This is a genomic window from Kocuria aegyptia (genome assembly GCF_039530085.1).
Classification (GTDB): domain Bacteria; phylum Actinomycetota; class Actinomycetes; order Actinomycetales; family Micrococcaceae; genus Kocuria; species Kocuria aegyptia.
Window position 1 is genome coordinate 113379 of sequence record NZ_BAAAOA010000019.1, and the last position, 57671, is coordinate 171049.

Below are 57671 nucleotides of genomic sequence, written 5' to 3' on the forward strand. Positions count from 1 at the left end.
AGATCGCCGTGGCCAAGGGCAAGCGCGAGTACGACAAGCGCCAGACCCTGCGGGAGCAGCAGGACAACCGCGAGGCCCAGCGTGCCATGCGCTACAAGAACCTGGCCTGAGGTGCCCGCCCGTCCCTTGCGGACGCTCGTACCGCGCGGTAGACTGGGACATCCCGTTGCGGCGGGATGATTGACAAACGAATACGGGGATGATCGGTTTCGACGATGTGAGTTGAGACAGGGGAAGCGGGTCGAGGACGCAGAGTTATCTCGTAAACGCTCTCTGTAAAACAATAGTTGCCAATTCCAAGCGCAACGTCGCCAAGTCTCAGAGTGCCTTCGCCCTCGCGGCGTAAGCACAACCAGACTACTTAGGTGACTGTCAGCCCGGGTTCGCCTTCGACCCGGGGCCTGGCATCAGCTAGAAGGCCACTGCTCCAGACGGGTGTCGCGGACGTCTGGGGAACATCAATTCGTGACTGAGTCCGTCGGCCACGTGTCTGCACGAGGGCCGGGACTGAGAAGACGCCAAGCAGACTGCACCCGGAGAAGCCCTGACAATGCTGCATCGGACGGGGGTTCAATTCCCCCCATCTCCACCTCTGAAGTAGAAAAAGTGTCTTCTCACTCGAGAGACCTTTTTCCACGACAGGTACCACGCTACTGTCCTCCACATGAGGTTGCTGTTCCGTTCGCGAGCAGGCCTCCTGTGGGGGACAGTTGCGTATCAGCACCATTGACCGGGCCCTGCTGCTCGGCGGGCCGCCCCTGCCGTTACCCCATGGCCAGACCTTTGACCCCATCATCGCCCTGGAGGTCCTCGACCGGTACGGCCTGCCCGACGGCTACCCCTTCGCCCTCGACGACGACGGAACAGCCGACGGATGCCACTACCTGAATAGGTACCTGCTCGAAGGGTGGCAACAACGCGGCCTGGCGCTCGAGACCATGCGCAAGACCCACATTCGCTTCCTGACCAACTTCCTGCGCTTTTTGCGAGCCCGTCACGCCGACGATGAAGCCGCTGCTCAGGGACAGGACCTCGATACCTGGCTTGCTGGTCAGGGCGAACCCAAACTGGACCTCACCGACGCCACTCGCGACGACCTGCTCGCCTACAAGAAACACCGCCTTAACCCGTTGCCTCATCCGCGATCCCAAGATGCTTCTCGTATTACTTGGCCGGCGCACGGCCCTACGGACCCGTGCCGCGGCAATCCTGAATCCGCCGACGATGACCGGCCTGCCGCCGTATCCGCAGGACTTGCGGCGGCAACATGTCCGGGGACTGCTCTCGGGGCCCGGACGCTACGTGCGGAGCCGACACCATGCCCAGCGAATAGTTCAGCCAGGGGGAGTCACATGACGCCGGTCATACCGATTCTGCTCTACCACTCCATTGATGACCGACCCGCGGCGGGTTTCACGCCGTGGACCATCGGCCGGGCACAGTTCGCAGAACATCTGGACCTGCTGGTCGGGCTGGGCTACCACGCTCTGTCGGTGGCTGATCTGATGAACTTCATGGTGGCCGGCAAGCCGGTGCCCGAGAGGACCGTGGTGCTCACGTTCGACGACGGCCTGGCCGATTTCTCGACGAACGCATGGCCCCGTCTGAAGTCCCGCGGCCTCCCAGCAACCCTGTACGTCACAGCCGGCCTGGTGGGCGGCCGGAGCGACTGGCTTGCGCCACTCGGAGCCGGTTCCCTGCCCATGCTGGATGCGGAGGGCATCAGGGAGCTCGCGGACGACGGCGTGGAGATCGGTGCCCACAGCATGACGCATCCGCAACTGGATTGCGTTCGCGCCGCAATCGCTCGTCGGGAGATCATCGACAGCAAGCACGCGCTGGAATCGATTCTGGACCGGCGAGTCGACGCCTTCGCCTACCCGCACGGCTACCATACCCGGGCGATCGAGAAGATGGTGTCCGACGCAGGCTATACTTCTGCAGCCGCGGTCCGAAACGCGCTGAGCCACGACCAGGACGACCGATTTTCGCTAGCCCGTGTGACGGTCACGTCGGACTACACGCTCGACATGATCGAACGCGTGCTGCGCGGGCAGGGCGTTGTTCGGGCCCCTGCCGGGGAACGCTGGCGAACTACGGCCTGGCGGCAGGTCCGCCGCCTCCGTGCAGGGACGGCGAGGTTCGTGTCATGAGCGCATTCACGGTGGTCACGCCAGCGCCAAGGGACACGTGGCAGCGCGTCCTCTCCAACGATCGGGACGCGTTGCCCGACCAGGCGCCGGAATGGGTGGACGCACTGGTGGCGGGCGGTTCCTACCGGGATGCCAGCCGTCTGTACTCCTTTGCAGATGGTCGCGAAGTGGTGCTGCCGCTCGTGAGGCGGCGCGGTCTCATCGGCCTCGGCGGCTGGCTCCAGTCGTATCCGTCCGGCTGGGGCATAGGCGGACTCGTGGGATCGGACGCGAGCGCCGACATAGTGAGTGAAGTGTTGGGCGACCTGCACCGCCTCGGCATGCAGCGGGTTGCCATTCGACCAGACCCGCGCCGTTGGCCGACGTGGGACGGCGCCCGCAACGACGGCATCCTGGCGATCCCGCGCCGTGCCCACGTGATCGATTTGGCTGGCGGGGAGGATGCCGCATGGGCCAAGTTGTCCAAATCCGCCCGACGGGACGTCCGCGCCGCCGAGTGTGCAGGAATCCGTATCGAGACTGGCCACTCGGGTGCCCACTTGGAGGACTACTACGGACTGTTCCTCCTCTCCGTAGACAGGTGGGCGGATCGGCAACACGAACCTCGAGCGCTGGCCCACGCGAGGGCGCGCCGCCGCGATCCGATGAACAAGCTGCAGGCTATAGCCCGGCACCTGGGAACACGCTTCGTGGTGACGATGGCCTATCGGGGGGACGTGCCCTTGGCGGGAGCGATCACCCTCTTCGGCCAAACCGCCCATAACACCCGGTCTGCAATGGACCGCGTTCGGATAGGCTCCACCCGTGGTGCGGTAGAGCTGGTTCAATGGACCAACATTAAGATGGCCTGCGACTTAGCATGCACCGCTTATCACATGGGCGAGAGTGGCCGGTCGACGACGCTGTCTCACTTCAAGGAAAAGTTCGGCGCCCGCCCCCACGACTACGCGGAATTACGGCTCGACCGGTTGCCGTGGAGCCGGTCAGATGCCGCCGTACGAGCAATTGTCAAACGCATCGTGGGATTTCGTGATGTCTGACCGGTTTCCGCCTGCCCCGCGGCGGTTCTTCGGCATGAGTGTCCTTCTTGCCGACGGACCAGAGCTGGCTCCGACGGCCGATTTCGCTATCGGCCACGACAGGGTCGAAAGTCATGACTAGCGCCACATTCAGTCTCGCCGGTTCACTGAGAGCCCGTCTGCAGGATCCCCTCCGTCGCGGCGCAGACGCCTTGATCATCGGCACCGCGATCACTTCGGTCCTCGGTTTGATCTTCTGGGCCATGGCCGCGCGGTGGCTGCCAACTACGGCCGTGGGCATCGGCGCCGCTCTGATGTCAACCGTGACCCTGCTGGCCAACTTCTCGACGTTGGGGATGCGGAACGGCTTGCTGCGCTTTCTTCCTGCTGCGGGGGCAGCCACGGGGCGGCTCATCCTGACCTGCTATACATTCTGCGCCGGGGTGGCGATGCTTGCCGCCGGGATATTCCTGATGGGACAACCGTTCTGGGCCGAAAAACTGGGCTTCCTGCGCGAGAGTCCGCTGAGCATGATTGTCTTTGCCGTCGGCACCGCAGCCTGGGTGGTCTTCGTTCTGCAGGACCAGGTTCTGATCGGGTTGCGTCATCCCGGCTGGGTTCCTCTGGCAAATGGGGCAAGCTCCCTGCTCAAGATCCTCGTCCTACCGTTACTGGCTAGTGCCGCGGTATGGGCGATCTTCGCTGCAACCATCATCCCGGCTGTACTCGCCGTCATCGTCGTCGGCGCGTTGGTATTGCATTTTGCCCGGGATATCGCCGCCGCCGACCCGCGCTCAGCCACGGAAGCGAAAGTCTCGGTGTCGACCCTGGTGCGTTTCGCCGGACCAGACCATGTGGCGACCCTGATGTGGCTGGCAACGACTGACGTCCTGACCCTTATCGTGCTGCAGGTCGCCGGCGCCGAGGCCAGTGCCCATTGGTACATGGCGAACACCATCGGATACGCGCTCTACCTGGTCACCAGCAACGTTGGCAGCGCCTTGATCGCCGAATCAGCACACGATCCGGAACGTTCCGTGGTCCATGCTCGGTGTGCCCTGCTGCACTGCACCCAGTTGGTGGTGCCTGCGGCAGTCATCGGAGTCATGATGGCGCCCCTTGTGCTGCGCCTGATCGGTACCGATTACGCGGAGAACGCCACGGCGACGCTGCAGTTGATTCTGATATCGGCCATCCCCCAACTGATCGTGGGAATCAGCGTGAGCACGGCGCGCGTACGTGGGGACATGAAGACGGTCCTGGGAGTGTATGCATTCACGGCGCTCGCCACCTGGGGCGGAAGCTGGATGGGGCTTCACCTGTGGGGCCTCACAGGTGTGGGCATCGCGATCCTGTGCAACCAGACCCTGGTGGCCGCGTACCTACTCCTTTCAGGGCGCACCGGATTATGGGAAAGACCACACGGGTGGCACGGCATGCTCGATTCAGCGAAGGGAATTCCCCTAGCGCAACGAACGCGGCGTAACCAGAAACAGGCGCAACTTTTGGTGGAGCCGGCCCTCGTGGCGTGTGGGTTGCCTGCTGACCGGACGTCCGCGTTATTGACATCGGACTCCGACACGCTGGTCGTCGCTGTCAAGGGTGAATACCAGCCCCTGATCCTGAAAATCGCCACGTCGACATTCGCCTCCCAGGGCTTGAAACACCATGTTGATACCGTTCGGCGACTTCTCGTGGGACATGAGTCCGACGCAGGGGCCCTGCTTCCTCGGATCATCCGCCGGGCGCAGCTGCACGGGCATGAGGTCGTCCTCGAGTCGGCCCTGCCAGGTGTGACGAACACTGCCACGCCCTGTTCTGATGCTGTGAGTGCGGCCGCGCTTGCGGCCATCGCCCGGATCCACGAGGCGACGGGCGTGCCCCGCGTCGTGGATGAGGGTCTCTTGGACCTGTGGATCGAGAAGCCGGTGGACGTCATACGGCGCGCGTACCGGCGCCCTGGAGCCGCACGCAACCTCGGTCGGTTGAGGCGGGAACTCCGACGGGGACTAGGCGGGCGCCAGATGCGAGCTGCTTTGGTGCATGGCGACTATTGGGGGGGAAACGTGCTCACAACGACTACGTCTGAGGGTCCGAGGACCAGCGGCATCATTGACTGGGAAAACGCGATGCCCTCGGGGATTCCGGATACCGACCTCGTGCACTGGTGGCTGACGAACCAACCCGGAGAACTCGGTGCCACCGTTCTGGAGGCCCTGGCCAATCCCGAGGCTGTCCGTTCGGGATTGTCCGGCCTCGGCGCGACTCTGGCCAACGCAGACGTGGAAACCGAGTACATCATCCTGCTGACCTGGTTATGGCACGTTTCGGCAGGATTGACCCGGGCATCGACAAATAGGGTGAGTCTCATATGGGTCGCACGCAATATTTCCCCCGTGGTCGATCTTTTCGACGGGAAGAAGTTCCAGTCACCGAAGGGGGCGCCGCAGTGGAGGCGCTAGCCGAACACAGGACAGCCGTGCAGTCGCCCGCCGTGAATTCCCCGTCGTATCCGGCCACGCCGGGACGTATTTCCGCATCCATGCCGCGGCCGAGCGGTCGAGCTCGTTTCGTCACGGTGCGGCACAATCTGGTGTTCCTCGTAGTCCCCTTCGCGGCCGTCCTTCTGTGGATCTTGGGATTCTGGGGAGCCGACCCTCGGAATATGTGGGCACTGGGCTTACTCTCCTTGTTCAACGCGGCCATCGTCAGTGGCCTCGTGCTACTCATCGGCGGTTTCCTCTACAGTCTTTACCGTGCCCGTCCGGGATGGGTGCTGGGCACCTACCTCGTCACCTACATTGCCCTGATACATGGCACGCCGCCGTTGCTCTACGGGACCCTCCGCTATTCCTGGGCATACAAGCACGTTGGCATCGTTGATTACATTCTTCGCACCGGCTCCGTGGATCCCAGCATCGACGTAGGGCAGATCTATCACAATTGGCCTGGCTTCTTCGCAGGCAGTGCCCTGCTGACTTCATTGGCCGGACAACCCGACGCTCTCGAGATCGCTAGCTGGGCGCCCTTGGCCTTCAACCTGATGAACCTGCTGGTCCTGCGCTACGTTTTTCGCGGTATGACCCGTAACCGGTCCCTGGTCTGGCTCGGGCTGTTGTTCTTCTTCCTGATCAACTGGGTCGGACAGGAGTACTTCTCCCCGCAAGCGCTGGCCTTCACGCTGTATCTCGGACTGATCGGGTTACTCATCCGGCAGCCAACCCATCGCCCTCACATCGCGCCCTTTGCCCTGATCGTGGCTACGCTCGCTGTCAGCCACCAGATCACGCCGTTGATGATGCTCTTCGCCGTCAGCGCCTTGGTCGCAACTCGCCGCGCCCGGGGTTGGTACCTCCCGCTTGTCGCGTTGGTCCTCGTCGCGACCTGGGCCCTGACAGGTGCACGCGACTACACGCTGGTGAACCTGCAGGAGCTGGTTGTGGAATTGGGTGACCCAGTGGGCAACGCCGGTCAAACCCTCGACAAGTCGGCGGCATTGAGCGGCACAGAGTTGTTGGTGGTATGGGGCGGGCGTTTCACCGTGATCGTGGCTTCCGCCGTCGCTATCCTGGGACTTGTACGTCGTACGCGCGCGCGAGATCTGCGGGTGACGGCAACGGTGCTCATGGTCCTGCCGGCCCTGCTGGTCCTGACGACCGGCTTTGGCGGTGAGGTCCTCTTCCGCGCCTTCCTATTCGCGGCGCCGTTCATCGCCTTCCTCGGGGCTGACGCCTGCCTACCCCGAGGCTCTCGTGGCTTCCCCCCGCTCAGTCTGCTCGCTGCCACCGTCACTGCTGTCCTGGTCGTACCGGGATTCCTCCTGGGTTACTACGGCAAGGAACGACAGAACTACTTCACTCCCGCAGAGGTACAAGCGGCAGCCTGGGTGGATGCCCATGCACAACCGGGGTCATTGCTCGTAGAGGGCAGCACCAATTACCCGATGCGCTTTCTCGAGTACGACAAGTTCACCTATGTCCCCATTGATCTAGAACCAGAGGATACAACCACGGAACTGCTGGCCGACCCTGCCGGAAAACTGGAGAAGTGGCTCAACGACCCGCAATATACCGATGCCTACGTACTCCTCACCCGGGGGCAAGGCATCGCGGTGGACACCGAAGCGTCGATGCCGGAGGGAAGCGTTGAGCAGATCGAGTTCGCGCTGCGCCACAGCGAGAGTTTCCGCATCGCCTTTGAAACTTCCGACGCGGTTGTGTTCACTCTGTCGAAACCAGGATCAAAATGATGCGTGGACGAAACGCGTGGACCTTGGCAGCAGCGGTCGCTGTTTTTGCATTGCTTTGCATTCTTGCTGTTGCCGTGACAGAGGTACGGCTGATTCTCATGGCCGCCTTCTGCCTACTGGTGCCAGGCTACGGCTGGGCCCATCGAATGCAGCTCAAGGATCGCGGTGACACACTGGCGATGACCGTCGTTCTCAGTTTGTGCGCTTCAGTATTGGTGGGAACCGCGCTGGCTGTTAGCGGCTTGTGGTCGCCTCTCGCAGGACTTATTATTCTCGTTCTCATCACATTAGGAGGATTCGCGCCCATACCCGGCGTTGCGCCCTTTCGAAAGGAATTTAAATCCCGTCTCGTTCAGCGTCCCGGCCAACGGAAGTACCTCGGACAGCGGAAATACCCCCGCGGATGAATTCCATCGTTTGTAGTCGGATCTCCCCGCACCGGCAGAATAGCTTCATCGCCAGCGAGGAGGCTCGCTCTCTTACAGGTCCAGCTGTGTCTCGTATGCCGGGAAGACATGGAGCGTGGCACACTTTCACGTTCATTAGCCCTGTGGTTTCATCGGGTGGCCGTTGAAGGGCGTGTTAAGAGACGAAAAGGTGCTCCGACAAGGGAAAATAGTGGTGTCTAAGCCAATTTATCCCGGTCGTGAAGGAGCACCTTTTCGATGCACCACTCTACCCTCGTTTTCCCGGCGGTTCCCGTTAGTTTCAGTGGCCAGTCGCTGATCTCCCACGCCGGAGTCAGTGTCGTTACCGGCTTCATGGACGCACTGGGTTTCGGCAGGCTGTGCCAGGACAGACTCGGCCAGTTCGTTCCCTCCGGCGCACGACACCGACCCGGCCGGCTGGTTGGTTCGCTGGCCGCGATGCTCGCCGCCGGAGGCGAACATGCCTGCGACCTGGACATCCTGCGTTCCTCTCCCGGGGTTATTGGTCAGCTGCCGTCGAACGCGACCGTCTCCCGATTCTTCGAACGCACCGTAGTCAACCCCGAGCTGTTCAGCTACGGATTTGAAACCCTCACCAGAGAACTGCGCACCCGGGCCTGGAATGCCGCCGGGAACGCGAACCCGGCCTTGATCGCGACCGCCGCGGACCCACTCATCATCGACATCGACGCCACCTTGGTGACCTCGCACTCGGACAAGGAAAACGCCGCCGGCACCTACAAAGGCGGTTACGGGTTCGCCCCCTTCATCGCCAGCGTCGATTACGGAACCGGCAAGGGTTCCGGGGAAATCCTGGCCGCGGTGCTGCGGCCCGGCAATGCCGGAGCGAACAGCGCCGAGGACCACATCCGGGTCTTCCACACCGCGGTAGCCCAACTGCCCGACGGGTTCTACGGTGCAACCGGGACCCTGGCCGGACAGAAGGTGCTGGTCCGCACCGACAGTGCCGGCGCCTCACGGAAGTTCCTCTGGCACCTGCACAGCCTCGGCGTGCAGTTCTCCACCAGCTACACCCTGCCGTTCGGCAAGGCGCACATGATCGACTGGATCAGCAACAAACAACACTGGCAGCCGGCCCTGGACTAGAGCGGACATGAGCGCACCGATGCGTGGGTCATCAACGCCACCGACGTCATCGCGCTCACCGACTACCCGCCGGGCACCAAGCTGTTCCTGCGCGCCGAGCCGCTGCACCCAGGAGCGCAGCCCACCCTCCTCGATACAGACGGGCACCGGATCACCGCGTTCCTGACCAACTCACCCCGCTGGCACGGACCCTTCCTTGACGCCAGACACCGTGCCCGCGGCCGGTGCGAGAACCGGATCAAGACCCTGAAAAACACGGGCCTGGGCAAGCTGCCGTTCTACGACTTCGCCGCGAACCAAGCCTGGGCAAACATCGCCACACTGGCATTCAACCTGATCTCCTGGATCCAGCTCACCGCTCTTCCGGGCAATCACCACGCCAAAGCCTGGGACATCAAACGCTGGCGCTACCGGCTCTTCACGACCGCCGGGAAAATCATCACCCGCGCCCGCCGCAACCGACTCCTCCTCCCGGAATCAGCACCGGAAAAGGACCTCCTGAAGCTGCTCCTCGTGAACATCCGGCACCTGAAACAGATCCCGCCAGCCGCTCCAGGCTGAGCGTGCTCCCGTCCCGTCCCGACGACAAACCCACCACCGGACGTGGAACCGGCGCCACACCAGGCGATACAACAGGCCACACCACGCCGCCCGAAAACCAAAAACAACCACCGACCCATCCGCCGGCACGAACCAACCGCCCTCACCCACCACCATGAAACATCGGGGTAAGCCTCGATCCACCGACCCGTTGTGAGGGTCCACGTGCCGGCGACCTCGTCGAAGATGGCGTCGGTGTATTCGGTGCTCTTCCGCGCGTCGGCGGGGATGGAGGCGATGGCCCGATTCACGGCCGGATCCATGCGCAAGGTCACCGAGACATTGGCCCCGCCGGCCAAGGCGGCCGAGACGGGGGCGTATCCGTAGAAGGCCGAATCGAAGCGGCAGAGCACCGGCGTACCGTCGAGGACGCGGCCCAGGGCGGCTGGGGCGCCGGTGACCAGGTGCCCGGCTCCGCGGACTGAATTCGCCGCGCCCTTGCGCAAGCGTTGGGCCAGGATGACCGGGGCGGTGTCGGCGGTGGATGCGATGGCCAGGACGCCCGGAGTTTTGCTCAAATCGGACCAACGCTAGAAGCACTGAACTGGTGTTGCCATCGTGCCCATGCCACGGTGGAGGAAGTCCGTTGCTCGGGGCACGCCCAAAGCCATTTGGTGTTGGCAGGACATGGCGGGATGCGTTCGCCGGAGCTAGCATCGGATGATGAGAACGACGAGGGAATTTCGTTGGGGAATCGTGGCCGGACTCATCATCGTTGGCTCGTTGTTGGCAGGATGCTCCTCCCCTGACATCGGCACAACGCCAGGAGACGTCCGGGTACGGCCAGCAGATGACCCAAGAGTTGGAAGCCATCCTGATGCGAATTCGAAGCAAGGGATCCTGCTGGACGATGGTTTCGATGGGAATACGCTCGGAGCCTCTACTTGGAATACGTGTCATTGGTGGCAGGATCGCGGTTGCACGATCGTCACAAACAATGAGCTCGAATGGTACCTTCCTCAGCAGGTGCAGGTTTCCGATGGGGCTCTACACATGACTGCCGAGCGCAGCGAGATTTCGGCCTCCAACGGCAGGGATTATGCCTTCGCCTCCGGCATGGTGACAACTGGACCACCAGCCCATGACATGCCGTCCAAACTTCAATTCACTTACGGGAAAGTCGAGGTCAGGTTTCAGGTGCCTTCGGGGCGTGGCCTATGGCCGGCAATCTGGCTCCTTCCTGCAAGCGAGGACTCGCGGCCAGAAATAGACATGTTAGAAGTAACCGGTGAGGATACGGGCCGCCTGATTATGCACTTGCATCCAAAAGACAGGTCAGCGCCATCCATTAGGAAGGATTATTTCCTCCCGGAAGGGCGATCTCTGGCTGACGGTTGGCACACCATCTCCCTGGACTGGTCCCCCAACAAATTGACCTATCTACTCGACGGAAAGCAAGTATGGCAAGTATTAGGCAAGCAGGTGCCGGATGAGCCGATGTACTTGGTGATGAACTTGGCCGTCGGGGGAGATTATCCGGGAAATCCGGATAAGAACACCACGTTCCCGGCGGTCTTTAAGATTGACCGTGTCAGAATTCTAGGCAATAGCTGACTATGGAATGAGGTTGACTGCCCGTTACATTTATTCAGTCTCCGAACGCTGGGGATATGGCAGTTGGAACCGGTATGGCTTTCTTGCCCTGTCATTGATGATCCGGGGGAGTTGTCGCCGGTTTCGGAGGCGCTTGTTGACCGCTGATAGGTACAAGGCCGGGCAGGGATGGTTTAGGGGCTCTTCGTACCTGCGGTGGGGGGCGGTGAGCGACACGCCGTGAGTACCTGACTCCGAAATGAGGTCGAGACCTTCCAAGATCGGCAGTGACTAAGCTTGCCGTTTAACCCTTGATGCTGGTGAGCGTGCCGGATTCAGGCCGGGGTCTGGCATGAGGGCGGCCACCGCGTGATCCTTGGAAGTTGCGAGGCTTCAAAGGAACGGCGGTGGCCGCAATGAGCAGTATGGTCCTCAGTCCTGGCGTTGGCCAGGGCCCGGCGGCGGTGGAGACTGGTCTACTTCGCCAGTTCCGCGGCGTGTTGTATCGGTGCCTGACCCGACGCGCTGATGAGCTGTTCGAGCTCACCGAGGCCGTGCTGTGCGCCGAAGGCCCGGTGAAGACCTTGGTGGACCTCAGCCTCGCTCCCGAGTTTCGCCGGGGCCACGGCGCGCTCTACGACGGGCTCAACTGCGGGCACGTCGATGCCGACCGGCTGCGCGAGCAACTGGTGCGGCTGCCGGTGCCGCACCTGTTCGGGACACGGATCGTGCTGGCCGTCGATGTTTCACCATGGCTGCGCCCAAACGCTGCGACCTGCGCGGACCGGATGTTCTGCCATGTCTACGGGCGGGGTCGCGGGCGCTCGGCCGATCAACGGATCCCGGGCTGGCCCTACCAAGTGGTGGCTGCCCTGGAGAGCGGGCCGACCAGCTGGACCGCGATCCTGGATGCGGTACGGCTGGACCCGGGCACCGACGCGACCGCGGTCACGGCCGCCCAGTTGCGCGCGGTCGTGGGTCGGTTGCGCGAGGCCGGGCACTGGCGTGCCGGGGACCCGGCGATCATGGTGGTGATGGACTCCGGCTACGACGTGGCCCGGCTGGCCTTCGTGCTGGCGGATCTGCCCGTGCATCTGGTGGGACGGCTACGCGCCGATCGGGTCCTGTTCGGACCCACTCCGCCGCGCAGCACCGATCCCCACGGCGGACGACCTCGCCGACACGGGACGGTGATGGCCCTCGGCGAGCCTCACGGCTGGCCTGCCCCTACGACCCGGACGACTACTGCCACAGCGCGCTACGGGCAGGCCGAGGCGATCTCGTTCGACCGGATGCATCCACGGCTGACGCATCGCGGCTCCTGGGCCGACCACCACGGGTCGTTGCCCATCGTGGAGGGCACGGTGATCCGGCTGGCCGTCGAGCACCTGCCAGGCCAGCGCGAGGCCAAACCGCTGTGGCTGTGGTCCTCCGTGGCCGGCGCCGACGCTGAGCAGGTTACCCGATGCTGGCAGGCCTACCTACGCCGCTTCGATCTGGAGCACACCTTCCGCTTCTGGAAACAGACTCTGGGTTGGACCACTCCGAAGATCCGCTCCGCTCAGGCCGGTGACCGCTGGACCTGGTTGGTCATCGCCGCCCACACCCAGCTGCGTCTGGCCCGCCACCTGGCCGTTGATCTGCGCCGACCCTGGGAGAAGCCCTTGCCGCCGGAGCGGCTGACTCCGGCTCGGGTGCGGCGTGGGTTTCGGCACCTGCGGGCGAAGACCAGTCAGCCGGCCAGCGCGCCGAAACCCTCCCACCCAGGACCGGGACGTCCACCCGGGATGAAGAACCGGTGCCGGGCGACCCGCCACGACGTCGGAAAAACCATCACGCGGGACACCGCCGGCACGGAACACCAGCAAATCAAGGGTTAAACGGCAAGCTAAGAAGTGGTTTCAATAGTCCTTCCGGGGCAGTCGCCGGGCGCAGATGATGGTGATCGCCAAAGTGGCCACCGCGGTGATCGTGGTGGCGCTGCGGTCGTAACGCACGGCCAGGCGTCGGAAGGCCAGCAGTCAGGAAATGGTGCGTTCCACGACCCAGCGGTGCCGGCCGAGGCGTTCGCTGGAGTCCACGCCGATGCGGGCGATGCGGGCGGTGATCCCGCGCCGGCGAAGGTAGCGGCGCACCCGTTTGTTGTCGTAGGCCTTGTCCGCGTGCAGCTTGACCGGCCGGCGCCGTGGACGGCCGCGGCCTCGACCCTTGACCGGGCTCAAACTGTCCAGGATCGGCTCGACCAGCATGGAGTCGTGGCGGTTGGCTCCGGTGATGGCCACCGCCAGCGGCAGTCCGTCAGCTGTCACCAGCAGGTGGTACTTCGTGCCGAGTTTGCCGCGATCCGTGGGGTTGGGCCCCGTCAGCTCGCCCCCCTTTTCAACCGGACGCTCACCGAGTCCAGGCAAGCTCTCGACCAGTCCAGCGCCCCATCGTGCCCGAGCTGCTCGAGCACGGCGTGGTGCAGCTTCTCCCACACCCCGGCTTCCTGCCAGGCCCGTAGCCGGCGCCAGCAGGTGATCCCGGAGCCGAAGCCCAGCTCCACGGGCAGCTTCTTCCACGCGATGCCGTTCTCGGCCACGAACAGGATGCCGTTGAGGGCCGCTCGGTCATCCACGCGCGGTCGCCCGGTGCGCCCGTTCTTCGCCGGCGGGGGCGGTGGGACCAAGGGTTCCAGCAACTCCCACAACTGGTCGCTGACCAGCCGCCCGGAGGCCTTCTGACTCGTCATGGCAGCCATGATCACCAGTCAGGCAGGCACCGCTCAATGCCTCACCCATAACTATTGAAACCATTTCTTACGCCGCGACCGCTGCGGCGTCGTACCCTCCGCCGGGGTCTCGCGGCGTCCATGGGCCTGTCCCTGGCCGTCACGAGCTTCGGCGTCGCCGGAGCCGCCACGGAGGTCACCCTGAAGAACCCCGGCCAACTGACTGCGGTGGGGCCCATCAACACGGACCACGGCTTCCCCTCGTGGTACCAGGACAGCACCGGCACGCGCACCGAACTGTGCCTCGACTCCGCCAACCGCCTGTGCGGCCTGCTGCCGGAGGACGTCCCGGACCTGTCGCAGCCGATCTCCTTCCCGGACAACTTCCCCGGGGAGGCGTTCTACCAGCTGGCGGGCGCAGAGCTGGAGCTGCCCGGCGGAGGACGTGCCGTGCTGGTCCTGGCCCTGGAGGCCGCGTTCGCCAACGAGGTGGCCCAGCCGGGCGACCAGGTGGTCTTCGGCCGGCAACGGGTCACCGTGCGGGACGCCCCGCCCAACACGACGCTGACCTTCACCCACCCCTACGGCCAGATGACCGTCGACACCGACGCCGACGGCCGTGGCAAGCTGGTCGAGGACATCTCCCCGGCCATCGGCAATTTCCAGACCCCGCTGGGGAGCAACATCGGCCCGTTCCTGAAGTGGGACCCGGCCGTGGCACCGGCGGCCCCGGCGGGCTACCTCGGCGACCCGGACGTGGAGCACGCAGTGGTCGGCAGCCCCTTCGGCACCAACTTCTTCGCGGTGTCCGGCGGGGGGCTCAACCTGTCGACCGACCAGTTCTCGGTCATGGGCAAGATCTCCACCAACCACGGGGTGAATGCCGACAAGGCGGTGCTCAACGGGGAACACCTCGACGTCTTCGCCACCAGTGAGGGCACCCAGATACAGGTCGACGGGCAGGCCGGCACGTTCGAGACCACGCCCATGGTCACGGACCGGGGCTCGAACCGGTTCTACGCCCGCATCCCGTACACCGGCGCGGCACCGACGTCGGTGCGTGTGACGAATGTGGGCGACGACCCCACGACCAGCAGCACCGTTCAGGTCACCAAGCCCGTGGGCATCACCGTCCTCGAGGCCAACTACGACGGCGCCGATCTGTACGTCGCCGCCCGCTCCGCCACGGGCCAGCCCCTCACCCTCGCAGGCTACGGCGCGCTGACGGCGAAGGAGGGAGCCGTGAACATCTTCGAGGGCACGTTCCCGTCGGCCGCTCCGCCGGCGAGCGTCACCGTCACCACGGCCGACGGCGAGATCAGCGTGCCGGTCATCGTCACCGGCGGCCCCGCCACTCCGAAGGAACTGCCGCCGGCGGACCCGGCTCCGGCGGACCCGGCTCCGGTGGATCCCGCTCCGGTGGACCCGGCCCCGGTGGGCCCGGCCCCGGTGGACCCGGCTCCGGTGGACCCGGCCCCGGTGGACCCGGCTCCGGCCGCCGCGTTCGTCGATGTCCCGGCCGGACACGTGTTCCAGACGGAGATCGCCTGGATGGCCCAGAACGGCATCTCCTACGGCTGGGGGACCGGAACCGGGCAGAAGGAGTACCGTCCCGGAGCGGCCACGACCCGCGAGGCCATGGCCGCGTTCCTCTACCGGATGGCCGGTTCGCCGGCCTTCACGCCCCCGACGGTCTCGCCCTTCGTGGACGTGCCGACCACCCACGGCTTCTACAAAGAGATCGCGTGAATGGCCGACAACGGCATCTCCTACGGCTGGGGGACCGGGACCGGGCAGAAGCAGTACCGGCCGGGAACCGCCGTCACCCGAGACGTCATGGCCGCGTTCCTCTACCGGACGGCCGGTTCGCCGGCCTTCACGCCCCCGACGGCTTCGCCCTTCGTGGACGTGCCGACCACCCACGGCTTCTACAAGGAGATCGCGTGGATGGCCGACAACGGCATCTCCTACGGCTGGGGGACCGGGACCGGGCAGAAGCAGTACCGGCCGGGAACCGCCGTCACCCGAGACGTCATGGCCGCGTTCCTCTACCGGCTGAACGCAGGGCTCTGAGACGACCCGCGGCACCTCGCCGACGCACGCGACCGCCCCTCCCGGACCAACGGGAGGGGCGGTCGCCTGCGAGACTCGAGCAGGAGGTGTGCCAGCAGCCGCGGCCGACGGCCGGCGCGGGGCGCGGCCCCTGCCTCACGAGGCCGAGGCGCTGACCGGTTGCGACAACGCACGCCGACGGACCGGTGCGCCGATGCGCGTCCACGTCGCCCGGAGAACGCGTCCTGCGGTGCATATGGGCACCACGCAGCGTGGTCCTTCCTCGCCGACTCCACCCGTCGTGGGTCCCCGCACGAGGTCCCGACCGGTGACGCAGGAGGCCGGGAGGTCTCCGGGGCGATCACGATCGCCGGCGTCGTCGCAGGACCGTGGCTCCACGGTCGGCGCGAGGGCATGCTGATCGGCAGCGCATCGCACGAAGCCCCGGAACACGCCGGAGACGTGCGGAAGGCCCGTGCGACCTGGACGCGTCCTGGAGCCCTCGACCCCGCTCCGCGGACGGCGCCACTCCGGGGTCCTGGCCCGTCCGCTCCGCACTCACCGTTGGAGGGCCGGAAGAGGTGGTCCGCGGTGGGTGGTGTGACAAGCTGGAGGCGTACCGACGACGACTGAAAGGGCATCGCCATGAGCCACAACGACAACACGCCAGACCAGAGCGGCACCGGTGCCGGCGGGTCGTCGAGCTCCGGCCGCGGGGACGTGCCCGAGTACGGCCAGCGAGTTGAGGGGGCACCCTCCGGCCCCTCCTACGAGCCGCGCTACGGTCAGGGAGCCGGTGACCAGTACTCCACGCCGCAGTACGGCCAGGGGCAGCAGGGCTACCAGGGCCAGTACAACCAGGACCAGTACAACCAGGGGCAGCAGGGCTATCAGGGCCAGTACAACCCGGGGCAGTACAACCCGGGGCAGTACGGTCAGGACTCCTACGGCCAGGGGCAGTACAACCAAGGGCAGTACGACCAGGGCCAGTACGGCGGCCAGGGCTACCAGGGGCAGTACGACATGAACCAGTACGGCGCGAGCCCGAGGCCCGCCGGCACCGGGCTGGGCATCGCCTCGCTGGTGCTGGGCATCGTCGCGCTGCTGACGTGCTGGTTCGTGCTCGGCCTCGTCCCGGGCCTCGTGGGCCTGGTGCTGGGCATCGTGGCGCTGCGCAAGCTGGGCAGGACGCCGGGCGCGTCCAAGGCCCTGCCGATCGTGGGCATCGTGCTCAGCGTCCTGGCGATCCTGGCCAGCGTCCTGTTCCTCGTGCTCTTCGGGGCACTGTTCGGGGAGTTCGGGCCGGCCATGGAGGCCTGCTCGCAGTACTCCACGGACCAGGCGGCGCTCCAGGAGTGCATCGAGCGGGAGATGGGACTCACCGGCCAGGACCTCTGACCCCTGCCGGGCACGGACGACGACCGACGACGACGGGGCCCGCACCGACCGGTGCGGGCCCCGTCGTCGTCCGGGCGGCTCAGGAGCCGGTGGCGAGCATCCCGAGCACCTCGTCGTGGAGCAGCCCGTTGGTGGCCAGCGCGTTGCCGCCGAAGGGGCCGGGCTCGCCCTCGAGGGACGTGAACCGGCCGCCGGCCTCCTCGACCACCGGCACGAGCGCGGCCATGTCGTGCAGGTTGAGCTCGGGCTCGCAGGCGATGTCCACGGCCCCCTCGGCGAGGAGGCAGTAGGACCAGAAGTCGCCGTAGGCCCGGGTCCGCCACACCTCGTCGGTGAGCTCCAGGAAGCGGTCGCGCACGCCGCGCTCCCGCCACCCGGTCAGCGAGGAGTAGGACAACGAGGCGTCGGACAGCCGCCCGACCTGGGAGACGTGGATGCGCTGGGCGTTGGCCAGGGACTTGCCGGTGAACGCGCCCGTGCCGGAGGCCGCCCACCAGCGGCGGCCGAGCGCCGGAGCGGAGACCACGCCGACCACCGGCCGGCCCTCGTCGACGAGGGCGATCAGGGTGGCCCACACCGGCACGCCGCGGACGAAGTTCTTGGTGCCGTCGATGGGATCCACGACCCACTGCCGGGCGCCGCTGCCGGTGGCGCCGTACTCCTCGCCGATCACGGCGTCCCGGTTGCGCGTGCGCCCCAGCTGGGCGCGGATGAGCTGCTCGGCCTCGCGGTCGGCGTCCGTCACGGGGGTGAGATCGGGCTTGGTCTCCACCGCGAGGTCCTGGGCCTTGAACCGGCGCATGGTCAGGCGGTCCACGGCGTCGGCCAGGATGTGGGCGAGGCGGAGGTCGTCGGTGTAGTTGCTGGGGCTGCGCATTGGACCAACCTACCCCGAAGCGCCGTCCCGAGCCTGGTCGGACGGGGGTGGGTGCCTTGCCGCCCGGCGGGTCACTGGACGCCGAGCTCCTTGTCCTCGCGGGACTCCCCGGGGCGCTCCCCGGCCCCGAGCAGACGGCGCAGGGAGACCAGCCGGGACTCGCCCGCGTCCCCGGCGCGGCCCTGCGCCACCCAGGCGTCCAGGGCGCAGCCGGGGGAGGTGCCCGTGTGCCGGCAGCCCTTGGGGCACTCCGCGATCGCCTCGGCGAGCTCGTCGAAGGACTCCACGATCCGGTCGTGGTCCACGTGCGCCAGGCCGAACGAGCGGATGCCGGGGGTGTCGATGATCCAGGACCCCGGCGAGGCGTCCTCGAGCTTGAGGGCGAGGGCCGACGACGACGTGTGCCGGCCCCGCCCGGTCACCGCGTTCACCCCGCCGGTGGCCCGGTCGGCGCCCGTGAGGGCGTTGACGAGGGTGGACTTGCCCACCCCGGAGTGCCCCAGCAGCACCGAGACGTGGCCGTCGAGGCGTTCGCGCAGCGCCTCGACGAGCCCGCGGTCGAGGGGCAGCGTGGTCCCGTCGTCGTCGGCCGGGACGTCCCGGGCGGGCCCCGAGACGAGCACGGGCAGCTCGAGCGCCGTGTAGTGGGAGATCAGCTCCGCGGGGTCCCGCAGGTCGGTCTTGGTGATGCACAGCAGCGGCTCGATGCCGGCGTCGTAGGCGGCCACGAGGGAGCGGTCGATGAACCCGGTGCGGGGCTCGGGGTTGGCGGCGGCCACGACGACCACGAGCTGGTCGGCGTTGGCCACCACGACCCGCTCGACGGGGTCGGTGTCGTCCGCGCTGCGGCGCAGGACGGTGGCGCGCTCCTCGATCCGCACGAGGCGGGCCAGGGTGTCCGGGGCGCCGCTGACGTCACCGACGAGGCCCACGAGGTCGCCGGCGACCACGGGCCGGCGGCGCAGCTCCCGGGCGCGCACGGCCACGACCAGCCGCTCCCTCGGGGTGTCCTCCTCGAGGATCGCGGTGTAGCGGCCGCGGTCCACGGTGACGATCCGGCCGGTGACCGCGTCCTCGTGCGCCGGCCGCTCCTTGGTCCGCGGGCGGGAGCCGGCCTTGCTGGGGCGGACGCGCACGTCGGACTCGTCCCAGTCGCGCCGGACGGAGTCCCTACGCGTCACGGCTCGTGCCCGTGAGCTCGGCCCACAGCTGCGGGAACTCGGGCAGGGTCTTGGCGGTGGTCGCGATGTTCTCGACCCGGACGTCCGGGACCACGAGGCCGATCACGGCACCGGCGGTGGCCATGCGGTGGTCCTCGTAGCTGTGGAACGTCCCCCCGTGCAGGGGCGCCGGCCGGATCACCAGCCCGTCCGCGGTCTCCTCGGCGTCGCCGCCGAGCCGGTTGATCTCGGCGACGAGCGCGGCCAGCCGGTCGGTCTCGTGACCGCGCAGATGGGCGATGCCGCGCAGCCGCGAGGGCGTGCCGGCGACCGCGCACACGGCCGCGACGGTGGGTGCGAGCTCCCCGGCCTCGCCGAGGTCGAGGTCGACCCCGGTCACGGTGTCCGGGCCCGTGACGGTGAAGGTTCCGTCCGCCAGGTCCACCGCCGCGCCGAAGGCGGGCAGGATGTGCTTCCAGTGGTCGCCGCCCTGGGTGGTCCGGGCGGGCCAGCGGGGCACCGCGACCCGTCCTCCGGTCACCACGGCGGCGGCCAGGAAGGGCCCGGCGTTGGAGAGGTCCTGCTCGACGGTCACGTCGAAGGCCCGCACCGGACCGGGGGCCACCCGCCACACGTCGGGCTGCGAGTCGTCCACGGAGACCCCGAGTCCGCGCAGCACCTCGACGGTCATCCCGACGTGCGGCATGGAGGGCACGCCGCGGCCCGAGCCGTCGGCGCTGCGGTGGCGCAGCACGAGCCCGTCGTCGAAGCGGGCGCCCGCGAGCAGCAGCGCGGAGACGAACTGGCTCGAGCCGGTGGCGTCGATCTCCAGCTCCCCGCCGCGCACGCCGCCGGTGCCGTGCACGGTGAAGGGCAGCCTGCCCCCGCCCTCGTCCTCGACGCGCAGGCCGAGCCCGCGCAGGGCGTCGATCACCGGCCCCATGGGGCGCACCCGGGCGCCCGGGTCGCCGTCGAAGGTGACGGGGCGCCGTGCGAGGGCGGCGACGGGCGGCACGAAGCGCATCACGGTCCCCGCCAGCCCGCACTCGACGGTGACCGGCTCCGTGGCGTCCCAGGAGGCGGGCTCGACGACCAGGTCGGGGCCGAAGCCGCCGTCACCCGGCACCTCCTCGACACGGGCCCCCAGGGCGCGCAGGGCCCCGATCATGAGCCGGGAGTCCCTGGAGTGCAGGGGCGAGCGCAGCCGGCACGGACCGTCCGCCAGGGCGGCGAGCAGCAGATACCGGTTGGTGAGGGACTTCGAGCCCGGCACCGTCAGCTCGGCGACGACGGGGCGGGGACCGACGAACGGGGCCGGCCACAGCTCGTGCTGCGGGGCCGGTCCCGCAGCGGCGGGACGGGCTGCGGGGGCGGAGGGCTCCGACGGCATCACGACGGGGGGACCGTGGCCTAGCCCTGCTTGACGGCGTGCTGCAGGGCCTTCTCGGCCTTGGCGACCTGCTTCTGGGTGTCCTTGCCGAGCTTGGAGGCGTTCTTGCGGACGTCCCCGGCGAGGTGCTCGGCGCGCCACAGCAGGGACGGGTTGCCCTCGGTGTCCACGGCGGCGAGCATGACGGCGCCCACCAGCGAGGCGTTCTTGAACACCGTGGAGCGGCGGGCGGCCTTCTGCTCTGCCGTGCTCGCCTCCGCGGCGCGGTAGTCGGCGTAGGCGTTGAGGGCCGTGGTGGCCACGAGGACGCCGGCCGAGAGGCGGGGCAGCCGGCCGAGGCCGAACAGCACGGCCGCGCCCACCTGTGCGGCGGCGAGCCCCTGGGCCACCACCGCGGGGTTCTGGAGTGCCGGGCCGGCCTGCGGGAAGGCCTTCGTGACCGCGGACGCCGCGGGGGCGAGGTGCTGGGCGGCACTGGACGAGGAGCGGAAGCTCTCCATCCCGTTGGCGACGTAACCGGTGGCCAGCAGCGGTCGGGCGATGCGACGGACGATGCTCATGGGTTCCTCCTCGGCGGCGGACGGTACCGCGGGGCTGTGTCGGGCGGGTCTGGTTCGGCGGACGGCGCCGCTCGTCCCATCCTAGCCACGGGGACCGCGCCTGGGGTGAGCGCGCTTCCCGGGGCGGGGAATAGGGGTGACGGTGTCTCCCGTTGTGCAGGACAGCGACCGGCCCGTCAGGGACGGGCACCACAGTCCAGTGAGCGCACCCGCACGGCCGGGGGAGAGGAGCAGCCATCACCGCCCCCACGAGCCTTCTCGTGCCGGCCCGGGCCCGCACGCGCGTCCCCGTAGACTGGTCCGTGATGAACGAGCAGAACCAGCCGGGGGCCGCGCCCCAGCGCACCGACCCGCCCGTCGACGTCGAGACCGAGACCGCCGAGGACCGGAAGGCGCGATTCGAGCAGGACGCCATGGAGTACGTGGACCAGCTCTATGCCGCGGCCCTGCGCATGGCTCGCAACCCGGCCGACGCCGAGGACCTCGTGCAGGAGGCCTACACGAAGGCCTTCTCCGCGTTCCACCAGTACAAGCCGGGCACGAACCTCAAGGCGTGGCTGTACCGGATCCTCACGAACACGTACATCAACCTCTACCGCAAGCGCCAGCGCGAGCCGCTGCAGGCGAACACCGACACCGTCGAGGACTGGCAGCTGCACCGCGCCGAGTCCCACACGTCCTCGGGGCTGCGCTCCGCGGAGGTCGAGGCGCTGGACCACCTGCCGGACAGCGACGTCAAGCGCGCCCTGCAGGAGCTGCCCGAGGAGTTCCGGCTGGCGGTGTACTTCTCCGACGTGGAGGGCTTCGCCTACAAGGAGATCTCCGAGATCATGGACACGCCGATCGGGACGGTGATGTCCCGGCTGCACCGCGGGCGGAAGCTGCTGCGCGAGAAGCTCGCCGACTACGCCGCCGAGCGCGGCTTCGACACGTCCAGGGTGACCGGCGACAAGAAGAAGGAAAAGGACAAGTAGACATGGCCGACTGCGAGAGCCCCGGATGCTGCACGGACGAGAGGATCCGGCTGATCTACGAGTACCTCGACGGAGTGCTCCCGGCGGAGGACCTCGACGAGATCCACGGCCATCTCCTCGAATGCCGGGAGTGCGCCCGCGAGTACGACCTGGAATGCGTGATCCGCTCCGTGGTCCGGCGGTCCTGCGCGGAGACCGCGCCCGCCGACCTGAGGGTCTCCATCCTCGCCCGGTTGCACGGGGAGCGGCAGGACCCACCGGCCGCCTGAGCGCGGCGCCGCGGATTGCGCCCGCCCGGCCGGGACCCCGGGCACACGGACTGCCCCGCGCACACGGAAGGGCCCCGGACCGCGTCAGCGGTCCGGGGCCCTTCCGTCACGGCGTCGCCGGGGTCCGGGAGAGGACCTCAGGCGTTGGGGCGCTTGCCGTGGTTGGCGCCGCCCTTGCGGCGGTCCTTGCGCTTGCGTCCGCGCTTGCTCATACGAGCCTCCATTCTGTCCGCGGTCGCCCGCGGCGGATCGTGGGTGTCGGCGTCCGTTCCCGCGTGGTCTGGTGATGTCAGCGGCGGCCGGACAGGGCACTGCCCGCCATTGTCTCACATGCGGGAGGGCCGGGGCTCACTGGGGCTCGGGCAGGTCGAGCCAGTCGTACCAGCCGCGGTGCAGCACGAGCCACGCCATCAGCCCGTAGCCGGCCTGGCCGGGGTGGCCGTGGTTGGCCGCGAGGTCCTTGCGCCACTGCTCGTGGTGCTGCAGCGGGTTGAACGTGTCCACGTAGACGTGGTTGCGCCGGGTCGTCACGTCCGCGTAGGCGGCCGAGAGGTCCGCGATCCGGCGGTTGCGCTCGGCGTCCATCGTGGGCGGGGGCCCGACGACGAGGACCCGCACGTTGTGCTGGGAGGCGGTGTCGATGATGTTGGCCATGTTCAGCCGGGACCGCGCACTCGTGATGGACAGGTCGATGTCCAGGGTGGAGGGGGCGATGACCAGTCGGTTGTCGTGGCCCGGGGAGAAGCGGCGGGCCGCCTCCTCGAACCAGCGCTCGTTGAGCGACTCGCTGCCCTCGCCCGGCGCCGCCAGGTTGTAGGCGGACACCGGGACCACGTGGTGCGGGGTCCGGGCCATGACCCGCCCGAACCAGCCGAGGCCCCGGGGGTCGCCCTCGCCGGCCAGCAGTTCGTCACCGACTGCGACAATTCTGATCCTTCGTTGCTCCACGTCGTTCTTTCTGGTCGGGGGTGCGGGAAGTCTGGGGAACGAGCGGCGCCGGCCCGTGGGCACGGGCCGGCGCCGGACTCGCTGGGGACGTGCGGGAGGGCGGGGGCACGGGCCCCCGCCCTCCCGGGACGGGCTCAGTCGCGCTCGAAGGCCGTCTGCACCAGGGTCTCGAGCTCGGCCGCGTGGCGCTTGGCCGACCCGTTGGCCGGGGACGCGGACGCGGGCCGGGACGCGAGCCGGACCGGGCGGTCGAGCTGCGGCACGAGGTTGACCGCCATGAACGGCCAGGCGCCCTGGTTGGCGGGCTCGTCCTGCGCCCACGTGAGCCGGGCCCCGGGGTACTTGCCGAGCTCCTCCCGGATCTCGGCGAGGGGCAGCGGGTACAGCTGCTCCACCCGCACGATCGCCGTCCTCCGGTCCTTGCGTTCCTCGCGGGCCGCGGCGAGATCGTAGTAGAGCCGGCCGGAGACCAGCACCACGTCCGTCACCTCGGAGGCCTCGAGCCCCGCCTGGTCGCCGATCACCGGGCGGAACCCGCCCGACGTGAACTCCTCGATCGGGGAGGCGGCCGCCTTCAGGCGCAGCAGCTGCTTCGGCGTGGCCACCACCAGCGGCTTGCGCGGGCGGCTGTAGGCCTGCCGGCGCAGCAGGTGGAAGTGGTTCGAGGGCGTCGAGGGGTTGGCCACGACCATGTTCCTCTCGGCGCACAGCGTCAGGAAGCGTTCGATGCGGGCCGAGGAGTGGTCCGGGCCCTGCCCCTCGAAGCCGTGCGGCAGGAGCATGACCAGCGACGAGCGCTGGCCCCACTTCTGCTCGGCGGAGGCCACGAACTCGTCGAGGATGATCTGGGCGCCGTTGACGAAGTCGCCGAACTGGGCCTCCCACACGGTCAGGGCGTCGGGCCGCTCCACGGAGTAGCCGTACTCGAAGCCCAGCACCCCGTACTCGGACAGCAGCGAGTTGTAGATCGCCAGCTGCGCCTGGTTCCCGGAGAGGTGGTTGAGCGGGGTCCACTCCGCGCCGGTGCCGGAGTCGTAGAACACGGCGTGGCGCTGGGTGAAGGTGCCGCGCCGGACGTCCTGGCCGGACATCCGGACCGGGATGCCCTCCATCATGAGGGACCCGAACGCCATGAGCTCGCCCATGCCCCAGTCCACGCCGCCCTCGCGGGTCATCGCCTCGCGGCGCTCGAGCAGCTTGCGCAGCTTCTTGTGCACGGCGAAGCCCTCGGGGACCTCCACGTGCACCGTGCCGATCCGCTGGGCGGCCTCGGTGGAGATCGCCGTGGTGCGGGGGATGGAGATCCCGGAGTCGGCCTGCTGGGCGGAGGGCCGCTCGATGTTCGAGATCGCGGCGGAGTCCCCGGTGACCAGCGGGATGGAGGAGGTCTGCGCCTCGTGGGTCTCGGCGAACACCCGCTCCAGCCGCTCCTGGTAGTCCTTCAGGGCCCGGTCCGCCTCCTCCTGGGTGATGTCGCCGCGGCCCACGAGGTTCTCGGTGTAGATCTTGCGGGTCGAGCGCTTCTCCTCGATGAGGTTGTACATCAGCGGCTGGGTCATCGAGGGGTCGTCGCCCTCGTTGTGACCACGGCGCCGGTAGCACACGAGGTCGACGATGACGTCCTTGTGGAAGGTCTGCCGGTACGCGAACGCCATCTGGCCCACGTGGGTGACGGCCTCGGGGTCGTCGGCGTTGACGTGGAAGATCGGCGCCTGGAGACCCTTGGCGATGTCCGTCGCGTAGGTGGTGGACCGGGCCGCCGCGGGTGCGGTGGTGAAGCCCACCTGGTTGTTCACCACCACGTGCACGGTGCCGCCCACGGTGTAGCCGGGCAGCAGCGCCATCTGCAGCACCTCGGCCACGACGCCCTGGCCCGCGAAGGCGGCGTCGCCGTGCACCTGGATCGGCAGCACCGGGAAGGTGCCGTCGCCCTCGGGCCCGGCGCCCAGGACGTCGGTCTTGGCCCGGGCGATGCCCTCGATGACCGGGTCGGCGGCCTCGAGGTGGGACGGGTTCGCGGCGAGGTAGACCTGGGTCTCGTTGCCGTTGTCGGAGGTGAAGGAGCCCTCCGTGCCGAGGTGGTACTTCACGTCTCCCGAGCCCTCGGTGGTGCGCGGGTCCTGGCTGCCCTCGAACTCGCGGAAGACCTGGGCGTAGGACTTGCCCGCGATGTTGGTGAGCACGTTGAGCCGGCCGCGGTGAGCCATGGCGATGCCCACGCCCGCGAGCCCGGCGTCGGCGGCGTCGGAGATGATCTCGTCCAGCAGCGGGATCAGGGACTCGCCGCCCTCGAGGGAGAACCGCTTCTGGCCGACGTACTTGGTCTGCAGGAACGTCTCGAACGCCTCTGCGGCGTTGAGCCGGCCGAGGATGCGGAACTGCTCCTCACGGCTGGGCTTCTGGTACCCGTGCTCGAGCTGGTCCTGGAACCACTCGCGCTCCTCCGGCTCCTGCAGGTGCATGTACTCCACGCCGAGGGTGCGGCAGTAGGCGTCCCGCAGCCGGCCCAGGATGGTGCGCAGGCTCAGGACGTCCGCGCCGCCGAAGCCCCCGGTGGGCCACTCGCGCTCCAGGTCCCACAGGGACAGCCCGTAGGTGCGGATGTCGAGGTCCGGGTGCTTGCGCATCACGTACTCGAGCGGGTTGGTGTCCGCCATGAGGTGCCCGCGGACCCGGTAGGCGTGGATGAGCTGCTGGATCCGGGCGACCTTGTTGACCTGGATCTCGGGGTTGACCTGGTTGTCCACGGCCCAGCGCACGGGCTCGTAGGGGATCCGCAGGGCCTCGAAGATCTCGTCGTAGAAGTCGTCCCCGCCCAGCAGGTAGGACTCGATCAGGCGCAGGAACTCCCCGGAGCCCGCGCCCTGGATGACGCGGTGGTCGTAGGTCGAGGTCAGCGTGATGATCTTCGAGACCGCGTGGCGCGCGATGGTCTTGGGGGAGGAGCCCCGGTACTCGGCGGGGTGGTCGAGGGCACCCACGCCCACGATGCACGCCTGCCCCTTGGACAGCCGCGGCACGGAGTGGACCGTGCCGATGCCGCCGGGGTTGGTCAGGGACACCGTGGTGCCCTGGTAGTCCTCCATGCTCAGCTGGTTCGCGCGCGCGCGGCGGACGACGTCCTCGTACGCGGTCCAGAACTGCATGAAGGACATCGCCTCGGCGCCCTTGATGTTCGGCACCACGAGGTTGCGGGAGCCGTCCTTGTTCGGGATGTCGATGGCGATGCCGAAGTTGACGTGGGCGGGGTGCACCGCCACGGGCTTGCCGTCCTGCTCGTCGTAGACGACGTTCTGGGACGGGTAGTTGGCCAGCGCCTTGATCACGGCGTAGCCGATCAGGTGCGTGAAGGACACCTTGCCGCCGCGGTTGCGGGCGAGGTGGCTGTTGATCACGATGCGGTTGTCGATCAGCAGCTTCGCCGGGACGGCGCGGACCGTGGTGGCGGTGGGCACCGTGAGGGACGCGTCCATGTTCGCGGCCACGGCCTTCGCGGGGCCGCGGAGCTTGACGACCTTGTCCTCGGCCGGCGCGTCGTGGTTGGGGGCCGTGGCGCGGGCGCGGGCGGGCTGGGCCGGAATGGGCTTCTTCGCCTCCGCGGCCTCGGACTCACCGTGGTCGGTCTCGGGCCGGCCCTCCGCCTTGGCGCCGGACTTGGTGGGCGCGGGCGCGGCCGCGGGCTTCGCCGTGGGGGCGGAAGAGGTCCGGGCAGCGGTTCCGGGGGCGGCCTTCCGGTCCGCGGGGGGCTGGGGGGCGGCGGCCCGGGGCGGCGCGGGGGGCGCCTGCTTCGCGGCGGGGGCCGGGGCGGCCTTCGGCGCCGGGGCCTTCGCGGCGCCCGGCTGATCCGTGGTGGTGCCGTCGTCCGCGCTCATCGACTCGAAGATGGGCCACCACTTCTCGTCCACCGAGTTCTTGTCCGTCCGGTACTTCTCGAACAGTTCGTCGACGAGCCACTCGTTACCTGCGAATTCTTCAGGGATGGGGTGCTGTGGCTGATGTGGCACGGGGAATACGCCTCTTCCATGGTTGATCGCGTGGAGGCCGTCTGCCCGGTCTCCACAGTGTCGGTCCCGGCAGCGTCCGGACCCGCCACCGGTGTTCGTCGCCGGCCGTCTCCCGTGACAGCCGGCGGCGTCCGCCTCCGGTCGCTGCCGGACGGTCGTCGACCGGGCGCGGCCGTACCTCCGGCGAGTCTAGTGATCCGCGCGGCGGCATGGCTAGTCCGCCGCCCCGCCCCCGGGGCGCGTGTCGCGGGCCCCCGGCTAGACTGGTTCGCGTGCGATTCCTCAACACCCCCACGTCCGACCTGACCTACAGCGACGTCTTCCTCGTCCCCTCGAGCTCCCGGGTCACCTCCCGGTTCGACGTCGACCTCACCCCGCGCGACGGCACCGGCGCCACCGTGCCGCTGGTGGCCGCGAACATGACGGCCGTCACCGGGCGCCGGATGGTGGAGACGCTGGCCCGCCGCGGCGGACTGGGCATCCTGCCGCAGGACATCCCGCTCGACGTCATCGCGGAGGTGACGTCCTGGGTCAAGGAGCGCTCGCCGCGCTTCGAGACGCCGGTGGTCCTCGGCGCCGAGGACACCGTCCACGACGCCCTGGGCATCATGCACAAGCGCCCCCATGGCGCCGTGGTCGTGTGCGGCCCGCAGCGGTCCTACCGCGGGGTGGTGCTCGCGGCCGACTGCGCCGAGGTGGACCGCTTCACCCAGCTGGGCTCGATCATGCGCACCGACGCCCCGGTGTTCTCCCTGGCGGATGTCCGCGCCGGGTCCGGCGACGACGTCCTCGCCGCCGCCTACGACCGGCTAGCCCAGACCCGGGCCCACGTGGCGCCGGTGCTCGACGGGGACACGGTCGTGGGCGTGCTGACCCGCAAGGGCACGGTCCGCTCCACGATCTACACCCCCGCGCTCGACGGCGCGGGCCGGCTCCGGGTGGGCGCCGCCGTGGGCATCAACGGGGACGTCCGGGGCAAGGCGCGGGCGCTGCTCGACGCCGGCGTGGACGTGCTCGTCGTGGACACCGCCCACGGCCACCAGCGCAAGATGGTGGAGGCCCTCGAGCAGGTCCGCGCGGCGGCCCCCGACGTGCCCGTCGTGGCGGGCAACGTGGTCACCGCCGACGGCGTCCAGGACCTCGTCGACGCCGGCGCGGACATCGTGAAGGTCGGCGTGGGCCCGGGCGCGATGTGCACCACCCGGATGATGACCGCCGTGGGCCGGCCCCAGTTCTCCGCCGTGCTCGAGTGCGCCGAGGCCGCCGCCGGGCTCGGCCGGCACGTCTGGGCCGACGGCGGGGTGAAGCATCCCCGGGACGTCGCCCTCGCACTCGCGGCCGGGGCCAGCCAGGTGATGGTGGGCTCCTGGTTCGCCGGCACCCACGAGGGCCCGGGGGAGCTGAACGTGGACGCCGACGGCCGTATGTACAAGGAGAGCTTCGGGATGGCCTCGACCCGCGCGGTGCGCGAGCGCACCCGGGGCGAGGGCGCCTTCGCCCGGGCCCGGAAGGGCCTGTTCGAGGAGGGCATCTCCAGCTCCAAGATGTACCTGGATCCCGAGCGTCCCGGCGTGGAGGACCTCGTGGACCAGATCACCGCGGGCGTGCGCAGCTCCATGACCTACGCGGGGGCCACGACCCTCGAGCAGTTCGCGGCCCGGGCCGTGGTCGGCATCCAGTCCGCCTCCGGCTACGAGGAGGGCAGGGCGCGGCCCGTCAGCTGGTCCTGAGCACGCGCCGGGCGGCTCCCGCTCCGGTACCCTGGAGCTCTCATGGACACGTTCAGTAGTTGCCGGCCCGGCCGCGGCGTCCCACGCCGCGGCCCCCGAGCCGGCTCACCCACCGTCCCCCGCTCCGCCCCCGGCCGCCCGGCCCCCGACCGCCCCGCCCTCGCACGGCGGACCACCGCGGGAGGCCGCTCCTGATGGAATGGCTGCTCCTGGCGGCGGGCCTGCTCCTCATCCTCGGCACGGGCTTCTTCGTTGCCGTGGAGTTCTCCCTCGTGGCCCTCGACCAGACCACGGTGCGCCGGGCGATCGCCGAGGGCGACCGCGCCGCGGAACCGCTGCTCAAGTGCCTCAAGTCCCTGTCCACGCAGCTGTCCAGCTGCCAGCTGGGGATCACCCTGACCACCCTGCTCACGGGCTACACCCTGGACCTGGCGCTCCAGTCCTTCCTGCGGGAGCCGATCGCCGAGCTCACCGGCCTGTCCGTGGTGGCCGCCGGGGGAGCGACCCTGGCGCTGTCGATGCTCATCTCCACGCTGCTGTCCATGCTGCTGGGCGAGCTCGTGCCCAAGAACTGGGCCATCGCGGAGGCGTTCCGGGTGGGACGGCTGGTCGCCCGCCCCCAGCTCGTGTTCACCGCGGTGTTCAAGCCGTTCGTGGTCACCCTCAACGGCGTGGCCAACCGCGTCCTGCACCTGGTCGGGATGGAGGCCAAGGAGGAGCTCTCGGGCGCGCGCTCGCCGGAGGAGCTGTCCTCGATGGTCCGCCGCTCCGCGAAGATGGGCACCCTGGACGCCGGCACCGCCGCGTTCGTCGCCAAGACCCTCACCTTCGCCGAGCGCACGGCCGCGGACGTCATGACCCCCCGGATCCGCGTGCAGATGCTCGACTCCCACGAGTCCGTCGCGGACGTCGTGGCCGTCGCCTCCCGCACCGGCCACTCCCGCTTCCCCGTGATGGACGACTCCCCCGACGACGTCCGCGGCGTGGTCCACATCAAGAAGGCCGTGGCCGTGCCGTCGGAGCGCCGCGCCGCCCTGGAGTGCGGGGCGATCATGGAGGACGTCCTGCGCGTGCCCGAGACCGTGCACCTGGACTCCCTGCTCGTGCAGCTGCGCTCCGGCGGGCTGCAGATGGCCGTCGTCGTCGACGAGTGGGGCGGCACCGCCGGCGTCGTCACCCTCGAGGACCTCGTGGAGGAGGTCGTCGGGGAGGTCTCCGACGAGCACGACCGGCTGAGCCTCGGCGCCCTGCAGTCCGCGGCGGGGGAGTGGTACTTCCCCGGCCTGATGCGCCCCGACGAGGTCTCCGAGCAGATCACCGAGCTCGACATCGAGGACGGTCCCGCCTACGAGACCATGGGCGGGTTCATGATGGACCGGCTCGGGCGGATTCCGAGGCCCGGGGACGTGGTCCCCGTCCAGGGCGGGGAGCTCGAGGTCGCCCGGATGGAGGGGCGCCGGGTGGACCGCATCCGCTTCGTCCCGGCACCGGCCGAGCCCGAGGACGCCCCGGCAAGGTCCCGCGAGAGCGGCGCACGCGAGGAGGACGCACGATGAGCGACTGGGCAGGCCTGGCATGGCTCGTGGTGCTCCTGGCGGGCAACGCCTTCTTCGTGGGCGGCGAGTTCGCCGTCATGTCCGCACGGCGCAGCCAGATCGAGCCGCTGGCCGAGGACGGCAACAAGCGGGCCCGGACGGCGCTGTACGCGATGGAGCACGTGTCCCTCATGCTGGCCTGCTGCCAGCTGGGCATCACCGTGTGCTCGCTGCTGATCCTCAACATCTCCGAGCCGGCGCTGCACCACATCGTCTCCGGCCCGCTGGGGCACCTGGGCGTGCCGGCCGAGATCGCCGACGTCAGCGGGTTCCTCACGGCCCTGCTCGTGGTCACCTTCCTGCACGTGGTGTTCGGGGAGATGGTGCCGAAGAACATGTCGGTCTCGGCCGCGGACCGCGCGGTGCTGCTGCTGGCGCCGCCGCTGGTGCTCGTCTCCCGCATGGTCAAGCCGGTCATCGCCACGCTGAACTGGGCGGCGAACCACGTCCTGAAGCTCATGGGCATCGAGCCGAAGGACGAGGTCTCCTCGACCTTCACCCTCGACGAGCTCCAGTCCATCGTGGCGGAGTCCACGAAGGAGGGCACCGTGGCGGACCAGACGGGTCTGCTGTCCGGCGCCCTCGAGTTCTCCTCCAAGCGCACCGCCGACATCATGGTGCCCCTGCACCAGCTCGTGACGCTGCCCGAGGACGCCTCGGCAGCGGAGGTCGAGAAGGCGGTGGCCCGCACGGGCTTCTCGCGCTTCGCCCTCACGGAGGACGACGGCGAGCTCAACGGATACCTGCACATCAAGGACGTGCTCTCGATCCCGGAGAGCCGCTACAACGAGCCGGTGCCGGTGACCCGGGTGCGCTCCCTGGCGAACCTGCGCCCCGGCATCGAGATCGATGACGCGCTGGCGGCCATGCAGCGCACGGGCTCGCACCTGGCGCGCGTGGTCGACACCGGCGGTCAGACCCTGGGCGTGCTGTTCCTCGAGGACGTGATCGAGGAGCTGGTGGGCGAGATCCGGGACACCACCCAGGACCGGCGTCAGCGCCGCGGGGACCGGGTGGACACCTCGGAGCCGCCGCGCTGAACGACCGGTGAGCGCACCGGGCACGCACGTGCTGGGCTGCGCCGCCGACCGGGTGGCGCCGCGGGCCGGGTGGCGCCGCGGGCCACCCGGTCCGGCTCAGGCGAGGACGCGGACCGCCGAGGGCAGCACGTCCACCCGCACGGGCAGGGGGCCGAGCCGTTCCCCGTCCGCGTAGGCGGTGACGTCCGGGGCGTCCACAGCCACCGAGCGGACCCGCTCGATCCGCACGCTCGCCAGCGCCACGTGCCGGCCGGAGAACAGCCGGGGGAACAGGAACAGGAACCGGGCCCGGCCCAGGGGGGCCACGGTGAAGAGCTCCAGCAGCCCGTCGTCCTCCCTGGCGCCGGGCACGATCCGCAGGCCGCCCCCGACCGACGACGTGTTGGCGATGTTCAGCAGGACCCCGTCCCGGCGCTCCGTGCGGCGCCGTCCGCCGGCGTCCTCGATCTCGAGCCGGTAGCGGACGGTGCGCAGCCGTACGATCTCCGCCAGGACGGCCAGCAGGTACTTGGTGGACCCGGTCAGGTGCAGCCACCGGTTCGCGCGCTCGTTGACCACAGCGTCGAAGCCGGCGCACAGGGCGGTCGCGAAGCAGGACGTGCGCCCGTCCGCGAAGCGCGCCCGGCCGACGTCGAGGCGCCGGGCACCCGGGTCGTCGAGCCGGCGCAGGATGCGGCCCGCCGCGGCCACCGGGTCCCGGAGCGGGACGCCCAGGTGACGGGCCAGGTCGTTGCCGGTCCCGCACGGCACGACGCCCAGCGGGATGTCGATGCCCTGCCCTGCGAGCTCCACGAGCACCCCGAGGCCGGCCTGGACCATCCCGTCCCCGCCCACGACCACGAGGGCCCGGGTGGTGAGGGCCTGGGCCCGCAGGCGGTCGCGCACCAGCGCCACCAGGGCGCCGAGGTCCCCGGCGGAGAGCACCACGGCCTCGTCGCCGCCGGTGCGCAGCAGCTCCGCGGCCCGGTGGGCGTCCTCGACGGCCCGTCCGCGGCCGGCGCGGGGATTGACCGCCACGACGAAGGCGCCGCGGGGCGGCCCCGGCTCAGCCATCGTCCCGCCGCGCCCCGCAGGCGGCGCACAGGCCCGTGATCTCCACCGTGTGCTCCACCTCGGTGAAGCCGTGGACGGCGGCGGTGCGCCCGGCCCACTCCTCGACCGTGGGCGCCTCGAGCTCCACGGCGGCGCCGCAGCGGCGGCACACCAGGTGGTGGTGGTGGTGCTCGGCCGCGCAGCGGCGGTAGATCGCCTCGCCGTCGTCGCTGCGCAGGACGTCCAGCTCCCCGAGCTCGGACATCGACTGCAGGATCCGGTAGGTCGTCGCCAGGGACACGGAGTCCCCGCGCGCCCGCAGGAGGGCGTGCAGGTCCTGCGTGGAGATGAAGTCCTCCAGGGACGCGAGCACCCGCGCGACGGCCCGGCGCTGCCGGGTGTTGCGAACCTCCCCGGCGCTCCCTCCGCTGGTTCTCACGCTCACGCCTCGTCCTCTCGTCGCTGGTGCCCGGGCAGGCCCCCAGCTTAACAAGGACCGCCCGACACGTGCCCCGCCGCCCTGTGAGGCCCGGGAGGGCCCGGGGATAGGGTGGGCCCATGGAGCTGATCAAGTACACCCACTCGTGTGTGCGGCTCGAGAACGAGGGCCGGGTCCTCGTGATCGACCCGGGCAAGTTCTCCGGGCGGGAGGAGCTGGCGGAGGCCCTCGACGGGGCCGACGTCCTGCTCGTCACCCACGTGCACCCGGACCACCTGGACCCCGAGCCCGTGCACGCGCACCTGCGGGCGCACCCGGAGCTCCAGGTGTACGCCCCGGCCCCGGTGGCCGCGGGACTCCGCGACGCCGTCGGGGAGGGGCACGCGATCCACGACGCCGCGCCCGAGACCGTGCTGGAGCTCGACGGCTTCACCGTGCGGACGTTCGGCGGCCAGCACGCGCTGATCCACCCGCTCATCCGCACCGTGGACAACATCGGCTACCTGGTCGACGACACGGTCTACCACCCCGGGGACTCGCTGGTGGTGCCCCACGAGCTCGCCGCCCCCGTGCTGCTGGCCCCGATCCACGCGCCGTGGAACAAGCTGGCGGAGGTCATCGACTTCGTGGTGGCCGTGCGTCCCGAGCGGGTCTTCCCGATCCACGACGGCCTGCTCTCCGCCGCCGGCCTCGGCGTGATCGAGGGCCAGCTGACCACGTTCGCCGCCAAGTACGGGGCCGAGTACCGCCACCTGGCCACCGGCGAGCGCGTCACCCTGTAGCCGCGGGCCCGCCCGGAACCGACCCACCACCGAAAGGGAGCACCAGTGAGCACCGTCTTCACGAAGATCATCGAGGGGCAGATCCCCGGCCGCTTCGTCTGGCAGGACGAGCGCTGCGTCGCGTTCCTGTCCATCGAGCCGCTGGGGCCGGGGCACACGCTGGTGGTCCCGCGCGAGGAGTACGACCACTGGATCGACCTGCCCGAGGACCTCGCCGCGCACCTGATGGTGGTCTCCTGGCGGATCGGCCGCGCCGTCGACGCCGTGTGGCGGCCCCGGCGGGTGGGCCAGATGATCCAGGGCTTCGAGGTCCCGCACACCCACGTGCACGTGTGGCCGGCGAACTCGGCCGAGCAGTTCCAGTTCGCCAACGCGGACCGGCACCCGGACCCGGCGGCGATGGACGAGGCCGCGGAGCGGATCCGGGCCGCCCTCGTCGAGGCCGGGCACGGCTCCGCCGTGCCGCAGGACTGAGCCACCGGCCCGTCCCGCGGACCGGCCCTGCGGGACGGGCCCGCGGGAGGGGCCGGGCAGGGGCGGCCCGCAGATCAGGCCCGGGCGGCCCCGAGGGCGTCCTTGAGGGCCTTCCGGATCCGCTTCTCCGAGACGGTGTGGGCGGTGCCCAGCTCCTGGGCGAACAGCGAGACCCGCAGCTCCTCGATCATCCAGGCCACCCGGCGCAGCTCGTCCGGGACCGGGGCGTGCGGCGGCAGGGAGTCCAGCGCGGCGTCGTAGTCGTCCTCCAGCTTCTGCACGGCGAGCATGCCGACCGTGTCCCGCTGCAGGTGGCCGGCGAGCTTCTCGAGCCGCACCTCCATCGCCCGCACATAGCGGGGCAGGTGCTGGAGCTGGTCGTAGCCGGTGGCGGCGACGAAGCCCGGGTGCACGAGGTGCTCGAGCTGGGCCTTGACGTCGTTGAGCGAGTTCACCGCGGCGAGCGAGGACGACTGCTTGAGCTGCTTGCGGATCCGCGCGGCCCCGGAGAGCACCTGCTCCACGAGCGCGGTGACCTGGAAGACCGTGTCGATCAGCTCGGCCCGCACGTGCTCGTGCAGGGCGTCGAACGCCGCGCGGGTGTACGGGGGCTCGGCCGGTGTGAGCTTGTCGATCGCGGCGACCGCGCAGTCGGTGATGAGCTCGGTCACCGACCCGTGCGGGTTCTGCGTGAAGACCAGCTTCTCCCGGTTGTTGAGGTGCTCCAGCACGTACCGCTCGGGGGAGGGGATGCGCAGCTGCAGCAGGGTGATCACCCCGCGTCGCTGCGCGGCCCGCTGCTCGGCGGCCGAGGGCAGGATGCGCACGGCCACCGTGGCCGCCCGGCCGGCCGGCTGCTTCGTCGTGCCCCGGGGCCGCTCGGGGACGAGCGCCGGCCACCCGGTGATCCGCTGGCCCGCCACCGTCGTCTCGACGCTGCGCGGCAGGTCCTCCTCCGGCCACGCCGTCAGCCCCGAGCGCTCCAGCGCCGGCGGGGCCGGCGCCGCCTCCGGTGGCCGGGGCGCGGGGGAGCGCGGCCCCGTCCGGCCGGGTCCGCCGGACGGGGTCCCGGCGGGTGCCCCGGGCACCGCGCCGAGGGACTCGGCCAGGGCGGCACGGATCTCGTCGTGCAGCTCCGCCCGGAGGGCCTCGAGGTCCTCGCCCTCGCCCAGCACCCGGTTCCGGCGGTCCCGCACCTCGAAGCGCATCCGCAGGTGGGCCGGGACGGCCTCCCAGTTCCAGGACCCCGGCGGGACCACGTGGCCCCTGAGCCGGCGCAGGACCAGTTCCAGGGACGGCTCGAGGGCGTCGACGGCGGGGTCGAAGTCGGCGTCGAGCATCGCCACCGCCTGGCGGGCGACGTCGGGGGCCGGGACGAAGTTGCGGCGCACCGCCTTCGGCAGGGACTTGATGAGCGCCGTGACGAGCTCGGCGCGGAACCCGGGGATCTGCCACCGGAACTGCTCGGGGTCCAGCTGGTTGAGGAACAGCACGGGCACGCGCACGGTCACGCCGTCCGCCTGGTCGGAGCCGGGGGCGAACTCGTAGGCGAGGTCGAGCACCAGCTCCCCGTCCCGGGTGCGCCGGACCCACTGGCGCGGGTAGAGCGACTCGTCGTAGCCGCCGGCCTCCTCGGCGATCAGGTCCTCGGGGTCCAGGTCCAGGAGGTGCTCGTCCTGCTGCCGGGCCTTCTTCCACCACGCGTCGAAGTGCCGTGCCGAGACCACGGAGTCGGGGATCCGGGCGTCGTAGAACGCGAACAGGGCCTCGTCGTCGACCCGCAGGTCCTTGCGGCGCAGCCGGTTCTCGAGCTCCTCGACCTCGGCCAGCCGCTTGCGGTTGCGCGCCCAGAACCGGTGCCGGGTCTGCCAGTCGCCCTCCACGAGGGCGTGGCGGAGGAACAGCTCCCGCGCCAGGGCGGGGTCCACCCGCCAGAAGTTGATCCGGCGCTGCGCCACGACGGGCACGCCGTAGAGGGTGACCTTCTCGTAGGCCATCACGGAGCCCTGCGCGCGGGACCAGTGCGGCTCCGACACGCTGCGCTTGACCAGGTGCGGGGCCAGCTCCTCGGCCCACAGCGGATCGATCGCGGCGTTCACGCGGGCCCACAGCCGGGAGGTCTCCACGAGCTCGGCGGACATGATCCAGTCGGGGGACTTCTTGAACAGGTTGGAGCCCGGGAAGACCGCGAACCGCGAGCCGCGCGCGCCCTGATACTCCCGCTTGCGCTCGTCCTTGAGCCCGATGTGGCTGAGCAGCCCCGCCAGCAGCGAGACGTGGATCTCCCGCTCCTTCCCGGCGGGGTCCACCTCCCGGCCCTTGCCGACCCGGATGCCGACCTGCTGGCCCATCTGGCGCAGCTGGGCGTAGAGGTCCTGCCACTCGCGGATCCGCAGGAAGTTCAGGTGCTCGCGCCGGCACAGCTTCCGGAACTGCGTGGAGGAGAGCGCCTCCTGCTGCTCCTGGACGTAGCGCCACAGCAGCAGCCAGCTCGTGAAGTCGGAGTTCTCGTCGAAGAAGCGCTTGTGCAGCTCGTCCGCCTGCTGCCGCTGCTCCAGGGGGCGCTCGCGGGGGTCCTGGACGGTCAGCGCCGCCGCGAGGACCATGACCTCCCGGGCGCAGCCCCGCCGGTCCGCCTCCACGATCATCCGGCCCAGCCGCGGGTCCACCGGCAGCTGCGCGAGCTGCCGGCCCACCGGGGTCAGGGGACCGCCGCCGGCGTCGCCGTCGTCGCGCCGGCCGCGCGGGGACGCCCCCCGGGACTCCTTGAGGGCGCCGAGCTCACGGAGCAGGGCCACGCCGTCCTTGACGGCCCGGGACTCGGGCGGCTCCACGAACGGGAAGCGCTCGATGTCCCCGGGCTCCTTGACGACGCCCACCGAGGTCATCTGCAGAATCACCGCCGCCAGGGACGTGCGCAGGATCTCGGGGTCGGTGAACTCCGGGCGGGAGAGGTAGTCCTCCTCCGAGTAGAGCCGGATGCAGATGCCGTCCGAGACGCGCCCGCAGCGCCCCGCGCGCTGATTCGCCGAGGCCTGGGAGATGCGCTCGATCGGGAGGCGCTGCACCTTCGTCCGCGTCGAGTAGCGCGAGATGCGCGCCGTGCCCGGGTCGATCACGTACTTGATGCCCGGGACGGTCAGCGACGTCTCGGCCACATTGGTGGCCAGCACGATCCGGCGACGGCCCGAGGGGGCGAACACCCGGTGCTGCTCCGCCATGGACAGCCGGCCGAACAGGGGCAGGATCTCGGTGTCGGCCAGGCCGCGGACCCGCTTCAGGGTGCCCTGCAGCGCCTCCTGGGCGTCGCGGATCTCCCGCTCGCCGGCGAAGAAGATCAGGATGTCCCCCGGCGGCTCGGCGGAGAGCTCCTCGACGGCGTCGCACACGGCGTCGATCGGGTCCCGGTCCTCGTCCTCCAGCCCGTCGCCGGCGTCCTCGGCGTCCTGCCCGCCGTCCCCCGAGCGCTGCTGGGCCAGCGGACGCCAGCGGACCTCCACCGGGTACGTGCGGCCGGAGACCTCGATGACGGGGGCCTTCTCCGGCTCGGCGCCCCCGGCCGTCTCCGGCGCGAAGTGCCGGGCGAAGCGCTCGGGGTCGATCGTGGCCGACGTGATGATCACCTTGAGATCCGGGCGCCGGGGCAGGATCCGCCGGAGGTAGCCCAGCAGGAAGTCGATGTTGAGGGAACGCTCGTGGGCCTCGTCGATGATGATCGCCGAGTACTTCTGCAGCAGCCGGTCGTGCTGGATCTCGGCGAGCAGGATGCCGTCCGTCATCAGCTTGATCCGCGAGTCGGTGCCCACCTCGGAGGTGAAGCGCACCTGGTAGCCGACCGTGCCGCCGATCTTCTCGCCCAGCTCCGAGGAGATCCGCTCCGCGACCGAGCGCGCGGCGATCCGCCGCGGCTGGGTGTGCCCGATCAGGCCGCGCTCGCCCAGGCCGAGCTCGAGGCACATCTTGGGGATCTGGGTGGTCTTTCCGGAGCCGGTCTCGCCGGCGATCACGACCACCTGGTGCGCGGCGATCGCGCCCATGATGTCCTCGCGGCGCGCGGAGACCGGGAGGCTCTCGGGGTAGACGATGGTCCGGGGGCTGCTCAGGGATGCTGACATGACCCCCCGATCCTACCGGGGACACGGCCAGCGGAGGGCCCCGTCCCGGTGGACGATCGGACACCTCCGACACGCCGTCGGCGCCGTTCTGTCACCACTTGTGAGCTGCCTCTCATTTTGTGAACGAACGGAAGGTAATATCGCTGACACCACTCGTTCCCGAAAGGACCCACCATGAAGCGACTGTTCCCGATGACGGCGGCCCTCGCCTCCACCGCCCTGCTGCTCACGGCCTGCGGCGGCTCCGACACCGAGTCCGCCGCCGGCGGCGGCGGCGGCGAGGCCGTCGAGGAGGCCACCGTCGGGATCAGCCAGTTCGTCGAGCACCCCTCGCTCGACGCCGCCCGGGAGGGCTTCCTCGCCGCGCTCGAGGAGGGCGGCTACACGGAGGGCGAGAACCTCACCGTCGACTTCCAGAACGCCTCCGGCGACCAGGGCACCTCCACCAGCATCGCCTCCAACATGGCGTCCTCGAACGCCGACCTCGTGCTGGCCATCGCGACGCCGTCGGCCCAGGGCGTGGCCCAGTCGGTCACCGACCGCCCGGTGCTGTTCACGGCCGTCACGGATCCGGTCGAGGCCGGGCTGGTCGACTCCCTCGAGAGCCCCGGCGGCAACGTCACCGGGACCACCGACATGAACCCGGTCGCCGAGCAGATCGCGCTGATCAAGCAGCTGAACCCGGATGCAGAGTCCGTGGGTATCATCTACAGCTCGGGCGAGACGAACTCGCAGGTCCAGGTCGACCTCGCCAAGGAGGCCGCCGCGGAGGAGGGGCTGGAGGTCGTGGAGAAGTCGGTGACCAACACCTCCGAGGTGGCCCAGGCCGCCGAGTCCTTCGACACGGACGCCATCTACGTGCCCACGGACAACAAGGTGGTCTCCGGCCTCGAGGCCGTGATCGCCGCCGCCGAGACCAAGCAGATCCCCCTGATCGCGGGCGAGGGCGACTCCGTGGAGCGCGGCGCCCTCATCACCCAGGGCCTGGACTACGAGCAGCTCGGCCGCCAGACCGGAAAGATGGCCGTGCGCATCCTCGCCGAGGGCGAGGACCCCGCGTCCATGCCCGTGGAGTTCCAGGAGGACACGCAGCTGATCATCAACCTGCAGGCCGCCGAGCGGATGGGCGTGGAGGTCCCCCAGGAGCTGCGGGAATCCGCCGACCAGGTCATCGAGTAGTCCGGGTGGCCGGGCCGGCGCCGGCGCCCGGTGACCCCGGACGCCGGCCCCCTGACCACCGCGGCATCCCCTCCCGGCGGAGGCGCGCCCGCCCGATCGGCGGACGGCCCCCGTCTCCCACCAACCAGAACGGATCCAGCAGAAGTGATAGCCGGTATCGAACTCGGACTGCTCTACGCGGTCATGGCGCTGGGCGTCTACCTCACGTTCCGGGTGCTCGACTTCCCCGACCTGACGGTCGACCAGTCCTTCACCACGGGCGCCGCCACCACGGCGATGATCATCCTGGGCGGCGGCAGTCCCTGGCTCGCCACCGCCGCCGGCTTCGTGGCCGGCGCGCTCGCCGGGCTCATCACGGGCCTGCTCCACACCAAGGCCCACATCAACGGCCTGCTCGCGGGCATCCTCACCATGACCGCGCTCTACTCCATCAACCTGCGCGTCATGGACGGGCGCGCGAACCTGTCGCTGCTGCGCGAGGACACCGTCTTCACCCCGCTCGCCGAGGCGGGCGTGCAGGGGACGTGGATCGGCATCGCCCTGTTCCTCCTCGGGGTGGCCGTGGTCAAGGTCCTCCTCGACTGGTTCCTCTACACCGACGCCGGTCTCGCCATGCAGGCCACCGGCGACAACCCGGAGATGATCCGCTCCTTCGGCGTGAACACGGACCACCAGAAGATGCTGGGCCTGTGCCTGTCCAACGGGCTCGTGGGGCTCGCCGGGTCCCTCGTGGCCCAGTACCAGGGCTTCGCCGACATCGGCATGGGCATCGGCCTCATCGTCGTCGGGCTCGCCTCCGTGATCCTCGGCCAGGGGCTCTTCGGCTCGCGCACGGTCGTGATGGCGACCCTGGCCGTCGTCCTCGGCTCGATCGTCTACCGCCTGGTCATCACCGTGGCGCTGCAGGCGGGGCTCAACCCGTCCGACATGAAGCTGATCTCCGCGGTCCTCGTGGTGGCCGCGCTCGTGGTGCCGCAGCTGCAGTTCTTCAGGCGCCGCCGCGAACGGCACCTGGCGAGCGAGGCGGCGCGTCTCGTCGACGACCTCACCGACACCCCCGCGACCACGAAGGCAGGTGCCTGAGAAGTGCTCACCATCGACAACGTCCACAAGACGTTCTTCGCCGGGACCGTCAACGAGCGGCGGGCCCTCGCCGGCGTCTCGCTGACCCTGCAGGAGGGCGACTTCCTCACCGTCATCGGCTCCAACGGCGCCGGCAAGTCGACGATCCTCAACGCCATCTCCGGGACCCTGATCCCGGACACGGGCACGGTGCGGGTCGACGACACCGACGTCACCCGGCTGCCCGAGCACAAGCGCGCCCGCTACCTGTCCCGCGTGTTCCAGGACCCCATGAAGGGGTCGTCGCCCACCATGACGGTCGAGCAGAACATGGCGATCGCGTTCCAGCGGGGGAAGTCCCGGGGGCTCGTCCCGGGCCTCACGAACGCCCGCCGCCAGCTGTTCCGCGACAAGCTGGCCAGCCTCGAGCTGGGCCTGGAGAACCGGCTGGGCGCCAAGGTGGGCCTGCTCTCCGGCGGCCAGCGACAGGCCCTGTCCCTGCTCATGGCGACGTTCTCCGAGCCGCGCATCCTGCTGCTCGACGAGCACACGGCGGCCCTCGACCCGCAGCGCGCGGACCTCGTCTCCCGGCTCACCGCGGACATCGTGGCCGAGCAGAACCTCACCACGGTGATGGTCACGCACAACATGGACCAGGCGCTGCGCCTGGGCAACCGGCTCATCATGATGCACGAGGGCCGGATCCTCTTCGAGCTCGACGCCGCCCAGAAGCAGTCGATGACCGTGCCCGGCCTGCTCGAGCAGTTCCGCCGGCTGCAGCCCGGGGCGGGGCAGGACGCGTTCGACGACGCTACGCTGTTCGAGAGCGTCAAGACCGAGGACGGTTCCTGACCGGCCGGCACCGGCCGACGGTCCACGACCGGCACGGACGACGACGGGGCGGGCCGGACACGGCCCGCCCCGTCGCACGTCGCCGGGCGGACCGCCCGGTCCCCGTCCACCAGAGCCCGTCCCGCAGCCGGCCCAGCAGCGCGCCCAGCAGCCAGGAGAACAGCCACCGTGAGCCAGACCCCCGACCCGCAGTACGCCCGCCGACGCACCGGGGGGTGGCTGATGGCCGTGGGCGTGGTGGCGCTGTTCGTCTCCACGTTCACCGTGCCCGAGGCCATCCACCACCTGGCGCGCGTCTCGGTGGACGAGGGGACGGGCCTGAGCGGGCGCGCGGTGGTGACCATCGTGGTGGGCGCCGTGACCCTGCTCGGCGGAGGCGCCCTGGCGATCGCCGGGTTCAGCTGGCGCCGCTCGGCGGGGGAGGGCCCCAGCCAGGAGGACCGGCTGCTCGACGAGCAGTTCGGCGACGGACCCGTGCGCCCCTACGACCCCGACGAGTTCCGCGGTCCAAGGCGCCGGGACCCCGGCGCCGGGGACTGACGAGCCTGCCGCTGCGGCGCCCGGCCGCCCGCGGCGCCCAGCGTCCGCGGGCGGGCACGACGAAGGCCCCGGCCCGTTCGGTCCGGGGCCTTCGTCCCGAGTGGTGCCCGCGGTAGGATTCGAACCTACGGCCTTCTGCTCCGGAGGCAGACGCTCTATCCCCTGAGCTACGCGGGCCTTTCACCGCCTCAGCGATGAACCTCGACGATACTAGCAGGTTTCCCGGGGTGCTCGTCGACCGCCCCGCACGGGCGCTCCACGGCGCCCGGTTACACTGGTCCGGTGACTCCAGAACAACTTTCTCTCGCCGTATCCGCATGCCTGCAGGAGGCCGTGGCCCGGGGCGACCTCGCCCTCGCCGACGGCGCCCGGCTGCCGGAGGTGCGGATCGAGCGACCGAAGAACCGGGAGCACGGGGACTGGGCGACCAACGTCGCCATGCAGCTCGCCAAGAAGGTCGGGCGCGCCCCGCGTGACGTCGCCGCCGTGGTCAGGGACCGCCTGCAGGACACCGCGGGCGTGGCCGCCGTCGACGTGGCCGGCCCGGGCTTCCTCAACATCACCCTGGACGCCGCCGCCGCCGGGGAGATCGCCCGCACCGTCGTGGAGCAGGGCGAGGCCTTCGGGCGGACGCGGTCGCTGGCCGGGACGTCCGTGAACCTGGAGTTCGTCTCCGCGAACCCCACCGGACCGGTCCACCTGGGCGGCACCCGCTGGGCCGCGGTCGGCGACTCCCTCGCCCGCGTGCTCGAGGCGCAGGGCGCGGACGTGGTGCGCGAGTACTACTTCAACGACGCCGGCGCGCAGATCGACCGCTTCGCCCGTTCCCTGCTGGCCCGCGCCCAGGGCGAGCCCGCCCCCGAGGACGGCTACGGCGGGGAGTACATCACCGACATCGCCGCCCGGATCGTCGCCGAGAACCCCGGCGTCCTCGACTCCGGGGACCCCCAGGAGGCGTTCCGCGCGGCGGGCGTCGAGCTGATGTTCGCCGAGATCAAGTCCTCGCTGCACGACTTCGGCGTGGACTTCGACGTGTACTTCCACGAGCAGTCCCTGTTCGACAACGGCGCCGTGGAGCAGCTCCTCGAGCAGCTGAAGACCTCCGGCGCCCTCTACTTCGCGGACGGCGCCTGGTGGCTGCGCTCGAGCGCCTACGGCGACGACAAGGACCGGGTGGTCATCAAGTCCGACGGCCAGGCCGCCTACATCGCCGGGGACATCGCCTACTTCAAGGACAAGCGGGACCGCGGGGCGGACCTGTGCATCTACATGCTCGGCGCCGACCACCACGGCTACGTGGCCCGGCTCAAGGCCGCAGCCGCGGCCCTGGGCGACGACCCCGCCCGGGTCGAGGTGCTCATCGGCCAGATGGTCAACCTCGTCAAGGACGGTGCGCCCGTGCGGATGTCCAAGCGCGCCGGCAACGTGGTGACCATGGAGGACCTCGTCGAGGCCGTCGGCGTCGACGCCGCCCGGTACTCGCTGACCCGCTTCTCCGTGGACTCCAACATCGACATCGACCTGGGCCTGCTGACCCGGCGCTCCAACGAGAACCCGGTCTTCTACGTCCAGTACGCCCACGCCCGCACGTGCGCGGTGGGGCGCAACGCCGAGGCGGCGGGCGTCGCCCGCACCGACGAGCAGGGGGAGGCCGTGTTCGACGCGTCCCTGCTCGACCACCCCATGGAGGGGGAGCTGCTGGCCGCCCTCGGCCAGTACCCCTCGGTGCTCGCCCAGGCCGCCGAGTTCCGCGAGCCGCACCGGGTGGCCCGCCACCTCGAGGTGATCGCCGGGACCTACCACCGCTGGTACGACGTCTGCCGCGTGGCACCGCAGGGCGAGGACGACGTCACCGACCTGCACCGCACCCGCCTGTGGCTCAACGACGCCGCACGCCAGGTCCTGGCCAACGGCCTGGGCGTGCTGGGCGTGTCGGCCCCCGAGAGGATGTGACCGGATGACCGCCGACCCGACGACCCGCACCGGGGGCTCGCCCCTGGCGCCGCAGTGGCTCAGCGTGCCCGCGGACCTCGACGCGCTCGATCCGGCCATCTGGCCGGAGGCGTTCCGTCGTGACGCCGAGGGCGTGCTGACCGTGGGGGGGATCCCCGCCACGGAGCTCGCCGAGCGCTACGGCACTCCTTCCTACGTCTACTCCGAGGACACCTTCCGGGCGCGCGCCCGGGAGTTCCGTGCCGCCTTCACCGAGGCGTTCGCCCGGATCGGGGCGGAGGTCTCCGTCTACTACGCCGGGAAGTCCTTCCTGACCACCGAGGTGGTGCGCTGGATCCGCGAGGAGGGTCTCAACGTCGACACCTCCTCGGGCGGGGAGCTGGCCGTCGCCCTGCGCGGCGGCATGGAGCCCGCCCGGATCGCGCTGCACGGCAACAACAAGTCGGCCGCCGAGATCACCCGGGCCCTCGACAACGGGCTCGGGCGGATCGTGGTGGACTCGCTGGCCGAGATCGAGCTCGTCGCGCACCTGGCGCGCACCCTGGGCGTCGTGGCGCCGGTGATGCTCCGGGTGACCCCCGGGGTGCACGCCTCCACGCACGAGTTCATCGCCACGGCGCACGAGGACCAGAAGTTCGGGCTGTCCCTCGCCGTGCCCGAGGGCGGCGGGGACAGCCCCGCGATGCAGGCCGTCGCCGCGTGCGTGGTGGACCCCGACCTCGACCTGCGCGGGCTGCACTGCCACATCGGCTCCCAGATCTTCGACGCCGACGGCTTCGGGAAGGCGGCCGAGCGGGTCCTCGCCTTCATGGCGCAGGCCGACGAGCGCTTCGGGCTGACCTTGCCGGAACTGGACCTCGGCGGCGGCTACGGCATCGCCTACACGGAGGCGGACACCCCGCGCCCGGCGCGCGAGATCGCCGAGTCCCTCGCGGACCAGGTGGCCGCCACGGCGCGGTCCCTGCACATGGCGGTCCCGCACCTGTCCATCGAGCCCGGACGCGCCATCTCCGGGCCGGCCGCGTGCACCCTCTACACCGTGGGCACCCTGAAGACGGTCACGGTGGAGTCCGGCGCGCAGCGCCGGTACGTCTCCGTGGACGGCGGGATGAGCGACAACGCCCGCCCCGTGCTCTACGGCGCGGACTACACCGCCGTGCTCGCCAACCGCCGGGCCGAGGGCGCGCCCGTGCTCTCCCGGGTGGTCGGCAAGCACTGCGAGTCCGGGGACGTCGTGGTCCGCGACGTCTACCTGCCCGAGGACCTGGCCCCCGGGGACGTCCTGGCCGTGCCCGCCACCGGCGCCTACTGCTGGGCCCTGTCCAGCAACTACAACTGGATCGCCCGCCCGCCGGTCGTCGCCGTGCGCGCCGCCGGGGACCGGCCGGAAGCCCGGCTCATCGTGCGGGGCGAGACCGAAGATGACCTGTTCGCCCGCGACCTGGGAGCCTGATTGACCGCGACCCCTGAGACCACCCGCCCGCCCTCGACCGTGAAGGTCGCCCTGCTCGGTGCCGGCAACGTCGGCGCCGAGGTGGCCCGGACCCTGCTCGAGCACGGCCCCGAGTTCGCCGCCCGCGTCGGCGCCCCGGTGGAGCTCGTCGGCATCGCCGTGCGGGACCTCGCCGCCCGGCGGACCGTCGAGCTGCCCGAGGCGCTGCTCACGACCGACGCGGAGGCCCTCGTGGACGCCGCGGACGTGGTCATCGAGCTGACCGGTGGCATCGAGCCGGCCCGCAGCCGCATCCTGCGGGCCCTGCACGGGGGCAAGCCGGTGATCTCGGGCAACAAGGCCCTCATCGCCCGGCACGGCCGCCAGCTCCAGGACGCGGCCGACACCGCCGGTGTGCCCCTGTCCTACGAGGCCGCGGTGGCCGGGGCGATCCCCATCGTGCGCCCCATGCAGGACTCCCTCGCGGGGGACCGGGTGGACCGTGTGCTGGGCATCATGAACGGCACCACGAACTACATCCTCGACCAGATGGACACCACGGGCGCGCAGTTCGAGGACGCCCTCGCCGAGGCGCAGCAGCTCGGCTACGCCGAGGCGGACCCCACCGCCGACGTGGAGGGCCACGACGCCGCGGCGAAGGCCGCCATCCTCGCGTCCCTGGCCTTCCACTCGACCTTCACCATCGACGACGTGTACTGCCGCGGCATCACCGGCGTCACCGCCGCGGACGTCGCCGCCGCCCGCGAGGCCGGCTACGTCATCAAGCTCCTGGCGGTGTGCGAGCGCTGCTCGGGCGGCGTGAACCTTCGGGTGACCCCGACCATGATCCCGCGGGAGCACCCGCTGGCCGGCGTGCACGGGGCCTACAACGCCGTGTTCGTCGAGGCCGCGAACGCCGGCTCACTCATGTTCTACGGCGCGGGCGCCGGCGGTGCCGCCACCGCCTCGGCCGTGCTGGGCGACTTCGTCTCGGCCGCGCGCCGGCTCGTGCTCGGCGGCCCGGCCCAGGGCGCGGACCCCCACGCCCAGCTGGTTGCCGCGTCGATGGACGACGTCCGCACGAGCTTCTCGATCACCCTGACGGTCCAGGACCGGCTCGGCGTCCTGGCACGGATCGCCCAGGTCTTCGCCGACCACGGCGTGTCGATCTTCACGATGCAGCAGACGGACCACCCGCACGGCGACCCGCAGCTGTCGGAGATCCGGCTCGTGACCCACCGGGGCGCGAACAAGGACCTCGTGGCCACGGTGGAAGCCCTGCGCGAACTGTCCTTCGTCGAGGACGTCGCCGGCGTGATCCGCGTGGAGCACGCCGACTGAGGCCCCCGGCGGTGCCGCCCGCGGACCGGGCGGCACCGCCTCCGAGCGGGCACCGCCGCACGCACCCGCACCGCACGAGCACCCCCCGAACCATCGAGTCCACAGGAAGAGATCCAGCACATGGCACACGTCTGGCAGGGCGTCATCAACGAGTACCGGGACCGCCTTCCGGTCTCCGGCTCCACCGAGGTCATCACGATGGGGGAGGGCGGCACGCCGCTGATCCGGGCGCGCGCCCTGTCGGAGCTCACCGGCAACACCGTCTGGCTGAAGTTCGAGGGCATGAACCCGACGGGCTCGTTCAAGGACCGGGGCATGACCATGGCCATCACCAAGGCCAAGGAGGAGGGGGCCGAGGCCGTCGTGTGCGCCTCGACCGGCAACACCTCCGCCTCCGCCGCGGCCTACGCCAAGCAGGCCGGGCTCACCTGCGCGGTGCTGGTGCCCGAGGGGCGGATCGCCATGGGCAAGCTCTCGCAGGCCGTGGCGCACGGCGCGGACATCATCCAGGTGGACGGCAACTTCGACAACTGCCTCGAGGTGGCCCGCAAGCTCTCCGAGTCCTACCCCGTGTTCCTCGTCAACTCCGTGAACCCGTACCGGATCGAGGGCCAGAAGACCGGGGCGTTCGAGGTGGTCGACACCCTCGGCGACGCCCCGGACCTGCACATCCTGCCGGTGGGCAACGCCGGCAACATCACCGCGTACTGGAAGGGCTACCAGGAGTACGCCCGGTCCTACGACTCCCCGACGGCGGGGGAGCTTCCTGCCGTCTCGACGAAGCTGCCCGAGATGTGGGGCTTCCAGGCCGAGGGCGCCGCCCCGCTGGTCCTGGGCCACCCCGTCACGGAGCCCGAGACGATCGCGACCGCCATCCGGATCGGCAACCCCGCGTCCTGGGACTCGGCGATCGCCGCCCGTGACGAGTCCGGCGGGCTCATCGGCTCCGTCTCGGACGACGAGATCCTCGCCGCCCACCGGTGGCTCTCGGCCCAGGAGGGCGTGTTCGTCGAGCCGGGCTCCGCCGCGGGCGTGGCCGGCCTGCTCCAGAAGCACGCCGCAGGGGAGGCCCCCACGGGACGGACGGTGGTCATCACCGTGACCGGCCACGGACTCAAGGACCCGCAGTGGGCGATCAAGGCCGCCGAGCGGGAGGACCCCGCGCTGGTCGAGCCGCAGCGCGTGCCCTTCGACGTGGTGGCCGTCGCCGCCGCGCTGGGCCTGGAGTAGGCCCGGATGTTCGAGATCGGCCAGCGGGTGGCGGTGAGCGTGCCCGGCTCCACCGGCAACGTGGGTCCGGGCTACGACAGCCTGGGCCTGGCACTCGCTCACTACGACGACCTCACCGTGACCGTGACCGGCGGCGGGCTGGCCTTCGAGCTGCACGGGGAGGGCTCCGCGTCCGTGCCCCGGTCCGCGGAGCACCTGGTGGTCCGCGCCATGCGGGCCGCCTTCCGGGCCGCGGGCGTCGAGGAGCTGCCGGGACTGCGGCTCGAGGCGACCAACCGGATCCCGCACGGCCGCGGCATGGGCTCGAGTGCCTCGGCCGTGGTGGCCGGCGTGCTCGCGGCGAACGCGCTGCTGCCGGCGGAGCGCGTCCTCGACGACCAGCGCCTGCTCCAGGTCGCCGCCGCGATGGAGGGCCACCCGGACAACGTGGCCCCGTCCCTCTACGGGGGCCTGGTGATCTCCTGGACCGGCGCGGACGGCTACCGCAGCGTCCCCGTGACCGTCCACGAGGACGTCGTGCCGGTGGTCGCGATCCCCGACTTCGAGGTGCCCACCCGCCTCGCCCGGTCCCTGCTGCCCGCCACCGTCCCGCACCACGACGCCGCGGTCAACGCCGGACGGACCGCCCTGCTCGTCGAGGCGCTCACGCGGCGCCCCGAGCTGCTGCTGCCGGCCACCGAGGACCGGCTGCACCAGCCGTACCGGTCCTCCGCCATGCCTCCGAGCGCCCGGCTGATGACCGCGCTGCGGGAACGCGGGCTGCCGGCCATGATCTCCGGGGCCGGCCCGACCGTCCTGGTCCTCGCCGGTGACCGGCACCAGGCGGAGGAGACGGAGTGGGCCCTCGCGCAGCTCGTCGCGCACGGGACGGATTCCGTCTCCTGGCGTGTCCTCCGTCTGCGGGTCGACGGTCAGGGTGCTAAGCTGGAGAGGCACCCGCAGCAGATCCAGGGGTAGGAGGCCGCGCCCGGCGCGGCGAGGACAGCGGGCATCATGAGGGGCAGCGCCCCGGTCGGATGCCCTGGGGTCCTCGGCTCCACCGCCTCAGATCCTCCGGTGATCCCCCGCCGGCACCGGCTTCTTCGATGCCGGCGGCGCACCGGCCCGCACAGACACGGACCGGAGCACACCATGATCTCCGGGTGACACCCTGTTCGCCCAGGCTGCCGCGCCCTGAAGTGCGCCCCGCCGCAGGCGGCCCGCGCTCGCGGCCCGCCGGGAACCATCCACGGTCCTGGACTCTGAGATCCATGGGCCCCCCACCGAGGGAGAAGGACACTTCGTGACCGAGACCACCGACCTTTCCACGGGTACGGAAGAGACCACCACCAGCGACCCCCGGAACGCGGGCCTGTCCGCGCTCAAGCTGGCCCAGCTCCAGGCGCTCGCCTCCCAGCTGGGGATCACCGGCGCCCGCCGGATGCGCAAGAGCCTGCTGGTCGACGCGATCGCCGCCCACCAGCGCGGCGGAGCCGTCGCCGACCGGGACCAGGCCGTCGAGGAGAAGATCGCGCAGACGGTCGAGAAGACCGCCGACGGCAGCGCCGGTCAGGGCACCGCCCCGGCTGCCGCGACCACCGGCGAGGACGTCCCTGCGGCGCAGAGCGCCGACGGCCAGCCGCAGCGGCGCTCGCGCTCCCGCCGCGCCACGAGCACCGGCGTGGTGTCCGCCGCCGAGCAGCAGGGCTCCGCGCAGCAGGGCTCCGCGCAGCAGAGCACCGATCAGCAGAGCACCGTGCAGGAGAGCGCCGTGCAGGAGAGCGCCGCCGAGCAGCAGCCGGCCGAACGTCCTGCGGCGTCCTCCGAGCAGGCCGCTCCTGCCGAGGAGCCCTCCGGCGCCGAGGCCGAAGGCGCCCGCAACCGCAACCGCAGCCGCCGCAACCGCAACCGCGACGACAACGGCCAGAACAACACGGGCCAGAACGGCGCGGGCCAGAACGGCGCGGGCCAGAACGGCGCGGGCCAGGACAACGGCGGCCAGGACGCCGGTCAGGGGACCGACGAGCCGCGTTCCTCGGCGGAGGGCCGTGACGACGACCAGTCGAAGCAGGACCGCAGCCGCAACCAGAACCGCGGCCAGGACAACCGCCAGGACAAGGGCGGCCAGGACAAGGCCGGCCAGGACAAGGGCGGCCAGGACAAGGGTGACGGCCGCAACCGGCGGGACAACCGCTCCGAGGGCGGGAAGTCCCAGGACGGCAACCGCCAGGACAAGGCCGGCCAGGACAACCGCCAGGACAAGGGCGGCCAGGACAAGGCCGGCCAGGACGGCGACGGCGGCAGCCGCCGCAGCCGTCGCAACCGCAACCGCAACGACCGCGACCGGGACCGCAGCGACCGCAATGACCGCAACGACCGCAACGACCGCGCCGAGCGCAACGAGCGCCGCAACCGCCGCGGCCGCAGCACCGGCCCCGAGGTCGACGACACGGAGTTCACCGAGGACGACGTCCTGCTGCCCGTCGCGGGCATCCTGGACGTCCTCGACAACTACGCGTTCGTGCGCACCTCCGGCTACCTCCCCGGCCCGAACGACGTCTACGTCAGCCTCGCGCAGGTCAAGAAGCACAACCTGCGCAAGGGCGACGCCGTGGTCGGCGCCATCCGCGCCCCCCGCGACGGCGAGCAGCAGAACAGCACGCGGCAGAAGTTCAACGCGCTGGTCCAGCTCACCACGGTCAACGGCAAGAAGACCGAGGAGAACAAGGACCGCGTGGACTTCGGGAAGCTGATCCCGCTGTACCCGCAGGAGCGGCTGCGTCTCGAGACGGAGCCCAAGAAGATCGGGCCCCGCGTCGTCGACCTGGTCGCCCCCATCGGCAAGGGCCAGCGCGGCCTGATCGTCTCCCCGCCGAAGGCCGGCAAGACGCTGATGCTGCAGGCGATCGCGAACGCGATCACCACGAACAACCCCGAGGTCCACCTCATGATGGTGCTCGTCGACGAGCGCCCCGAGGAGGTCACGGACATGCAGCGCACGGTCAAGGGCGAAGTCATCGCCTCGACCTTCGACCGCCCGGCGGACGACCACACCACGGTCGCCGAGCTGGCCATCGAGCGGGCCAAGCGGCTCGTGGAGATGGGCATGGACGTGGTGGTCCTCCTGGACTCCATGACCCGGCTGGGCCGCGCCTACAACCTCTCGGCCCCCGCCTCCGGCCGCATCCTCTCCGGCGGCGTGGACTCCGCGGCGCTGTACCCGCCGAAGAAGTTCTTCGGCGCGGCCCGCAACATCGAGAACGGCGGCTCGCTCACGATCCTGGCGACCGCCCTCGTGGAGACCGGCTCCAAGATGGACGAGGTCATCTTCGAGGAGTTCAAGGGCACCGGCAACATGGAGCTGCGCCTGTCCCGCTCGCTCGCGGACAAGCGGATCTACCCGGCCGTGGACGTCAACTCCTCCGGCACCCGCCGCGAGGAGAACCTCCTCTCCCCGGACGAGATCAAGATCATGTGGAAGCTGCGCCGCGTCCTCTCCGGGCTCGACCAGCAGCAGGCCCTCGAGCTGCTCACGAACAAGCTGCGGGACACCCAGTCCAACACCGAGTTCCTGCTCCAGGTGCAGAAGACCACGCTCTCGGCCCGCGCCGAGAGCGACCGCTAGCACGCCCGCAGCCGCCGCGCCCCGGTCCGGATCCCCGGACCGGGGCGCGGCGGCGTCGTCGTGCCCGGGCCCCGCCCGCGCGCGACCCGACCGCCGTCGTCACCGCCGCCCGATGAAGGAGCATCCCATGCCGGACCCGATCCAGTCCCTGCTCGACGAGCACGCCGAGCTGCAGCGGCAGCTCGCCGATCCCGCCGTGCACGCGGAGCAGGGCAAGGCCCGCCGCCTGGGGCGGCGCTACGCCGAGCTCAACGGCATCGTCGAGGCGCACCGCCGGGTGCACCGCCTCGAGGAGGACCTCGGGGCGGCCCGTGAGCTCGCCGCCGAGGAACCGGAGTTCGCCGAGGAGATCCCGGCCCTCGAGGAGCAGCTCACGGCGGCCCGCGAGAAGCTGCGGCGGCTGCTCGTCCCGCGGGACCCCGACGACGGGCGCAACGTGATCCTCGAGGTCAAGGCGGGGGAGGGCGGCGACGAGTCCGCGCTCTTCGCCGGGGACCTGCTGCGCATGTACCTGAAGTACGCGGAGGTCCGCGGCTGGAAGACCGAGTTCATCTCGACCAACGACTCCGACCTGGGCGGTTACAAGGACGTGCAGGTCGCGATCAAGTCCAACGCCACGGACCCCGCCGAGGGCGTGTGGGCGCGGCTGAAGTACGAGGGAGGGGTGCACCGCGTGCAGCGGGTGCCCGTCACCGAGTCCCAGGGCCGGATCCACACCTCGGCCGCGGCGGTGCTCGTCTTCCCGGAGGTCGACGAGCCCGAGGAGGTCGAGATCAGCCAGAACGACCTGAAGATCGACGTCTACCGCTCCTCGGGGCCCGGCGGCCAGTCCGTGAACACGACCGACTCCGCCGTCCGCATCACCCACCTGCCCACGGGCATCGTGGTGGCCATGCAGAACGAGAAGTCGCAGCTGCAGAACCGTGAGGCCGCGATGCGGGTGCTGCGGGCGCGCATCCTGGCCCATCAGCAGGAGCAGATCGACGCGGACAACGCCGCGCAGCGCCGTTCGCAGGTCCGGACCATGGACCGGTCCGAGCGGATCCGCACCTACAACTTCCCCGAGAACCGGATCAACGACCACCGCACCGGGTACAAGGCGTACAACCTCGACCACGTCATGGCGGGGGACCTGGAACCGGTCGTGCGCTCGGCGATCGAGATGGACGAGCAGGCCCAGCTCGAGGCCATCGGCCAGCAGGACGACTGAGCGGGGACCCGGGATGACCAGGTCGCTGGGCCAGGCGGTGCGCTGGGCGGAGCGGGTGCTCGCCGAGGCGGGGATCGACTCCGCGCGCACCGACGCGCTGCTGCTCGCCGGGCACCTCACGGGGCTGTCCCGGGGGGAGGTCGAGGCGCGGGCCATCATCGGCGGTGACGAGCCCGAGGGCTACGCGGAGCTGGTGGCCGAGCGCGCCCGCCGGACCCCGCTGCAGCACCTCACGGGCGTCGCGCACTTCCGCTACCTGACGCTGGCCGTGGGACCGGGCGTGTTCGTGCCCCGGCCCGAGACGGAGACCGTGGTGCAGGCCGTGGTCGACGAGCTGCGCGACCAGCTGGCCGCGGGCGTGCACCGGCCGCACGTGGTGGACCTGGGCACCGGCTCCGGGGCGATCGCAGCCTCGGTGGCCCACGAGGTGCCGCAGGCGCGCGTGCACGCCGTGGAGCTGTCCGGGTCCGCCCACGCGTGGGCGGCGGAGAACCTGCGCGGGACGCGCGCGGAACTCGTCCGGGGCGATCTGCGCACGGCGTTCCCGGAGCTCGAGGGACGCTGCGACGTGGTGGTCTCCAACCCGCCGTACATCCCCGCGGACGCGGTCCCGCGCGAGCCGGAGGCCCGGGACCACGACCCGGAGCTCGCCCTGTACGGGGGCGGGGAGGACGGGCTCGAGATCCCCCGGGCCGCCCTGGCCTCGGCCGTGCGGCTGCTGCGCCCCGGGGGATTCTTCGTCATGGAGCACGCCGAGGTGCAGGCTGGCGCCGTGGCCCAGGCGTTCCGGGCCGCGGGGTTCGAGGACGTGGTGGGCCACCAGGACCTGACGGGCCGGGACCGGGCCACGGCCGGCCGGACGCCCCCCGGCGGCCGCGCGCGCACGGCCGGAGTGGGAGAATGGACGCCGTGAACCACACCGTCTACGACTGCAGCAGCATCGCCCAGCGCACCGCCGGGCTCAAGCACGCGGCGCGTGCCCTCGCCGCCGACGCGTGCGTGGTCCTGCCCACCGACACCGTCTACGGGATCGGGGCCAACGCCTTCTCCGCCCGGGGTGTCGCGACCCTGCTCGCGGCCAAGGGGCGGTCGCGGGCCATGCCCCCGCCCGTGCTCATCGCCCACGCCGGGGTGCTCGACGGCCTCGCGGACGAGGTCTCCGAGGACGCCCGCGCGCTCGCCCACGCCTTCTGGCCCGGCGGGCTGACCCTCATCCTGCACGCCCACCCGTCCCTGGGCTGGGACCTGGGGGAGACCCACGGGACCGTGGCCCTGCGGGTCCCCGACGACGAGCTCGCCCAGGCGCTGCTCATCGAGAGCGGCCCGCTGGCCGTGTCCTCGGCCAACCGCACCGGCCACCCGGCCGCGTCCACGGCGCAGGCCGCGGTGGACATGCTCGGGGACTCCGTGGAGCTCTACCTGGACGGCGGCCCGCGACCCGTCGGGGGTGCCGCCGGCCGGGACCCGGTCTCCTCCACGATCGTGGACTGCACGGGGGAGACCCCGCTGCTGGTGCGCCACGGCACCGTGAGCCTCGCCCGGCTGCGGTCCGTCGTGCCCTCGGTGGTGCCGGCGGACGGCGACGAGGAGCTCGACGGCGCCCCCGTGCCGGACGCCGGACCGGCGGACCCGGCCGCCCAGCGCCCGGCGGGCGCGGGCTCGCACGCGGTGGGCCGGCCCGATCCGGAGGCGGGTCCACCCGCCGCGGAGCCGGCCGTCCCGGCGAACCGGGATGCCGCCGCCCCGGCGGACCAGCAGCCCCCGGCTCCCGGTCCGGCGCGGGCCGCGGCCGCACAGGGCCTGGCCGCCGCGCTCGTGGCGCGCTCCGCGACGGGCCCCCGGCCGGCCGTGGACCAGGACCGCACGCGCGTCCGGCCACCGGGCACGCCGGGGGAGCCGCGACCCCTGCCGGTCGACGAGGCCGCCCGGCTCGTGGCCCGGGGCAACGGCGGCGTCTGAGCGCCGCCCCGGAGCGCCCCGGCGGAACTCAGCCGCGGCCGGCGGCCAGGTGCGCCTGGCGCAGCACCTCGCTGATCCGCGGCTCGGGGACCGCGTCGTGCTCCTCGGCCCAGCCGCGCACCTGGCGCTGGCCGAACCACGTGACCTCGAGCCGGCGGAGGACGCCGTGCCAGCGGTTCCCGGCCAGGGCCGAGACCGCGAAGCCGGCGTCCAGCACGAGCCGGCACAGCAGCGCGGGGAGGTGGCGCGGCTCCCGCCGGCCCGCGTCCCGCAGGACGGAGCCGGTGGTGGCGCCCTCCCAGGGCTGGAGCACGACCGGCGGCAGCGCCTCGCCGTGGCGCCCGACGCGGGAGACGAACTCGGCCAGGGCGTGCACGGAGGTGACCGGGATGTGCGCGGAGCCGTTGCCGGCCACCGAGCTCAGCGGCGAGGACGCGAAGCGGGCCAGCCGCGCCGTGGTGCGCCGCCCCGAGCCCTGCAACGAGGTGGCGCGCAGCACCGTGATCGCGGGCGAGCCCGGCTGCGCGGCCCAGTCCCGGCGCAGCTTCAGCAGCGCGCTCTCCCCGAGCGCCTTGGAGAACGAGTACGGGGAGAAGGGCCGGACGGTGGCCGTCTCGTCGAGGAGGTCGGTGTGGCCCTGTACGGCGGCGGAACTGATGTGCACGACCCGCCGCACGCTCGTGCGCCGGGCGGCCAGGGCCACGAGCACCGGCAGCAGGGCGTTGGCGCCCAGCAGCGACTCCTCGTGGGTCTGGTTGGGGGCGGCCAGACCGGCGGCGTTGATCACCACGTCGGCGCCCGCGAAGGACTCGGCGAGGTAGTCGATCACCGACTCGAGACGATGGGCCTGCTCCAGGAGGTGGTGCACCGTGTGAGCGCCGGACGCCAGGCGGGGCGCGGAGACCGGGACCACCGTCTGGCCGTCCGCCTGCAGCCGGGCCACGGTCGCGGAACCCACGAACCCCGTCGCCCCCAGGACTGCCCACGTCGTCGATGTCACGGTGCTTCCTCTCTGCCGGTCTGCACCGGTCGCCGTCGTGTCGGACCGGAGCCCTTGCGCTCATCGTACAGATCGGTCCCGGCCGGTCCGCGGGGCGACGCGGCCCGTCCGGGACCGCTTGCTAGACTCGGCACGATCCGGCGCCCACCCCGGCACCGCGCCGGAGCCCGCTACCGCACTGGAGGATCTGCATGCCGTCCGAGTCCGAGCCCAGGGTGGCGGTGGCCTGCGTGACCCAGGACCGGCACGAGGACGTGCTGACGCTGGTGGCCGCGCTGCGGGCGCAGACGGTGCCGGTCGCATCGCTGTGCCTCGTCGACGCGGGCCGCGAGGCGGTGCCCCGGGACGTGCTCGAGGAGGCGATCGGCGGGCGGTTCGAGCTGCACCACGTCCGCTCCCTCGCCAACCTCGGCGGAGCCGGCGGCTTCTCCCTCGCGATCCTCACCGCCCTCGCCTCCGGCGCGGACCGGGTGTGGCTCATGGACGACGACGCCCACCCGGAGCAGCCCGACTGCCTGGAGATCCTCCTGGAGGAGGCCGTGCAGCGGGAGCTCGCCGTGGTCTCCCCGCTGATCGTCGCGCCCCAGGACCACGCCGCCCTGGCGTTCTCCTACCGGCTGGAGGGACGGATCACCCACCGCCGGGCCGAGCTCGAGCCCCTGGGCTTCCTGCCCGGCTACGCCACCTTCTTCAACGGCGCGCTCGTGGCCGAGGACGTGTTCTTCACGGTCGGGCTGCCCGACCTCAAGCTGTTCCTGCGCGGGGACGAGGTCGACTTCCTGGTGCGGCTGCGCCGCTCCGGCCTGCCGTTCGGCACCACCACCCGGGCCGCCGTGGCCCACCCGCCGGGCTGGGCCGAGGAGCACGTCGTGATCCCGGGCAAGCTCAAGGTCGTGGTGCCCGAGACCGCGTTCAAGCGTGCGCACTTCTTCCGCAACCGCGGCTGGACCACCTGGCGCTACAAGCGGGTCGTGCAGCTCGCGGCGGACCTCGTCGGCTACCCCCTGTACTACCTGCGCCGCGGCGACGTGGGCGGCCTCACGTCCTGGGCGGGCCGCTACGTCGGTGGGATGCGCGGCCAGGGGTTCGGCGGGCCGCGGTGATGCCGCCCCCCGCCGCGGAGCTGGAGTTCTCCGTGCTGATGCCCGTCTACCGGGGCGACACCGCGGCGCGGCTGCGCCGGGCGGCGGAGTCGAGCACCGCGGAGCAGCAGCGCCGGCCGGCCGAGCTCGTGGTCGTGCGCGACGGACCCGTCCCCGCGGCCCTCGAGGCGGAGCTGGAACGCCTCGCCCGGGAGCTCCCCGTGCCCGTGGTCCGGGTCGACCTCGAGCACAACGAGGGGCTCACCGCCGCGCTCAACGCAGGCCTGGCGCGGTGCCGGCACGACGTCGTGGCCCGGATTGACGCCGACGACGTCTCCTATCCCCACCGCTTCGCCGTGCAGCTACCGGTGATCGAGGCGGGCGCCGCGGTGGTCGGGTCCTCGATGCACGAGATCGGCGACGACGAGGCCCGCCCGCTGGCCCTGCGCCGGGCGCCGGTGGGGGAGCGGCGGATCCTGGCGGTGTCGAGGCGGCGCAACCCCCTCAGCCACCCCTCCGTGGTGCTCCGCCGCTCCGCCGTGACGGCGGTGGGCGGCTACGAGGACGTGCCGCTGGGCGAGGACTACTG

General features: G+C 70.8%; 43 protein-coding genes, 1 tRNA gene, 1 other RNA gene and 2 pseudogenes (2 of these 47 cut by a window edge). 34 read left to right on the forward strand and 13 right to left on the reverse strand.

The genetic code is table 11. From position 1 onward, the window contains the following. The 9 genes and pseudogenes from smpB to ABD220_RS09400 form a co-directional block, all read left to right on the forward strand. On the forward strand, positions 1 to 110 hold the 3' end of the coding sequence (gene smpB / locus ABD220_RS09360; RefSeq protein ID WP_344121924.1) for an SsrA-binding protein SmpB. 367 nt of this gene lie to the left of the window's left edge; only the last 110 of its 477 coding nucleotides appear in the window; its start codon lies off the left edge, out of view; its stop codon occupies positions 108 to 110. Positions 111 to 195: 85 nt separating this feature from the next. Then, positions 196 to 592, forward strand: a transfer-messenger RNA (tmRNA) gene (gene ssrA, locus ABD220_RS09365). A gap of 118 nt (positions 593 to 710) precedes the next feature. Continuing rightward, the gene (locus ABD220_RS09370; RefSeq protein ID WP_344121926.1) at positions 711 to 2153 is read left to right on the forward strand and encodes a polysaccharide deacetylase family protein; all 1443 of its coding nucleotides are present in this window, start codon (positions 711 to 713) and stop codon (positions 2151 to 2153) included. Continuing rightward, positions 2150 to 3193 (forward strand): hypothetical protein, encoded by a 1044-nt coding sequence (locus ABD220_RS09375; RefSeq protein ID WP_344121927.1) that lies wholly within the window; start codon positions 2150 to 2152, stop codon positions 3191 to 3193. Before ABD220_RS09370 ends, ABD220_RS09375 begins: the two co-directional genes overlap by 4 nt. Positions 3194 to 3306: 113 nt before the next feature. After that, positions 3307 to 5634, forward strand: a complete 2328-nt coding sequence (locus tag ABD220_RS09380; RefSeq protein WP_344121929.1) for a phosphotransferase — start codon at positions 3307 to 3309, stop codon at positions 5632 to 5634. Positions 5635 to 5651: 17 nt separating this feature from the next. After that, positions 5652 to 7421, forward strand: a complete 1770-nt coding sequence (locus ABD220_RS09385) for a hypothetical protein (RefSeq protein WP_344121931.1) — start codon at positions 5652 to 5654, stop codon at positions 7419 to 7421. Between the two features lie 665 nt (positions 7422 to 8086). Further along, positions 8087 to 9517 (forward strand): annotated as a pseudogene (locus ABD220_RS09390) (IS1380 family transposase). A gap of 735 nt (positions 9518 to 10252) precedes the next feature. After that, positions 10253 to 11110 carry a glycoside hydrolase family 16 protein gene (locus tag ABD220_RS09395; protein ID WP_344121933.1) on the forward strand — a complete coding sequence of 286 codons (858 nt, stop codon included), beginning with the start codon at positions 10253 to 10255 and terminating at the stop codon, positions 11108 to 11110. 395 nt (positions 11111 to 11505) lie between these two features. Beyond that, positions 11506 to 12969 (forward strand): NF041680 family putative transposase, encoded by a 1464-nt coding sequence (locus ABD220_RS09400; protein WP_344122077.1) that lies wholly within the window; start codon positions 11506 to 11508, stop codon positions 12967 to 12969. 21 nt (positions 12970 to 12990) lie between these two features. Here ABD220_RS09400 and ABD220_RS09405 read toward each other — a convergent pair. Further along, positions 12991 to 13820 (reverse strand): annotated as a pseudogene (locus tag ABD220_RS09405) (IS5 family transposase). Between the two features lie 120 nt (positions 13821 to 13940). On the opposite strand from ABD220_RS09405, the gene ABD220_RS09410 reads away from it, so the two are divergent. From ABD220_RS09410 to ABD220_RS09420, 3 genes are all read left to right on the forward strand, one after another. After that, positions 13941 to 15548 carry a hypothetical protein gene (locus ABD220_RS09410; protein ID WP_344121934.1) on the forward strand — a complete coding sequence of 536 codons (1608 nt, stop codon included), beginning with the start codon at positions 13941 to 13943 and terminating at the stop codon, positions 15546 to 15548. Further along, positions 15549 to 15872, forward strand: a complete 324-nt coding sequence (locus ABD220_RS09415; RefSeq protein WP_344121936.1) for an S-layer homology domain-containing protein — start codon at positions 15549 to 15551, stop codon at positions 15870 to 15872. 624 nt (positions 15873 to 16496) lie between these two features. Then, complete coding sequence (locus ABD220_RS09420; RefSeq protein WP_344121938.1) at positions 16497 to 17249, forward strand: DUF4190 domain-containing protein; 753 nt, start codon at positions 16497 to 16499, stop codon at positions 17247 to 17249. Between the two features lie 79 nt (positions 17250 to 17328). On the opposite strand, the gene hisN is transcribed toward ABD220_RS09420, so the two are convergent. The 4 genes from hisN to ABD220_RS09440 form a co-directional block, all read right to left on the reverse strand. Beyond that, entirely contained in the window at positions 17329 to 18126 is a 798-nt protein-coding gene (gene hisN, locus ABD220_RS09425) for a histidinol-phosphatase (RefSeq protein ID WP_344121940.1), read from the reverse strand. A gap of 71 nt (positions 18127 to 18197) precedes the next feature. Then, positions 18198 to 19307: a ribosome small subunit-dependent GTPase A gene (rsgA, locus tag ABD220_RS09430; RefSeq protein WP_344121942.1), complete on the reverse strand. Its 1110-nt coding sequence runs from the start codon at positions 19305 to 19307 to the stop codon at positions 18198 to 18200. Continuing rightward, positions 19297 to 20676 (reverse strand): 3-phosphoshikimate 1-carboxyvinyltransferase, encoded by a 1380-nt coding sequence (aroA, locus tag ABD220_RS09435; RefSeq protein WP_425552544.1) that lies wholly within the window; start codon positions 20674 to 20676, stop codon positions 19297 to 19299. The genes rsgA and aroA overlap by 11 nt, the downstream gene beginning before the upstream one ends. Positions 20677 to 20696: 20 nt before the next feature. Beyond that, positions 20697 to 21236, reverse strand: coding sequence for a DoxX family membrane protein (locus ABD220_RS09440; RefSeq protein ID WP_344121946.1), 540 nt, complete (start codon positions 21234 to 21236; stop codon positions 20697 to 20699). 305 nt (positions 21237 to 21541) lie between these two features. Between ABD220_RS09440 and ABD220_RS09445 the strand changes: the two genes are divergently transcribed. Both ABD220_RS09445 and rsrA read left to right on the forward strand, forming a co-directional pair. Next, positions 21542 to 22210, forward strand: a complete 669-nt coding sequence (locus ABD220_RS09445; protein ID WP_344121948.1) for a sigma-70 family RNA polymerase sigma factor — start codon at positions 21542 to 21544, stop codon at positions 22208 to 22210. A gap of 2 nt (positions 22211 to 22212) precedes the next feature. Then, positions 22213 to 22479: a mycothiol system anti-sigma-R factor gene (rsrA, locus tag ABD220_RS09450; protein ID WP_344121949.1), complete on the forward strand. Its 267-nt coding sequence runs from the start codon at positions 22213 to 22215 to the stop codon at positions 22477 to 22479. 137 nt (positions 22480 to 22616) lie between these two features. Here the strand turns inward: rsrA and ABD220_RS18075 are convergent, their stop codons facing one another. The 3 genes from ABD220_RS18075 to ABD220_RS09460 form a co-directional block, all read right to left on the reverse strand. Beyond that, positions 22617 to 22691, reverse strand: coding sequence for a 50S ribosomal protein bL37 (locus ABD220_RS18075; protein ID WP_095343185.1), 75 nt, complete (start codon positions 22689 to 22691; stop codon positions 22617 to 22619). Positions 22692 to 22827: 136 nt separating this feature from the next. After that, positions 22828 to 23427 carry a GDSL-type esterase/lipase family protein gene (locus tag ABD220_RS09455; RefSeq protein WP_298583601.1) on the reverse strand — a complete coding sequence of 200 codons (600 nt, stop codon included), beginning with the start codon at positions 23425 to 23427 and terminating at the stop codon, positions 22828 to 22830. A 134-nt stretch (positions 23428 to 23561) separates the two neighbouring features. Beyond that, on the reverse strand, positions 23562 to 27431 hold the full coding sequence (locus ABD220_RS09460; protein WP_344121953.1) for a multifunctional oxoglutarate decarboxylase/oxoglutarate dehydrogenase thiamine pyrophosphate-binding subunit/dihydrolipoyllysine-residue succinyltransferase subunit: 3870 nt from the start codon (positions 27429 to 27431) through the stop codon (positions 23562 to 23564). 272 nt (positions 27432 to 27703) lie between these two features. Here ABD220_RS09460 and guaB1 point away from each other — a divergent pair, with 272 nt between their 5' ends. The 3 genes from guaB1 (at position 27704) to ABD220_RS09475 (ending at position 31796) form a co-directional block, all read left to right on the forward strand. After that, positions 27704 to 29161: a GMP reductase gene (gene guaB1 / locus ABD220_RS09465; RefSeq protein WP_344121955.1), complete on the forward strand. Its 1458-nt coding sequence runs from the start codon at positions 27704 to 27706 to the stop codon at positions 29159 to 29161. A 194-nt stretch (positions 29162 to 29355) separates the two neighbouring features. Next, positions 29356 to 30717: a hemolysin family protein gene (locus ABD220_RS09470; RefSeq protein WP_344121957.1), complete on the forward strand. Its 1362-nt coding sequence runs from the start codon at positions 29356 to 29358 to the stop codon at positions 30715 to 30717. After that, positions 30714 to 31796: a hemolysin family protein gene (locus ABD220_RS09475; protein WP_344121959.1), complete on the forward strand. Its 1083-nt coding sequence runs from the start codon at positions 30714 to 30716 to the stop codon at positions 31794 to 31796. Before ABD220_RS09470 ends, ABD220_RS09475 begins: the two co-directional genes overlap by 4 nt. A 96-nt stretch (positions 31797 to 31892) precedes the next feature. On the opposite strand, the gene ABD220_RS09480 is transcribed toward ABD220_RS09475, so the two are convergent. Next, entirely contained in the window at positions 31893 to 32849 is a 957-nt protein-coding gene (locus ABD220_RS09480) for a diacylglycerol kinase family protein (RefSeq protein WP_344121960.1), read from the reverse strand. Continuing rightward, positions 32842 to 33273 (reverse strand): Fur family transcriptional regulator, encoded by a 432-nt coding sequence (locus ABD220_RS09485; RefSeq protein ID WP_344121962.1) that lies wholly within the window; start codon positions 33271 to 33273, stop codon positions 32842 to 32844. The genes ABD220_RS09480 and ABD220_RS09485 overlap by 8 nt, the downstream gene beginning before the upstream one ends. A 113-nt stretch (positions 33274 to 33386) precedes the next feature. Between ABD220_RS09485 and ABD220_RS09490 the strand changes: the two genes are divergently transcribed. Together ABD220_RS09490 and ABD220_RS09495 are read left to right on the forward strand one after the other, a co-directional pair. Then, the gene (locus ABD220_RS09490) at positions 33387 to 34049 is read left to right on the forward strand and encodes an MBL fold metallo-hydrolase (protein WP_344121964.1); all 663 of its coding nucleotides are present in this window, start codon (positions 33387 to 33389) and stop codon (positions 34047 to 34049) included. A 45-nt stretch (positions 34050 to 34094) separates the two neighbouring features. Further along, positions 34095 to 34523, forward strand: coding sequence for an HIT family protein (locus ABD220_RS09495; protein ID WP_344121966.1), 429 nt, complete (start codon positions 34095 to 34097; stop codon positions 34521 to 34523). 74 nt (positions 34524 to 34597) lie between these two features. Here the strand turns inward: ABD220_RS09495 and hrpA are convergent, their stop codons facing one another. Further along, the gene (hrpA, locus tag ABD220_RS09500) at positions 34598 to 38638 is read right to left on the reverse strand and encodes an ATP-dependent RNA helicase HrpA (protein WP_344121969.1); all 4041 of its coding nucleotides are present in this window, start codon (positions 38636 to 38638) and stop codon (positions 34598 to 34600) included. A gap of 174 nt (positions 38639 to 38812) precedes the next feature. Between hrpA and ABD220_RS09505 the strand changes: the two genes are divergently transcribed. The 4 genes from ABD220_RS09505 (at position 38813) to ABD220_RS09520 (ending at position 42271) form a co-directional block, all read left to right on the forward strand. Continuing rightward, a complete protein-coding gene (locus ABD220_RS09505; RefSeq protein WP_344121972.1) occupies positions 38813 to 39817 on the forward strand; it encodes an ABC transporter substrate-binding protein in 1005 nt (334 codons plus the stop codon). A 144-nt stretch (positions 39818 to 39961) separates the two neighbouring features. Continuing rightward, positions 39962 to 40900, forward strand: a complete 939-nt coding sequence (locus tag ABD220_RS09510; protein WP_344121974.1) for an ABC transporter permease — start codon at positions 39962 to 39964, stop codon at positions 40898 to 40900. A 3-nt stretch (positions 40901 to 40903) separates the two neighbouring features. Continuing rightward, the gene (locus tag ABD220_RS09515) at positions 40904 to 41731 is read left to right on the forward strand and encodes an ABC transporter ATP-binding protein (RefSeq protein ID WP_344121975.1); all 828 of its coding nucleotides are present in this window, start codon (positions 40904 to 40906) and stop codon (positions 41729 to 41731) included. 168 nt (positions 41732 to 41899) lie between these two features. Beyond that, positions 41900 to 42271 carry a hypothetical protein gene (locus tag ABD220_RS09520; protein ID WP_344121977.1) on the forward strand — a complete coding sequence of 124 codons (372 nt, stop codon included), beginning with the start codon at positions 41900 to 41902 and terminating at the stop codon, positions 42269 to 42271. A 101-nt stretch (positions 42272 to 42372) separates the two neighbouring features. On the opposite strand, the gene ABD220_RS09525 is transcribed toward ABD220_RS09520, so the two are convergent. Beyond that, positions 42373 to 42448 (reverse strand) — tRNA-Arg (locus ABD220_RS09525). A gap of 105 nt (positions 42449 to 42553) precedes the next feature. Here ABD220_RS09525 and argS point away from each other — a divergent pair. The 9 genes from argS (at position 42554) to ABD220_RS09570 (ending at position 55000) form a co-directional block, all read left to right on the forward strand. After that, positions 42554 to 44224 (forward strand): arginine--tRNA ligase, encoded by a 1671-nt coding sequence (gene argS / locus ABD220_RS09530; RefSeq protein ID WP_344121979.1) that lies wholly within the window; start codon positions 42554 to 42556, stop codon positions 44222 to 44224. 4 nt (positions 44225 to 44228) lie between these two features. Beyond that, positions 44229 to 45677 carry a diaminopimelate decarboxylase gene (gene lysA / locus ABD220_RS09535; RefSeq protein ID WP_344121981.1) on the forward strand — a complete coding sequence of 483 codons (1449 nt, stop codon included), beginning with the start codon at positions 44229 to 44231 and terminating at the stop codon, positions 45675 to 45677. After that, positions 45678 to 46997, forward strand: coding sequence for a homoserine dehydrogenase (locus ABD220_RS09540; RefSeq protein WP_344121983.1), 1320 nt, complete (start codon positions 45678 to 45680; stop codon positions 46995 to 46997). 120 nt (positions 46998 to 47117) lie between these two features. After that, the gene (gene thrC, locus ABD220_RS09545; RefSeq protein WP_344121985.1) at positions 47118 to 48227 is read left to right on the forward strand and encodes a threonine synthase; all 1110 of its coding nucleotides are present in this window, start codon (positions 47118 to 47120) and stop codon (positions 48225 to 48227) included. 6 nt (positions 48228 to 48233) lie between these two features. Next, a complete protein-coding gene (gene thrB / locus ABD220_RS09550) occupies positions 48234 to 49184 on the forward strand; it encodes a homoserine kinase (RefSeq protein ID WP_344121987.1) in 951 nt (316 codons plus the stop codon). 325 nt (positions 49185 to 49509) lie between these two features. Next, the gene (gene rho / locus ABD220_RS09555) at positions 49510 to 51831 is read left to right on the forward strand and encodes a transcription termination factor Rho (RefSeq protein ID WP_344121989.1); all 2322 of its coding nucleotides are present in this window, start codon (positions 49510 to 49512) and stop codon (positions 51829 to 51831) included. A 127-nt stretch (positions 51832 to 51958) separates the two neighbouring features. Beyond that, positions 51959 to 53041, forward strand: a complete 1083-nt coding sequence (gene prfA / locus ABD220_RS09560) for a peptide chain release factor 1 (protein WP_344121991.1) — start codon at positions 51959 to 51961, stop codon at positions 53039 to 53041. A gap of 13 nt (positions 53042 to 53054) precedes the next feature. After that, positions 53055 to 53954, forward strand: a complete 900-nt coding sequence (gene prmC, locus ABD220_RS09565; protein WP_344121993.1) for a peptide chain release factor N(5)-glutamine methyltransferase — start codon at positions 53055 to 53057, stop codon at positions 53952 to 53954. After that, on the forward strand, positions 53951 to 55000 hold the full coding sequence (locus ABD220_RS09570; RefSeq protein ID WP_344121995.1) for an L-threonylcarbamoyladenylate synthase: 1050 nt from the start codon (positions 53951 to 53953) through the stop codon (positions 54998 to 55000). The genes prmC and ABD220_RS09570 overlap by 4 nt, the downstream gene beginning before the upstream one ends. 28 nt (positions 55001 to 55028) lie before the next feature. On the opposite strand, the gene ABD220_RS09575 is transcribed toward ABD220_RS09570, so the two are convergent. After that, positions 55029 to 56000, reverse strand: a complete 972-nt coding sequence (locus ABD220_RS09575) for an NAD-dependent epimerase/dehydratase family protein (protein ID WP_344121996.1) — start codon at positions 55998 to 56000, stop codon at positions 55029 to 55031. Between the two features lie 191 nt (positions 56001 to 56191). On the opposite strand from ABD220_RS09575, the gene ABD220_RS09580 reads away from it, so the two are divergent. Together ABD220_RS09580 and ABD220_RS09585 are read left to right on the forward strand one after the other, a co-directional pair. Continuing rightward, entirely contained in the window at positions 56192 to 57103 is a 912-nt protein-coding gene (locus tag ABD220_RS09580) for a glycosyltransferase (protein WP_344121998.1), read from the forward strand. Then, positions 57103 to 57671: the 5' portion of a glycosyltransferase gene (locus tag ABD220_RS09585; protein WP_344122000.1), read on the forward strand. Its footprint extends 274 nt past the window's final position; 569 of the gene's 843 nt are visible here — the first part of the coding sequence; the start codon lies at positions 57103 to 57105; its stop codon lies beyond the right edge, outside the window. The genes ABD220_RS09580 and ABD220_RS09585 overlap by 1 nt, the downstream gene beginning before the upstream one ends.

Coding starts and splice junctions, on each gene's coding strand:
- ABD220_RS09415 (WP_344121936.1), top strand. CDS start 15,549: ATGGCCGACAACGGCATCTCCTACGGCTGGGGGACCGGGACCGGGCAG.
- aroA (WP_425552544.1), bottom strand. CDS start 20,676: ATGCCGTCGGAGCCCTCCGCCCCCGCAGCCCGTCCCGCCGCTGCGGGA.
- prmC (WP_344121993.1), top strand. CDS start 53,055: ATGACCAGGTCGCTGGGCCAGGCGGTGCGCTGGGCGGAGCGGGTGCTC.
- ABD220_RS09375 (WP_344121927.1), top strand. CDS start 2,150: ATGAGCGCATTCACGGTGGTCACGCCAGCGCCAAGGGACACGTGGCAG.
- thrB (WP_344121987.1), top strand. CDS start 48,234: ATGTTCGAGATCGGCCAGCGGGTGGCGGTGAGCGTGCCCGGCTCCACC.
- ABD220_RS09475 (WP_344121959.1), top strand. CDS start 30,714: ATGAGCGACTGGGCAGGCCTGGCATGGCTCGTGGTGCTCCTGGCGGGC.
- ABD220_RS09580 (WP_344121998.1), top strand. CDS start 56,192: ATGCCGTCCGAGTCCGAGCCCAGGGTGGCGGTGGCCTGCGTGACCCAG.
- thrC (WP_344121985.1), top strand. CDS start 47,118: ATGGCACACGTCTGGCAGGGCGTCATCAACGAGTACCGGGACCGCCTT.
- hisN (WP_344121940.1), bottom strand. CDS start 18,126: ATGCGCAGCCCCAGCAACTACACCGACGACCTCCGCCTCGCCCACATC.
- ABD220_RS09380 (WP_344121929.1), top strand. CDS start 3,307: ATGACTAGCGCCACATTCAGTCTCGCCGGTTCACTGAGAGCCCGTCTG.
- ABD220_RS09470 (WP_344121957.1), top strand. CDS start 29,356: ATGGAATGGCTGCTCCTGGCGGCGGGCCTGCTCCTCATCCTCGGCACG.
- hrpA (WP_344121969.1), bottom strand. CDS start 38,638: ATGTCAGCATCCCTGAGCAGCCCCCGGACCATCGTCTACCCCGAGAGC.
- rsrA (WP_344121949.1), top strand. CDS start 22,213: ATGGCCGACTGCGAGAGCCCCGGATGCTGCACGGACGAGAGGATCCGG.
- prfA (WP_344121991.1), top strand. CDS start 51,959: ATGCCGGACCCGATCCAGTCCCTGCTCGACGAGCACGCCGAGCTGCAG.
- ABD220_RS09410 (WP_344121934.1), top strand. CDS start 13,941: ATGGGCCTGTCCCTGGCCGTCACGAGCTTCGGCGTCGCCGGAGCCGCC.
- ABD220_RS09400 (WP_344122077.1), top strand. CDS start 11,506: ATGAGCAGTATGGTCCTCAGTCCTGGCGTTGGCCAGGGCCCGGCGGCG.
- ABD220_RS09480 (WP_344121960.1), bottom strand. CDS start 32,849: ATGGCTGAGCCGGGGCCGCCCCGCGGCGCCTTCGTCGTGGCGGTCAAT.
- ABD220_RS09440 (WP_344121946.1), bottom strand. CDS start 21,236: ATGAGCATCGTCCGTCGCATCGCCCGACCGCTGCTGGCCACCGGTTAC.
- ABD220_RS09505 (WP_344121972.1), top strand. CDS start 38,813: ATGAAGCGACTGTTCCCGATGACGGCGGCCCTCGCCTCCACCGCCCTG.
- ABD220_RS09490 (WP_344121964.1), top strand. CDS start 33,387: ATGGAGCTGATCAAGTACACCCACTCGTGTGTGCGGCTCGAGAACGAG.
- ABD220_RS09420 (WP_344121938.1), top strand. CDS start 16,497: ATGAGCCACAACGACAACACGCCAGACCAGAGCGGCACCGGTGCCGGC.
- ABD220_RS09445 (WP_344121948.1), top strand. CDS start 21,542: ATGAACGAGCAGAACCAGCCGGGGGCCGCGCCCCAGCGCACCGACCCG.
- lysA (WP_344121981.1), top strand. CDS start 44,229: ATGACCGCCGACCCGACGACCCGCACCGGGGGCTCGCCCCTGGCGCCG.